The sequence below is a fragment of the Paenibacillus montanisoli genome (genome assembly GCF_003268025.1).
Classification (GTDB): domain Bacteria; phylum Bacillota; class Bacilli; order Paenibacillales; family Paenibacillaceae; genus Paenibacillus_Z; species Paenibacillus_Z montanisoli.
Window position 1 is genome coordinate 1 of record NZ_QLUW01000001.1, and the last position, 56,240, is coordinate 56,240.

The following is a 56,240-nucleotide window of genomic DNA, read 5'->3' on the forward strand; positions in this document are numbered from 1 at the left end:
AAGATGAGATTTCCCAGTATGTAAGACCCCTGGAAGACGACCAGGTTGATAGGTTCGAGGTGGAAGCGCAGCAATGTGTGGAGCTGACGAATACTAATCGGTCGAGGGCTTATCCTAAATACTTCGAATAAACAGCTAAAGCAAGAAACCTTCGCAAAGGTTCGTATCCAGTTTTCAGGGTGACAAGTTGCCCTAGTTTCATAATATTCCCTGATAGCTCAGTTGGTAGAGCACTCGACTGTTAATCGAGTTGTCACAGGTTCGAGTCCTGTTCGGGGAGCCATTTATCCGGAGAGCTGTCCGAGTGGTCGAAGGAGCACGATTGGAAATCGTGTAGGCGTTAACCGCGTCTCGAGGGTTCGAATCCCTCGCTCTCCGCCAGATATGGCCCGTTGGTCAAGGGGTTAAGACACCTCCCTTTCACGGAGGTAACAGGGGTTCGAATCCCCTACGGGTCACCATTTTCTCTAAAAATTCTTCAAAAAAAACACTTGCAATTAGCGTACAAGATGAGTTATAGTATTACTTGTCGCGCTTAACATGGAGGCTTAGCTCAGCTGGGAGAGCATCTGCCTTACAAGCAGAGGGTCGGCGGTTCGATCCCGTCAGCCTCCACCATATAAGTGCATTAGCACACTGACGCGGGGTGGAGCAGCTCGGTAGCTCGTCGGGCTCATAACCCGAAGGCCGCAGGTTCAAATCCTGCCCCCGCAACCAAACTTCTTTCGGTCTTATACCGAGAATTATAATGTGGAGCCGTGGTGTAGAGGCCTAACATGCCTGCCTGTCACGCAGGAGACCGCGGGTTCGAATCCCGTCGGCTCCGCCATTATAAACCATAAGGCTCGGTAGCTCAGTTGGTAGAGCAGAGGACTGAAAATCCTCGTGTCGGCGGTTCGATTCCGTCCCGAGCCACCATCTTTAAATGCTTGAAAGTGATATGCCGGTGTAGCTCAGTTGGTAGAGCAACTGACTTGTAATCAGTAGGTCGTGGGTTCGACTCCTATCGCCGGCACCATTATGGAGGATTAGCGAAGTGGCCAAACGCGGGAGACTGTAAATCTCTTCCTTCCAGGTTCGGTGGTTCGAATCCATCATCCTCCACCACTTACCTAGGGGCATAGTTTAAAGGTAGAACAGCGGTCTCCAAAACCGTTAGTGTGGGTTCAATTCCTGCTGCCCCTGCCAATTGAATAGTTGTATGGCGATCGTGGCGAAGGGGTTAACGCACCGGTTTGTGGATCCGGCATTCGTGGGTTCAAGTCCCATCGGTCGCCCCATAACAACTACTAACTTACATCTTATGCGTTGGGGATTAGCCAAGCGGTAAGGCAACGGACTTTGACTCCGTCATTCCTAGGTTCGAATCCTAGATCCCCAGCCATTATGCGGAAGTGGCTCAGCGGTAGAGCATCGCCTTGCCAAGGCGAGGGTCGCGGGTTCGATTCCCGTCTTCCGCTCCATTATTTATCTGGCGCCATAGCCAAGTGGTAAGGCAGAGCTCTGCAAAAGCTTTACCCCCAGTTCGAGTCTGGGTGGCGCCTCCACCATTTTCACAATTTGTGCCCTTAGCTCAGCTGGATAGAGCGTTTGACTACGAATCAAAAGGTCAGGAGTTCGAATCTCTTAGGGCACGCCATGTATTTGCCGGTGTGGCGGAATGGCAGACGCGCGCGACTCAAAATCGTGAGGGAAACCGTGGAGGTTCGAGTCCTCTCACCGGCACCATATATGAGATTAAGCAGCCTGTAAGATCATTGATCTTACAGGCTTTTTGTCGTCCAAAATGAGCAATAGAAGGCGGAGTTTTGATATACGATGTTTTGTTTGTCAGCCTCAGGGTCGGCGTGCTCCCCGCCTCAGGTCTAGGTTCAAAAACCGTCGCGGGTCCGTTTTGGAAATTCTGCAAACAACCTAGAATAAGGACATAAGCAAGAAACGAAACAATAGCAAGAAAGCAGCCGTAAGGAAGATTAAAAGTTGAAGTCAATTCATGAAAGGCGGTGACATGTAAAATGAACGGAAAATCTGCACTGAGTGCTATTCTGGTTGTAATCGGCACACTGATGGTCATGAAGTTTATCGGTATCAACTTAAGCTGGATTATCGGTCTACTGATGCCATTCATCCTGATCGGACTTGGCGTAATCGGACTTCGCAACAACAGCAAAATCATCGGCGGCATTCTCATCGTCGTCGGTGCAATTATGCTGATCAGCAAATTGGCGTGGGTGTTCGCGCTTCTGCTGGCAATCGGATTAATCCTATGGGGAGTCTCCTTATTCAAGAGTCGTACTAGAGGCGTTTAACTTAATGAAGAAATGAACTTTACCTTAGCAGTGTGAACGAAGGAGGCAAGACGATGAGTATCATGCGGAGAGTTCGGGACATGACGGTTGCAACGCTCAACGAGCGGCTGGAGAAAGCAGAAGATCCCGTTAAGCTAATCGATCAGTTTCTCTGGTCGACGAGAGAAGAGATTATTGGCGCGGAGAAGCTGTATCAGCAATGCGCAGCGCATAGCAACCATTTGAGAGCACAATGGCTTCAAGCAGAGCAGCTTAAAGAGAAACGCGAGCAGCAAGCGATTATCGCTTTGAAAGCCGGTGAGGAGCACGTGGCTCGGATCGCGCTGATGGAGAAGGCGTCCAGCGAAGAACGTTCTGCGCAGTATCGTGAGCTTTATGAGCAGGCTCAACAAGGCACGCGAGATTTGGAAGAACAACTGCGCGAGCTGCGCAGCGAGTACCAGACGGTGTACGAGAGACGTGAATATTTTGCAGCACGGATGGAGTCGCTTCGCTTGCAGCAGCGCATGAACGAGCGCTACGCAGGCAATCACGGCTCAATCGGACAACAACAGCCAAACGGCATGTTCCGGAAGCTGGAGGACCGGATTTCGGACATGGAGCTGGAAGCACGCAGCCTGCGCGATCTGCGCAAAGCCGGGCAAGAGTTCATTAGCGAAGCCGGCTTTACACTGCAGAACGTTATCGAACGCGAGATGGAGCAGTTGAAACGCAAACTACAACAGGAAGGTTGGAAGCCGTAATGAAGAAACTGTACCGGTCGCGCCGCGATAAGAAGCTGTTTGGCTTATGCGGCGGTTTAGCTGATATGCTGAATGTCGATGCGACGCTGCTGCGGATTCTTCTGATCGTGGTGACCGTATTTACGAGCGGAGCATTAATTCTTGTCTATATTTTAGCTGGATTAGTCGTTCCAAAGGACCCTTACCACCATGGAGGATATGGCCCGGGCGGTTTCAATGGCGGTTGGAATAACGGCCCGTACGGCGGCAGCAACGGCAATTATGGTCATGGTCAAGGCTTTGGTTATGGAGGTTCGTACAACAACCCGCCACAGCCACCGGGCACAGGCGGCGCGAATTGGCAAACGCCGCCGGCGCAGTCGGCTTCGAATATTGATGCCATGATGGAAGACCTGGAAAAGCGCGCATTGCGCAAAGAAATCGAAGAGCTTCGTGCAAAATTAGCGAAACATGAGAAGGGAGAGTTTTAAACATGAGTATTTTCAAAAGAATGAAGGATATGACGAAGGCATCGGTCCATGAACTGCTTGATAAGATGGAAGATCCGGTTGTCATGTTGAATCAATATTTGCGCGATATGGAGGCTGAAATCCATACGGCTGAGCTGACGGTAGCCAAGCAAATGGCAAGCGAGCGCCGCATGAAGCAGCGTCTTGAGGAAGCGGTTCGCAGCGGCGCAGACCGCGAGGCGAAAGCCGAGACCGCCCTGCGTGCCGGCCAAGAGGATCTGGCTCGCAAGCTTCTGGAGGAGAAAATTTTCTTCGACCAAAAGACGGTGGAATACACAGAGATGCACCAAAGCGCAAAGGCGCAAGCGGACGATCTCATGGCACAGCTGCATGGTATGAAGGACGAGTATTATCAGCTTCGCAACAAGCGCAATGAGCTTGCCGCCCGTGCTCAAATGGCGAAGGCGAAGAAGCAAATGGCGCAAGTAACATCGGTTCATTCCATCGAGAGCGGTCACGCATCGCGCGGCTTTAGCCGGATGGAAGAAAAAATTATGCAAATGGAAGCGGAAGCCGACGTAATGCGCGTACCATACAACAACTACAAAGCTCCTGCAGCTGCAGGCTCCGTTGACCCTGCGAAGCAGGTGCAAATCGAAGAGCAGCTTCAAGCGCTCAAGAACAAGCTGAACCCGCCTTCCGGCGAATAGACTCTGATCCGAGCCATGCAAATGATGTAAGCCATAAATGGTCGATGCGCTAATCGAGGCATCGGCCACTGGCTTGTTTGCCGTTATACATAAATGAGGGGGAGCAGCAGTGAAGGAAGAATCAGACCGGTCATCAAGGCCGATGACCCAGCCGGAGACGCCGCCAGCCGTACAAGGGCCGCTGTTTCCGGCTTATCGAAATGGCGCACCGTCTTCAACCGCTCAGACCGAGAAGCGGCGGAACGCTGCGGAAACCGTGCTGTGGATTTTGGTCATTCTCGGCTTGAGTGTGCTTGTCCTGCAAGGAACCGGATATGTGAAGCTATTCGCGCTGCAAAGCAAAGCCGCGTTGATCGGTCTAACGGTCATTGCGCTGGCACTCATTATGGCGGCTGCCTATAGCTATCTGCAAAGCGTGAAGCTGAGAGCCGCTATGCAGCGACTGACCGAGCAGCAGCGGCGCAAGCGCCAGCGGGTTACCCTTCCCGATCAGGAAGGGGAAGCGAAGGCGCCTGAATCTCTCTCGGAAGAGGATGAGGCTTGGACGGAGCAGGTGCGTTTCTCCGCCGTGATCGAGGAGCGGCAGCGGCTGGCACGAGAGCTTCATGATGCGGTCAGCCAGCAGCTATTTGCCATCTCCATGACGGCGACGGCGGTCAGCCGGACGCTGGAGAAGGACTGGGAGCGAGCCAAGCGGCAGGTGCAGCTAATCGAGGAGATGGCCTCGGTCGCGCAGTCGGAGATGCGCGCGCTGCTTCTGCATTTGCGGCCGATTCATCTGGACGGCAAAAATTTAAGCCAGGCGCTGCATAGCTTGATCGATGAGCTGAAGCTGAAGGTGCCGATGAAGATTACGCTGGAGGCTGACCCTACGATCATGCTCGATACGGAAGCGGAAGATCATCTGTTCCGCATCGCCCAAGAGGCGCTATCCAATACGCTCCGGCACTCGAAGGCGGAAAATTTGAATATTTATTTGCAGCACGCCGGCGCATACGTACGGTTGACGTTGCAGGATAATGGCGTTGGTTTTAACCTAGAGGAGAAAAAGCAAACCTCCTACGGTTTGTTAACGATGGAAGAACGGGTTAATGTGCTTGGCGGTTCTTTGAAGCTGATCACGTCGCCAGGGAACGGCGTTTTAATCGACATATGGGTGCCTGCATCTGGGCATGATGGAGGAGGAATACTACCGAATGGAAGCGATCGAACGAATGGACAGCATCGAACAACCTATTAAGGTGTTGCTCGTGGACGATCACGAGATGGTCAGGATCGGGCTGGCCGCGGTATTGAATACCGAGGACGGGATAGAAGTCGTCGGGGAAGCGAGCAACGGGATGGAAGGCATCCGCCTGGCGCAAGCGTATAGGCCGGACGTCGTGCTAATGGATTTGGTCATGGAAGGCATGGACGGCGTAGAAACGACCCGCAAGCTGCTTGAGTTGTATCCGGACTGCAAGGTGATCGTACTGACTAGCTATTTGGACGACGGAAAAATGTATCCCGTTATTGAAGCAGGCGCATTCAGCTACCTGCTGAAAACATCGCGCGCGACCGAGATCGCGGATGCGATCCGTGCCGCTAACAGAGGCCAGTCGGTGCTGGAATCCCAAGTGGCGGCAAAGATGATGAACCGGTTCCGTCAACCGAAAGCGGAGGCTGTTCGTCCGCTCCACGATCAGCTGACAGACCGGGAAATGGACGTCTTGAAGTGCGTGGCGAAGGGCTTGTCAAACCAAGAAATCGCCGAGGAATTGTTCATTGGGATTAAGACGGTGAAGTTCCACGTCACGAATATTTTCGCGAAGCTGAGCGTGGAAGATCGGACGCAAGCGGCCATTTACGCGCACAAGCACGGGTTGGCGGAATAGGGCTCAACCGGATGCGGTGGTCCATTTCTTGCGAAAGGCCAGCGGCGTGAGTCCTTCACGGGCTTTGAACAGATTTATAAAGTGGCTGACGTTGTCGACGCCGACCTCCTCCGCGATGGCCGCTACCGGCTTCGCGGTATATTTGAGAAGCTCCTTTGCCCGTACGATTCGCAGGTAAATGAGGTACTCATTCGGCGACATGCCGATATGCTTCTTGAACTCGCGGATTAGATGGTATTTGCTCAGGGCAAACGATCGCGCCAGTTCATCTAGGCGGATCGTTTCGGAGCATCGGCGCTCCATCTCGCGGATCATGTCGGCCAAATAGGCGGGAACCGCCTTGGCGTCCGAAGCTTGAACATGGGCTGATATAACGAGTTCCGTAGCCAGATCGGTAAGCACCTTGGCGCCATACAGCTCGGTGTGAACGGTCTTCTGCTCATGCAGATCAATTAGGCATTGCATATAGCCAAGGACAGGCGAGTCGCGCTGCAGCTGCAGAAGAGGATCGCCTTTTTTGGCATACGAATCGTAATAATGCCGGCTGGCTCCCCCGTAGAAATGAACCCATGCGAATTCCCAATGCTCGCTCCCCGTGGCCCGATAATGCTGATGAGCCATACAGTCGATAAAGAACAGCGAGTGCGGGCCAAGCGTGAACGAATGGCCGCCATAATCCAGTTTGCCTTCCCCGGAAACCGTGTAAACGACGAGATAGGACGGCAGATGCTGCCTCTCCGTGAAATACGGCGGATGCGTCCAGAAGTATCCGACCTCTTGAACATACATAAACGCCGACTTTGCCTCCATACTCGGCGATAAAATCAAGCGGACGGAATTGTTCGTCCAGCTGTGCGAGGCATTTTCCATATAACGCTGCGGCATGCTCCATCATCCCCTCTACTCCGTTTTTCCCATTATCGTCTACGACTCGGAACAAAGCAATATACTGTGATTTTGGAGCAACATATCGCGATGTGGTTTCAAATGACTGCGAATACAATGAGATTATGAATCTATTATTTTCTCATTGGAGGCGCTTGCCATGACGCTGCTTACCCCCATAAAACCAAATAAAAAACCGAGAATCGGCCTCTATTCCATCGGCCTTGAAGCTTACTGGCCGCAATTCCCCGGACTTCGGGAACGGCTGATCGAATATGGAGCTCATCTGGAGAAGAAGATGTCCGTGCACGGCGAGGTGTACAATTTCGGTCTCGTCGATTCGGAGGGCAAAGGCCGCCAGGGGGGCGAGTGGTTCAATGAGAAGAACGTGGATCTGATCTTCTGCCATGTCGCCACGTATTCCACCAGCTCCAACGTGCTCCCGATCCATCAGCAGTGCAGCAAGCCCGTCATTATACTGAACCTTCAGCCGACCGCCCGCATCAATTACGCGCAATCGACGACCGGCGAATGGCTGGCGCATTGCGTCGCTTGTCCGGTACCTGAAATTTCGAACGCGTTCAACCGCGCCGGCATCCGCTTCCGCGTCATTAACGGTCTGCTTGGTCTCGATTATACGCCGGCGCAATCGTTGACGGATGAGGTGACGCATAACCGTCCTGAAGCGATCCGCGCTTGGCGGGAAATTACGGAGTGGATCAAGGCGGCGGAGGTTGTGCGGACGATGCGCCATGCGCGCTTTGGCTTCTTGGGCAATACGTATAGCGGCATGCTCGATATGTACAGCGATTTTACAATGATCCAGGCACAGCTCGGGCTGCATGTTGAAGTGCTGGAGATGTGCGATCTTGACCGGTTCATGAAGGAAGTCTCGCCGGAAGAGATCGAGGCAAAGCTTATAGAAATCGAAGAGATGTTCGAGATCAGCGGCGATTCGCCGTCCGATCCGATTGCGAAGAAGCCGACGGAAGAGCAGCTGAACTGGTCTGCAAGGGTGGCGGTCGCGCAGGAAAAGCTCGTGCGGGCTTACGACCTTGATGCGCTTACGTACTATTATCACGGGCAGGATGGAAACGAGTATGAGCAGCTGCAATCCGGCTTTATCGTCGGCCATTCGCTTCTGACTGCGCGCGGCATTCCTTGTTCGGGAGAGGGCGATCTCAAGACGGCGGTCGGCATGAAAATATGCGATATCGTCGGAGCGGGAGGCAGCTTCTCCGAAATCGTGGTGGTCGATTACATCGACGAGACGATTTTGCTCGGCCATGACGGTCCGTTCCATGTCGCGATCGCAAACGGCAAGCCGATTCTGCGCGGTATGGGGCTCTACCACGGGAAGCGGGGAACCGGTGTATCCGTGGAGGCGAAGGTAAAGCGCGGGCCGGTGACGACGCTGAACGTGACGCAGACCGGCGACGGCAAGCTGGGGCTGGTCGTTAGCGAAGGCGAAGCGACGAGCGGAGAGATTATGCAAATCGGCAACACGCAAACGCATGTGAAATTCGCCTTCCATCCCGACGCGTATATGGAGAAGTGGTTTGCCGAAGCGCCAACGCATCACTGCGTGATTGCCGTCGGCAATCAAGCTTCGCAGTTCCAAAAGGTAGCGGAGCTGCTGAAGCTGCGCAATGTGACATTGTGCAAAAATGAATAGCGGGGAGTGAGCGGAGTGCAGCGCGTTTCGTTTGTTTTGCAAATTGACGAAAGCAGTCGTGATGAATATATCCGAAGGCACGAAATGGTAGACCCGGAGCTGCTCCAGGCATTTCGGGAGGTTGGGATCCGAAGCTACAGCATTTTTCTGGATGGCGGCCGCTTGTTTGCTTATATGGAGGTCGAAGACTTCGAGCATGCGATGGCTGAGCTGAGCGGTCAACCCGCCAACATCCGGTGGCAGCAGTTCATGTCGGATTTACTTATCAAGCACCATGAAGACTCTACGTTAAAAGTCATTCCGGAAGTGTTTCATTTTACGTCAGCCGTTGAATAGAGCCCGTAAAACCTGCCCTCGCGCTTCAATATGGAGTTGCGGGGGCAGTCTGCATTCCTATTTTCATGTAAGCGCTTTACATACCAAATGGAATATGATTCTATAATAATAAGTTATCAATTCGTTGAGTTCAGCTGCACGATAGGAGGTAAGTTGTCCATGAGATGGACGAATTGGTTCCAGTCCAAGCTGCTGCACAAAATGGTCCTCATCTACTCCTTGCTCATCCTCATTCCGCTCAGCATCATCAGCGGCACCTTCTACCTGCGTTCCAAGTCGATCATGGAAAACCAGACAATCGAAACCGAAAACCGTATCCTGGAGGAGACCTCAGACAAAATCGACAACGTGCTTCGGCTGATCGCCAAGAAAACATCGGAAATTGCCGATAATCCGGCGATTCAAAAAATGCTGGCCAACGACGCGCTGCCGACTCAGTATCCGCTGCGGCAAAACGAGCGCGACTACATACAGGATGCCGCTATGGAGGCGCTTGAGATCGCGATCGCGAACACGAAACGGGAAGCCGGCGATTTTACGGATTCGATTCACCTCTACAACCGCAGCGGCGGCCACTATATTGCAGGCCAAGGCAAGGCCGTGCAATTCTATCAAGCCTTCAAGATACTGCCTTATGATCAGCCGGGAACGCCGCAATGGGTGTTCTTCCCCGATCATCGGCGGATGGTCTGCGCCGCGATGATTTTCGACAAAGAGACAGGCCTCGAGTTAGGCTTCGTCTTGTTCATGCTAAAGATCGACCACGTAATGACCCTCTATGAAAATTATCCTCAGAACGCTTTTTACATTACGAATGCAAACAATATCATCCTTTCGCATCATCAGTCGAGCCGGGTCGGCGACCTCTACACCGCCTCGAAGCAGCAAGGGCTCGTTACGCTCACGCATAAATCGCAGGTCAGCGAATTTAAATACATCAGCGAAATTCGTACGGATAAGCTGACCGCAAGCATTCGCAAGCAAGCGTATTACGCGGCCGGATTAACCGTCGTTTCCTGGATCATCGTCGTCGTAATCACTTATTTGATTCTCAAGCGCATTACGAATCCGCTGCTTAAATTGACCCGACTAATGCGCAGCGCGGAACGCGGCAAATATGAACTGATCAAGGACATCCGCACGAAGGACGAGATCGCCTCCCTCTGTCTTAGCTTCAACAGCTTAGTGACGGAAACGCAGGATCTGATTCAGCGGGTGTACAGGACGGAGCTGCTTAAGAAGGAAGCGGAGCTGAAGGCAATCCGGATGCAGTTTAACCCCCATTTCTTATACAACACGTTGGAATATATCAGCATCATGGCGCAGAACGGGCAAGCCAAGGAGCAAATCCCGATCATCGTGAAGAAGGTGGCCGACATCTTCCGTTTCTCGATATCGCCGGGACAGACGGTCATTCCGCTCGAGATGGAGCTGGAGTTCGCAAGCCTGTACATGCAGATTCACGAGTTCCGGTTCGGCGACCGGTTCAGCTACCAGACCGTACTGCCGGATGAGCTGAAGCGGGTGACCGTGCCGAAGCTGATTCTCCAGCCCCTCGTGGAAAATGCGTTCGTCCACGGCGTTGACCGTGTTCATGGGAATGGCACGATTCAGATCGTGGCGTATGAGCATGAGTTCCAGCTTGTCATCGAGGTCCGGGACAATGGAGGCGGCCTTTCCGGAACGGAAGCGGCGCTGCATAAGAAAGGGCTTGGAACCGGGCTTGAAAACGTCAGGTCCCGCATGCTGCATCATTACGGGCCGTCGGCACAATTGGAGCTGCTGCAATTGGAGCAGGGAACATGCGTGCGACTGACGATGCCGATTACGCTTGTCGAGCAAACGGAAGCAGGATGAGGGAGGCTATGCAGCATGCTGAAGCTGTTGATTGTCGATGATGAGAAGGTTATTCGCGAGCATATTGCCGGCTATGCCGGCTGGGCGGACATTGACTGCCGCGTGGTCGGACAAGCTGCGAACGGCTGGGAAGCGTTCGAAGCGGTGCAGAAGCTTCAGCCCGATGTGCTGATTACGGACATCCGCATGCCGGTGATGGACGGGATCGAGCTGGCGGAATGGGCGAGAAAACGGTACCCGGCCATGCACATTCTGTTCTTGACGGCCTACAACGAGTTTGAATATGCGAAAACGGCCGTCAAGCTTGGCGTGGCGGACTTCATCACGAAGCCGTTTCAACTATCCGAGTTGACGGAGAGCGTGCGCTGCTTAAAGCAATATAGCCACGCTTCCTCGGACCGCGAGCAGCTGGAATGGGAGGAGCTGCTGCAGCATATGTCGGATCCGGACTTATCGGCAGAGTCGAAGCGGGAGGAGCTGCGGGAAAAGGGCCTGCTTGGGAAAAGCCTGATTTTCCTATCCATAGAGATCGACAATTCCGACTTGTATCACCAGCATGGCAAGCCGGTATCGAAGCTCGCGCTGCGGGAGAAGATCGCACAGGTGATGGACGGTTTCTCGTACGAGTACCGTATGACGATGTCGAGGTCGGGAATCTACTTGCTGCTGTTCCAGAACGGGACGAGCCAGCTGGCGGATCTCCATCGGATGGCCCGAATCATTTTGGCGGCTTTCGGGGATTCCGCCAGCTTCAGCGTTTCCATTGCAATCAGCAGCCAGCTTCAGGATTTAAGCGAACTGCCCAGAGGACTGGAGGAAATTCGCCAATGCTGGGACTACCGGATGCTGCTGGGTGAGAAATCGATTATTTCGTTCGAAAGCGTGCAGTCGATGCGGCAGGAGAAGCAGTCGCTCAAAAGGTCGAATTTAACGGAGCTTGGCGATATGCTGACCCAAGCGGACGAGGGACGAATCAAAGGCTACCTGCGCTCGATCTACAAGGAAATTATTTCGATGGGGCTGAACAAGAATCAGGTTCATCAGCTCGCGCTTGAAATTGTGGAACGGACCGAAGCGCAGCTGCGGGAATACGGCGTGAATTGGGACTTCGGCAGCGGCGTCGAAACGCGCAAAGCGATCCTATCCTTCGATGTGCTGCATAATCTCATTCATTATTTGGAGACGCATCTGGAGAAAGTAATCGGAACCATCGCCGGTTCGAAGCAGCAGGCGCAAGGGGGCATTACGCAGAAGCTCAAGGAATATATCGAGCAGCGTTATGCCGAGGAGATCTCGCTGTATTCGCTGGCGGAGCATCTCTATCTGAACTACAACTATTTGAGCCGCTTGATCAAAAAGGAGACCGGGCAAAATTTCCGCGATCTGCTATGGGCGCATCGGATTGTCGTGGCCAAGCAGCTGCTGCGGACGACGTCGATGAAATCGTATGAAATCGCATATGCGGTCGGTTTCAAGGATCCGGCGCATTTCAGCCAGCTGTTCAAGAAGATGGAGGGCGTAAGCCCGATCGAATACGGCTCTAAGCCATAGGTCAATGAGGGCCTAGCGAAAGTCAAATCCACACTAGAAAGGGTGCCCGCAACCGGTACAAAACGCGAAAACACGGCCTATAGAAGCAGGGATGCAGCCATGTAGGAGCAGCGTCGTTTATGATACCTTTTATTTAAAGCGCAGATTACCGGCGCAACCAAATAAATGGGAGGTCACACCCAATGAGAAAGACATGGACGGCAATGCTCTCCTGCGTTCTTCTGTTCTGTCTGTTCTTGACCGCGTGCGGCGGCAATAACAACGGGGGGGACAATACGGCAAGCGGTAATGACGCAGCGAACAAGCCGGCAAACAATCAAGCGGCAGACAGCGGCAGCGAAAATACCGGCGGCAATGAAGCGACTAGCGATGTGGCAGGCGCAAATGATGAAGCGTTTACGATTCGCGTAGGCGCTTGGTTTATCGACCAGCGGACCTTCATGAAAGAGTTTGTGGCCAACGTTGAAAAGAAATACAAAGAGTTATACCCGAATGCAACGATCCAATGGGACATTCTGCTGGATGCCAAATATTTCGACAAACTGAAGGCGGAGCTAGCCTCCAATACGGCCCCGGACGTCTTCTTCCAGCAAGGCTTGACCTCCACCTTCGCGGAAGGCAACTATTTGGTGGATCTATCCGATCAGGAGTGGGCGAGCAAGCTGCATCCCGGCTCCGTCAAATTTTCGAAATATGACGGCAATGTGTATTCCGCACCGATGGGCGTAGGGACTTCCGGCGTCTGGTACAATAAGAAAATTTTCTCCGATCTCGGCCTTGAAGCTCCGAAGACATGGGATGAGTTCATGCAAGCATGCGAAAAGATCAAGGCGGCGGGCATTACGCCAATCGCGCTTGGCTTCAAGGATATGTGGACCGCGCAGGTGTTTGCCGGCCTGATGATCCAATCGGCGGGGTTTGAAAGCAGCAAGTCATTCGGCAAGGACCTGTACGACGGCGCCAAGAAGCTCGACGGTCCTGAAATGCAGGGCGTGATGACGAAGTTCCAAACGATGGTGGAATCCGGCTACTTCAATAAATCGGCACTTAGCCTGGATTGGCCGCAATCGGCGGAAATGTTCACGACGGGCAAAGCGGCGATGATCGTGCAAGGCCCATGGATGCCCGGCGTAGCGGAAGACAATTTCAAAACGAAGGGCCATGCGGCGTTCGATTTAGGGTATTTCCCGCTCATGACCGATGCCGGCTACCATAACCTGGCCGTCAGCGTGGACCAAAACCTTTCGATCAACAAGAGCACGAAGCTGCTTCAGCAAGCCAAAGACCTGGTTTCGGTGATTCTGAGCCCCGAAATCTACGGTCCATACAATGTAGGCAACGGCAATATACCTGCGATTAGCGGCATCGAGGTGAACTATCCGAATCCGGTGTTCAACGAAGTGAAAACCGCGCTTGCCGAAGGCGAGTCGAGCGGCGGCTTCGAAGGCTACATTGCGACATCGGCATACACGGCATTGGCGGAAGAGGTAACGAAGATCGTATCCGGGGCGAAGTTCAATCCGGACGACCTGAAGGAAGCGCAGAGCAAGCAGGATAAGGACAAATCGACGATCATTCTGCCTTCGGAATAACGCTTCAACAACCATCATAGGGACCCGGCCATACCGGCCGGGTTCCTTAATAAGCAGGTGAACGCAAGCATGAACATGAACCGCAAAGGACTTCTAGCCGGCATTGCCTTCGCTGCGCCGGCCACCATTTTGTTCTCCGTCTTCGTGGCCTATCCGTTCTTGCAAAGCATCTATTATTCCTTTACGCAGTGGGATTCCATCCGTCCGCCGGTCTATACCGGGCTCGAAAATTACAAGGAGCTCTTCAAGGACTCGAAAATGATCCAAGCGTTCAATAACACGCTGAAGATGACGATATTCGGCATCGTGGTGCAAAATCCGCTCGCGCTGCTGCTTGCCGTGCTGCTGAACCGGAAGTTTCGGACGAAAGCCTTCCTCCGCACCGTTTTTTACATGCCAGTAGTCGTAAGCTTGGTCGTGACGTCGGTCGTGTGGGGCAATATTTTGCAATATGACGGGCTTGTCAACTATTTGCTGACTCAGCTGGGGCTGGAATCGGCCGTCATGGACTGGCTCGGAAACATCAACACCGTTTTCCCGACGATCATTCTGCTGACGCAGTGGCAGGCGCTCGGCTATTGCGCCGTTATTTATTTGGCCGGCCTGCAAAGCATTCCGCAGGAGTTGTATGAGGCATCGACAATCGACGGAGCAAGCGGATTCCGCCAGTTCCGTTATATTACATTTCCGCTTCTCATGCCGGTGGTCACCATCGTTCTCTTTCTGACGATCGTCGGCGGTCTGAAGCTGTTCGATTTGCCTTATGTCATGACAAACGGAGGTCCGGGCAGCGCGTCCTATACGATGACGCTGGCCATCTACGTTGCGGCGTTCGGAAACAACACCTACGGCTATGCGACTGCGGCCGGTATCGTGCTCATGATTTTCATTATGATCGTCACGTTTTTGCAGCTTCATTTCACACGAAAACAGGAGGTGGAGGCGTAAATGCGGACCATGCGCTGGCAGCAGGGAAGGCAAGCAAGCTTGGCGACCGAGATCGTGCTGATCCTCATTTCGCTTCTCTTTCTGTATCCGGTGTTCTACTTGTTCATGGCGAGCCTGAAACGGCCGGAGGACTTCTATAATCCGCTGAAGCTGCCGAGCTATCTGTATGTCCGGCATTATGCGAAGGCCTTCTCGCAAATCGACGTGTTCCAAGGCTTTCTGAATACGCTGGCCGTCTGTATCGGGTCGCTGTTCTGCATTGTCATCGTGGCTTCCATGGCCGGCTATGCCATCGCGCGCCAGCAAAATCGCGGCTTCCAGCTCCTGTTCTATTTTTTGCTGTCGGGGATGATCATTCCGGTGCAGACGAACATGTTTCCACTGTTCAGGCTTGGCGTGGACCTGCATCTGATTGATACGCGCACGTTTCTGATCTTGCTGTATACGGCAGGCACGATCCCGTTCGCTACGTTCTTGTATACCGGGTTTATGAAGTCGGTGCCGAGGGAAGTGGAGGAGTCGGCGAGCATAGACGGCTGCGGCAAATTCCGCCTGTTCTGGTGGATCGTCTTCCCGCTCTTGCTGCCGGCGACGGGAACGGTCGTCATTACGAATATTTTCGGCTTCTGGAACGACTTGATCACGCCGCTGCTTTATTTGAAGGATCCGGCCAAAATGACGCTGATGCCGCAAATCGTGCAGTTTAAAGCGAATAACCAGTCCATCGACTATGGCCCGATCTTCGCGATGTGCTCGATCTCGACGCTGCCGCTGCTGCTCCTGTTCGTGTTCACGCAGAAGTATATGCTGAGAGGGCTGATTGTCGGGTCTGTGAAGGGATAGGCTTAGGCGAATAGAAGCATACGCAACGAATTTGAATTGGAGGCTCGAATGCATGGGGAAGGATACTGAGATTGCCGTTTATTATTTTCCGAATTATCATCGCGATCCGTTCAATGAGGACTTGCATGGGGAGGGCTGGAACGAATGGGAGCTCTTGAAGCGAGCGACGCCTCGCTTCCTGGGCCATCAGCAGCCAAAGGTGCCGGCTTGGGGCTATGAGGACGAGTCGGATCCCGTCGCGATGGCGCGCAAAATCGATGCGGCGGCCGATCACGGCATCGATACGTTTTTGTTCGACTGGTATTGGTATAGCAAGGGGCCGTTTCTGCACCGCGCGTTGGAGGAAGGGTTCTTGAAGGCGGACAATCGCGACCGGCTGAAATTTTCGCTGATGTGGGCGAATCATGATTGGATCGATATCATGCCTTGCCCGAAATGGGCGGCGTTCCCGCGCGAGGGAGACGACGTGCCCGCGAAGAAGCGGTTCCGGCCTGTGCAGGAGGAAGGCTTTCTTGCTCCGGAGAAATTTACCGAAGCGACAACTTACATGATTGAGCATTATTTCGGCCAGCCGAATTATTGGCGGGTGAACGGCGGGCTCTATTTTTCGATTTACGATCTGATGAATCTGGTGCAAGGGTTTGGCGGCATTGAAGAGACGCGCGCCGGCTTGGATGATTTCCGCGAACGCGTTCGCCAGGCAGGACATGGGGAGCTTCATCTGAACGCGATCGTGGTGGACCTGCCGATTCTGCCGGGCGGCGGGAAGGTCGAGAATATCAATGCGTTCCTGAAGCAGCTCGGCTTCGACAGCGTGTCAACGTATACATGGTTTCACCACTATCAGCCGGAAAGCTTCCCGACGGTGGCCTACGAAGATGTCCGTGCGGCGGCGGAGCGGGATTTTCGCGTCTTTACCGAACGGTACGATGTGTCGTATTATCCGCATGTATCGATGGGGTGGGATCCTTCGCCGCGGACGGTGCAGTCGGATGCCTACGCGCATGCAGGCTATCCGTATACGCCGATTTGGGAAGGCAACACGCCGGAAGCGTTCGAGCAGGGACTGAATGCGGTGAAGCGCTTCTTGGACGAAGGATGGACACAGCCCCGGATATTCACGATCAACGCTTGGAACGAATGGACCGAGGGGAGTTATTTGGAGCCGGATCTCGTCCATGGGATGAAGTATTTGGAAGCGATTCGGAACGTGTTCGGGAAAAAAGGGGGATAGGGTCAAAACAAGGAGCAGCTGCCAGGGGCAAGCTGCTCCGTTTTATTTTATCCATCGTTCCCGTACGCTAGCTTTGATTGTTGAACATCATGGTGGAGATGCCTTTTTGCCTGTGCGGTTCAGGCGCTTTCAACATGCCGATGTCGACCAAATGTTTAAGTGCGTAGGTGCGCATGATTCCCGATGCCATGCTGTTCTGAGTCCAGTAGCGCACATATTTATGCGCATGTTCCGGCTGGCCGGCCAGTTTCAATCGATAGACGGCTTGATCCAATTTGGCCGCGGCTTCTTTGATGCGTTCCGACGGCTGCGGAATCGCCGCATGCAGACGTTCTCCCGTTTGCTTATCTTTGCAATAGACGATATTGACCTCAAGACCGGATTCCGTTCGCAGCAAATAGTACTTGTCGAACAGACGGCGATAGGCGTCGATGTTCGTTTGGTTTTGCGGCAAATCTCCATTGATCGCATGCATGAGGCTGATGAAGTCCGAGCTCGGATTGTCTCGCCAGCCGCCTTGCCTGCCGCACCACCATGTATCCATCTGCCATGCCTTTAGCGCGAACTCACCGGAATTCCGATGCATATCGCCGCAAACGTAATAAAGGGCGCGGTCGAAGCTGACGTCAAACTCTCTGTCTATCGCTGCATAAGCGGCATAATGGCCGCCATCCTTGCGGCTGACCGAGACCTCTTCATGGCTCACCTTATTGAGTTCATTGAAATTCAGCTGTTTGCCGGCATACGGAATAAGGCTCCATAATAGCAAATTGAAGTCGCCGCCCGGAATATAGACGCCGCTCTCTTGAAATGCTTCAGCCATTGAGAAAAACGCATGGAAATAATGCTCGACGGCAATTTCGGCATATTCTTCGAACAAACGATGCAGCGCTTCGCTTTTTTCTCGGGACGGATCGTCGATGTACATATTCGTGCGATATTTACCGCCAGGCAGTTGATCCATGAAGCCGTATTGTTCCAGCGTTTCGGCTTCATCCTCGACAAATACAGGCGAGATGCCCAGTTCTTCCGCGATTTCATTGACCGTGAGAGGCTTGCAATAAGCAGAGAAAGCGATGTTTTGTCTGATTGCCGTCGCCAGGAAGTCGGCGGTATCGCCTTTGCTGCCAGGTGATCCGCTATGCCCCAAACTTGTCATCCGGATCGGATTGATGCCGAGATTGCCCATCGATCGAATTGCGTTCATCTTGTGTTTCAGCTCCTTTTTCGCTTCGAATAAGTGCCATTTGACCGTGCCGCCGGAAAGTCCCATCGAAGCCGCGATTTCGCTGATTTTCATGCCGCCGTAATAATATTTGACCACGATTTCCCGCTGTTGGTGAGATAAAAAAGCGATCTCCCGCCGCAGCGCGCCTGCCGTTTCGTAACGGATGACCGCATCGAAGCCTTCGTCCGTGGACATCATCTCGGTGTCATCAATCCGCATTTGGTTGGACGCTTTCGCTTTCTCGCCGACGTATTTCGCCCAAACGTAATGCGCGATCTTAAAGACGTAGCTGTTCAGATCCATAAACTCCGTCTTTTTGAGAAGCGTCTGGTAAACCTCCAGCGTCATTCTTCCCGCCAGTTCCTCGGCTTCGGCGATCTTGCCCGTTTTGTTCAATGCAAACCCATACAGTGGTTTGATGTATTCCTTGATGATGCGGTCGGCTTGTTGTTTATCCATGAACTGCAAGCTCCTTCTTATCGGGTGGCACTCAACTAAATACTGGTGCGAAAATGAAAAAGGTTGGGCAGTGGAGGAAAATATTTTTATTGAGGCCGCCTGTTAGCGCGGCAGCCTCATGAGTTCGTGGAATAGTAAGCAAATTTAAGGGAGTAAGGACCGCAGGTGATTATAAATGCCATCCAGATCATTAAGATCGAAGTGGGGCGCTGCCGGCAGAGGAGGCTCGGCGAACGCATTCGGCCAAGCTGCGGTCATCACCGCATTCTTCAGCGCCAGCAAGGGCTGATCCTCCGGCGAGCGGAGCAGAATGAGCTTCGGATAGGGCTCCTGCTTGAAGCCTTCGACCAGCACGATATCGACATGCCGCATATGAGCAAGCAGCGCAGCTAGCGGCTCGGGGCGCGCGCTGATGACGGCGCTGCGCGAGGCGGAGCTGATGGCGGTAATGTCCGCGCCGGCCTCCTGATGCTTCCACGTATCCGTGCCCGGCGTGTCCATCGTAAAGTCATGAGCATCATGCTTGGCGGTGCCAACGGCGTAGCCGGCTTGCTTCAGGCGCTTGGTCAGCGCGGTAAGCATCGTTGTCTTGCCGCTGTTTTTGTAGCCGACGATTTGCAGCACGAAGGGCGTGTTGGCGGCATGAGGTTCGAATGGGGCGTTCATGGCATAAGCTCCTAACATAGGATAAAGTAAAGTTTAGTTGCCTAGTCGGCGATTGTATGGCTGATTGGTGCCTAGTCGGCGTTTGTATGGCTGATTGGTGCCTAGTCGGCGTTTGTATGGCTGATTGGTGCCTAGTCGGCATTTGTGAGGCGATTTTCAGCTCAAGTTCCGCTAATGTAGAGCTCTGGAAGCTCCTCTTGGCCTCATTCAGCTCAAGTTCCGCTAATGTAGAGCTCCGGGAGCTCCTCTTGGCTTCATTCAGCTCAAGTTCCGCTAATGTAGAGCTCCGGGAGCTCCTCTTGGCCTCTTCAAGCTCAAGTTCCGCCAATGCGGAGCTCTGGGAGCTCCTAATTCCAATTATCCGGGATTGTCTTAAGTATAAGCCGGTATCGCGAGATTGGCCAACTCTGGTACAATAGGGAGAAAAAAGTTCGGATGGGATTGATGCGGTTCGAACCGGATAGGTGAGGAGAGAGATGATACGTGGAGCAGCTGCAAGTGGAGGCGCGATTTCGCAGGCGCGCCGTGAAAGTAGATGAAGCGATGCGGCTGGTTGTCGAGGCGGCCGAGCCGGGGCGGCGGGAGCTTGTGCCTCTGCGGGAGGCCAGCGGCCGGCGGCTGGCGGAGCCGCTTGTCGCGACGACGGACTGGCCGCCATTCGCGCGGTCGGGGCTGGATGGCTTCGCCGTCCGCAGCGCGGATACGGCGCCGGCGTCACCGGGCTCGCCCGTGACGCTGCGCGTCGCGGAGGCGGTCGCCGCCGGCTCGCTTGCGGCGGCGCCGCTTGCGCCTGGCACCGCCGTCCGGATCATGACGGGCGGCGCGGTGCCCCAGGGGGCGGACGCCGTCGTCATGCTGGAGCAGACGGCGGACGCCTTGCTTGACGGGCAGCCTGCGGTGCGCGTGAAACACGCCGCCGAGCCTGGGCAAAACATCGCGCCCCGCGGCGAGGAATTCCGCTGCGGCAGCGTATTGGCGGAGCCCGGCGCGCGGCTGCGGCCGGGCCACGTCGCCCTGCTCGGCACGTTCGGCTATGCCGACGTGCCGGTGTACGCGCACCCGCGCGTCGCGGTGCTGGCAACCGGGGCAGAGCTGCTGCCGGTTGAGGCGCCGCTCGCGCCGGGACGCATCCGCGACAGCAACAGCGCGATGGTCGCCGCATTGGTGGAACAATACGGCGGCGTCCCGCTGCTGCTGGGCCGCGTACCCGACGAGCCGGAGGCTGCGGCTCGCGCGATAACGGAGGCGCTGGCGCAGAGCGACATCATCATCACCACCGGCGGGGTGTCGGTCGGCGATTATGATGTCATGGCGAGCCTGCTGCATCGCCTGCAGCCGCCGCGCGACGCCGCAGCCGGCAGCGAAGAAGCTGCCCCTTCGCAGCAGGCTCCGTCGCCGGAGGTGCCCCGGACTGGCTTCGCCTCCGAGGCCCCGCCGCCATCAACCGCAGCTGCGCGGCAGCCGGCCCCGCCGCCATCGGCCGCCGCCGAGCTCCCGCCTGGCAGCCGGCCGCTGTTCAACAAAGCGGCCATGCGGCCCGGGAGCCCGACTTCCGCTGCCGTCCTCGGCGGTAAGCTGCTGCTGGCGCTGTCAGGCAATCCCGGCGCGTGCTTCGTCGGCTTCGAGCTGTTCGCGAAGCCTGCGATTCAGCGCATGCAGGGCGCAGCCGCGGCCGACGCGCTGCCGAAGCAGGCGACGGCCAAGCTGGCCGCCGGCTTCGACAAGGGCAGTCCGCATGAGCGGTTCGTGCGCACTCGGCTATACACCCGCGAAGGCGTGCTTTACGCCGACCCGCTGGCCTTCGGCAAATCCAGCATGATGGCCTCGATTCCGGACGCCGATGGCTTGATCCGTATCAAAGCCGGCCCGGAAGGCGCTGCCGCAGGCACGGTCGTCGACGTCATCCTGCTTTAAAAAGCAAAAACAACCCGCTCATCATGCACCGGTTAAACGCCAGGCATGTTAGCGGGTTTGTTATTTATCCTCATATAAATGAATTGACGTACAAGCCGCCAAGCGGCAGCTGCAGGTACGTCTTCGACGAAGCGCCGTACAGCGTGAGGGAGTGAAACCCTGCAGCTCTCGGGTTGATCAGCGCATTGATGGAGAGGCCGGCGAATCGGTCGAGCGTTTGATGCAACCGCGAGGCAAGGCCGCTGCGTCCCGTAAAAATCCTTTTCACCTCGTCAGGGAGTGCCTGCATCGCGGCCTCGAGCTTCTCCCGGTCAAGCCGCCAGACCCCGTCCTCGGATCGAACAACTCCGACGGCCACAGCGCCCGAGCCTTGTACGGCTTCGTCAATCCGGCTGCGCAGCATCGGCACGAGATAGCCGGATGCTTCTGCGTAGATGGCCTGCAATCCATTAACCTGCTGAATGATGCCGTCCAGTTGTTCGGCTATGGCAGCCGCATTCTGCTCGACCTTTACGGACAGCTGGCCAAGCGACTTGAGACTGGCGATCGATACCGTAACGCTGCCCTGCAGCAGGGAAATGTCGTTCGACGCCGAATCCATGTAAGAACCGCCATTTACTTGATACCTGGCGTCGGAGGCATGCTCCGTCCTCCGGTTCATCCCGGTGGCCGAGATGATGCTGCCGGTTTGGTCTTTGATGTCGAACGCGTTCTTGAGCCCGGTCTCATCCGCGGCGAGCTCAAGCTTTACCAGACCGGTTGCCAGGCCCTCCCGGACGGAAGCGCTCACGCCGAGCCTAGCGTCGTTGACAGTATCGCGAAGCTTGCCGAGCATGGCGGCATTCGTATCGCCTTGACGGATGACGGCGGAAAGCAGCCTGGTTTCGCTCCCGGTTTGAACGGTGAATGTATAAGTACCGGCGCCGATAACGGAAGGGGCGTTCTTGGTCAGGTCATAGCTCATGTTCTTCTGTGCGGTTGCGAGTGTGGCGACATCAAGGTCGTACCGCCCGATCGAAGCGCCGAATGCAGCATTGCCTGTTGCGCTGCCGCAGCCGCTCGTTCCCGAAACGGACACGGTTCGTTCGCCGAATACGGACTTTCCCTTCCTCATCAAGTCGACAACCGCGTCATTCAGCTTGCTGCCTTGAGCAAGCCAGGCATCCGAGCTTTCCGCTGCGGCTTTCAGCGCATCCTGCGCCTGCCGCGGCAATCCGAAACCGGCGATCCGACTGGTCAGCTTTGCCGGGACTTCGTCAGGTTGCCGAGGATGGCGCCAGTAGGGCATCTCGTAGAAGTTCGGATACAGTGCGTATCGTTCCACAGGGATGATTGGCTCCTGCGAGCGGCGCACCGTCCCGAAGATAGCCGGAATTGCGTAGGGAAGGACCATGTTCCATCGCCTCCGATCACTTCGATTACCTCCTATTTTAAATAAAATTTTCCAACATGTCGATGCTTGTTCCCTGCGGGAGCCCTGTAATTTTACATTAAAAAAGCCCGTACCCCGCGGTAGGCACCGGCTGAGGCTCAGGGCTTTCACTACAATCAGATAAGCAGAAAGAGAAATGCAAGCGACGCTAAATCGAGGAAAAATGCGTCTCCCCAACCGTAGTATGGGTCATCATAGTAAGGATCGTAAGGATAGAAAGCCTGCGTTTGGGCGGCTTCCTGCGGCTTCGCCTCCGTTACCGCTTTTTTGCCTTTCTTCGTTTTCGTTTTCGCTTTCGTCTTCGTATTCGTCACTTTGCCTTGATGGACCGTCGAGCTGGCATTCTGGAGGGCACTTCCCTCGCGCTCGTTGAACATCAGCTTCCCGCCGTGGCAGCGGGTCAGAACGCCGATATGGCGCTCACCATCATGCGTGACGGCACAGACGGGCATCCCGCAAAACTGTTTAATGGTATCCTCATGAAGCGGGTAAATGGGTTGCATCTACAGTCAATACCTCCCCCCGGATTCTTTGTGACAGTGTATTCACCCATCAGCAGATGCGTATGGATATATACCTAACCGAAGCCGCGAATTGAATCATCTTTTTGAGGAGTGAACCGAAGATGAGCCATTACGTTCCCCGATCCCGAACCGAAAGCGACAGCTTTCCAAGCCTGAGACGTCAAAAGCGAACCCCGAATTGGGGCATCATCATCGCTGCCCTCATTCTGCTGGCGGCAGGGTGCTGGACCGTCTACGCCGGTAAAACGAAGTCTTCGAATACCGCTGCGGGCGAGCGTCTTCTGCATGATTTCGAAGCTGTCTATGCGTGGAGCGGCAGCGAATATATCGGTGGCGCGGAGGGGGCGCATTGGTCGTTCCGCTGGGACGGCCGGGCGGACCGGAAAGAAGCGGAGCAGCTGGCTGCATCGCTCGGATTTACGCTATCGTCCGGACTGGATGAGGACGAGCCCGTCGATATTATGGCGGCCAACGACGCGGAGCGGATGAAGCTATGGATTCATTCGCGGTCTGATGCGTTCGACCCGGCCGGCGCCAAGCCGTACGAGCTTATCCTGCTGCTCGACCTGGGAGCGGGCTCGGCCCGCAGCGAAATGGAGGAAGCGCTCGGCCGGATCGGGCGGGCGGCGGAAGATCTCGACATTCGGGCCGGGTTTACCGTTCGGGGAGCACCCATTCGGGAAGGAGGCGCGGCGCGGCTTGCGGAAGCCGCCTCAGCGCAGGAGGTGGAAGCGTACGACGACGGGCATACGCAAAGCCTTACGTATTTCTCGAAGCTGCTGCAAAGCAGCGTGCAAAGCGGTGACGCTAAAGTCAATTTGCAGCTGGCCGAATCTGCCGGCGCAGGCGGGGAAAGCAGCGAACTGATTATCGGGGTACCTCTCATTACAGGCGATTATACCTTGCAAAATAACTAGAAATTTAGCGAATGATACATTTTTTTTATGCTTGATTGAATAGCATCTATCGCCTCGATATGCTAAACTACATAACAAGATCTATACCAATCGTTGCATAAAAATACATAAGAGAGAATGAGGGAATACCGAAGTGAGCAAACACGATTTAGTGGCCGCAGAGGGTGCGGTTTATTATTTGTTTGGCGCCACAGGCGACCTGGCGCGCAGGAAGCTGTTTCCTGCGCTATTCAGCTTATATAAGGAAGGCAAACTGGCCGATAATTTCGCTGTTGTCGGTCTTGCCCGCAGACCGCGGACGAACGAGCAATTCCGGGCTGACGTGTACGAGTCGATCAGCGAATTCTCGCGCTATAAGTCTGACGATGCCGAGCTCTGGGAGCGGTTTGCCGAGCACTTTGTCTATATGTCCCTCGACATTAACAACGTTGACGGGTTCCGCGAGCTCGCCCGTCTCTCGGAGGGGCTGGACAAGAAATTCAACATTCCGGGCAACCGTCTGTTCTATCTGGCGCTGGCTCCGAACCTGTTCGGACCGGTGTCTTTCAACCTGCGCGACGGCGGACTGCTGGAATCCGAAGGCTGGAACCGCCTTGTCATCGAGAAGCCGTTCGGCTACGACCTGGAATCGGCGCGCCAGCTGAACGCGCAGCTCAGCCAAGTGTTCAAGGAAGAGGAAATCTTCCGCATTGACCATTATCTGGGTAAGGAAATGGTGCAAAATATCGAGGTTCTCCGGTTCTCGAACGCATTTTTTGAACCGCTGTGGAACAATAAACATATCGCCAACGTGCAAATTACGCTCTCCGAAACGGTCGGCGTAGAGGAGCGCGGCGGTTACTACGATAAATCCGGCGCTCTGCGCGACATGGTGCAGAACCACATGATGCAGATGCTCGCCATGATCGCGATGGAGCCGCCAAGCCGGCTGCATCCGGAGGATATCCGCGACGAGAAGGTAAAAGCGCTCCGTTCGCTCCGTCCGTTCGCGACGGCGGCAGAAGTCAATCAGCACGTCATCCGCGGCCAGTATGAAGAAGGTTCACTTAACGGCAAGCCGCTGGCCGGCTACCGCCAGGAGGAATCCGTCAATCCGGAATCGACGACGGAAACTTATTTTGCAGCGCGCGTGTTCTTGGATAACTTCCGCTGGGCGGGCGTACCGTTCTATATCCGTACGGGCAAACGCCTTCCGGTGAAGACGACGGAGGTCGTGATCGAGTTCAAGAACGTGCCGGACAACATTCTGTTCGCGCGTCGTCATGACCTTTCGCCGAACCTGCTTGTCATCCGCGTTAACCCGATGGAAGGCATTTATATCAAAATCAATGCGAAGAAGCCAGGCGTCGACAACGTCGTCCAGCCGGTTTCGATGGAATTCTGCCAAAGCTGCCAGGTCGGCATCAACACGCCGGAAGCGTACGAGCGGCTGATCTACGACGCGGCGCGCGGCGAATCGACCTACTTCACCCGCTGGGATGAGGTGGCGCAGGCATGGTCCTTCGTCGACCGCATCGCGAACGCGTGGCGCGCGGACAACTCGGATCTGCAATTCTACCCTGCCGGATCGTGGGGACCTAAACGCACGGATGAGCTGCTGGCGCAGGACGGCTTCCACTGGTGGCCGGTCAATGGCCAGGCGGAAGACAACGTCATCTGGATTTCAGGCGGTCCGAAGTGAGTTCACTCACGCTATAGGAGGCTTTGAATGTTTAAAATTTACGATATTTCGATGACGATCGAGCCATCGATGCAAGTGTATAAGAATAAAGAATCGAAGATTCCGAAGTTTACGAACACGTCGAACCATGACAACGGCCAAGCGGTTTATGAAACCCGCCTGGACATGGACGTGCACTGCGGCACGCACGTGGATGCGCCGCTGCATATGCTGAAGGATGGCGAGACGATCGAAACGATCGGTCTGGAGCAGCTCATAGGCCACGCGCGCGTCGTTGATTTGACGCACTGCGAGGAGTTCATTACGCGCGCCGATCTGGAGCCGCTGAACCTGCAGCGCAATGAGTGGGTGCTGTTCAAGACCCGCAACTCGTTTACGGAACAATTCGATTTCAACTTTGTCTACCTTCGGGAAGACGGCGCACGTTATCTGGTCGAGCTCGGGATCCGCGGTTTGGGTACCGATGCGCTGGGCATCGAACGCGCGCAGCCGGAGTATCCGACGCACCGTTCCTTGTTCCGCAACAACATCATCATCGTTGAGGGACTGCGGCTGAAGGATGTAGCTCCCGGCACTTATTTTATGGCCATTGCGCCGCTTAAGCTTACCGGTCTGGACGCGGCTCCGGCCCGCGCTTTCTTGATCGGCGGCATGTAAAGGACGAAGGGAACTATCATGAGTAAAACAATTACAGACGAAATAAAGCAAGAAGTCGAGAAGCGGCGCACGTTCGCCATTATTTCTCACCCGGATGCGGGGAAAACGACGCTCACGGAGAAGCTGCTCCTGTTCGGAGGCGCCATTCGCGAAGCGGGAACGGTCAAAGCGCGCAAGGCGAGCCGCCATGCGACGAGCGACTGGATGGAGATCGAGAAGCAGCGCGGCATCTCCGTTACGTCTTCCGTCATGCAGTTCGACTATAGCGGTCACCGCGTCAACATTCTCGATACGCCGGGTCACCAAGACTTTTCGGAAGATACGTACCGTACGCTGACCGCGGCCGACAGCGCCGTCATGCTTATCGACGTCGCCAAAGGCGTCGAGGCTCAGACGATCAAGCTGTTCCAGGTATGCAGCAAGCGGGGCATTCCGATCTTCACCTTCATTAATAAGCTCGACCGCGAAGGTCAAAACCCGTTCGAGCTGATGGAAGAGCTCGAGCGCGTGCTCGGCATCCGGGCCGTTCCGATGAACTGGCCGATCGGCATGGGCCGAGAACTGTGCGGCGTGTACGACCGGATGAAGAATCAGGTCGAGCTGTTCCAGGGCAACGATCATTCGAAGATCGAGGTCGTGAAGGTCGATGATTACAACGATCCGCATATCCGCGAAATGGCGGGCGATTTCCTGACGGACCAGCTCATTGCGGACTTGGAGCTGCTTGACGTAGCCGGCGATCCGTTCGATTACGAGAAGGTTCGCGCAGGCGAATTGACGCCCCTGTTCTTCGGAAGCGCGGTCAACAATTTCGGCGTGCAGACGTTCCTTGAGAACTTCCTGCAGCTTGCGCCGGCGCCGACGCCGCGCATGAGCACGAGTGGGCCTGTCGATCCGATGAGCGAGAAGTTCTCCGGTTACGTGTTCAAGATCCAAGCGAACATGAACCCGGCTCACCGCGACCGGATCGCGTTCCTGCGCATTTGCTCCGGCCGCTTCGAGCGGGGCATGAGCGTGCGCCACGTGCGTAACGGCAAGGACATCAAGCTGTCGCAGCCGCAGCAGTTTCTGGCACAAGACCGCGACATCGTCGAAAATGCGTATCCGGGCGATATTATCGGTTTGTTCGATCCAGGCATTTTCCGGATCGGCGATTCCTTGGCGCAAGGCGGCGAAATCGTGTTCGACGAGCTGCCGACGTTCTCGCCGGAGCTGTTCGCTAAAGTCACGGTGAAGAACGCGCTTAAGCATAAACAGTACCAGAAGGGCATTGACCAACTGACGGAAGAAGGCACGATTCAGGTGTTCCACTCCACCGGCAACTTCGACGAAACGATTCTGGGCGTAGTCGGCCAGCTGCAATTCGAGGTATTCGAGCATCGGATGCGCTCCGAGTACGGCGTCGACATTATGCTGCACCGGATGCCGTTCCAGTTTGCCCGCTGGATCGTCGACGACAAGATCGATCCGTCCAAGTACCGGATCAATTCGACGCTGGTGAAGGATAAGAAGGACAATTATGTCGCGCTGTTCGAGAATGAATACGCGATGAGAACCGCAATGGAGAAGAATCCAACCTCCAAGTTTCTGGAGATGGCTCCATAATAGAAGAAGCCCTCAAGCCTGCGATTGTAATCGCGGACTCGAGGGCTTTTTTTTTCGTTTAATCCAGATCTCCGGGAATCGGTCTTCCGGCAAGCAGTTCCATACGGCGATGGTGCTCGATGGCCGCGAGGATCTCCTGCTTCACGCTTTCGTTGTAAGATCGAAGCATGCCTGGGAGCAGGAACAGATCGACGATGACCCAGATGAACAGGGCAACGCCCGATAGAATGCATGGGATAAGCGCGAGGAAAGAGTACGCGAACTCCTCGGCGATGGCCGAGGTAAACACGAATACGAAGTAGAAAAGCACTGCGGCTATGAAAAGCAGCAACTGTGCAACGCCCGAGCGAATCCGCTTGAGGTAAAAGCGGTGCAGTCCGAGATGACCGCCGAGCAGCATCAGATAGGCAACCGCCGCCGATTTCTCGGCGCTTCTCAGCTCGGAATTCAGAATGAGAAGCTCGTTTAGGGTGAGGTCTTTTTTGGTCAGCATATGCTTCGTCTGCTCCTTCGACTTAGCGATTCATAGCGTTGTCGAAGTGCTTCTGGGCGACCAACTCATCCAAAATCCGGCCTTCGACGCGCTGATTCTCTTCCTTCACCATGCCGTGCAGCAGGAAGGCATCGATCAATACCCAGACCGCCGTCACGATGCAGCCGATAATCGTAATCGTGAGAATAAGCTGCGTAACGGCCGTGCCGGTCTTCTTCATATAGAAGCGGTGCGCGCCGAAGCTGCCCAGGAAGAACCATAGAATATAAGCGACAAGCATGTTTTTGCCTTGGTTTCTCACTTCTTGATCGAGAATAAGCAGCTCGCGAGCGTCCAGCTGGCTCTTCTGAGCGATATTATAGTTCATGTTTCTAATTCCCCTTCGTCATAAAATGTTCAAAAAATAGGACGCTATTAGTATAAAGTAGCGTGCTAGTTCGGGCAAGGATTAAATAGAAAAGTTTCCAGCCATTGTCCATAAAAACAATTGACAGGTAAGCGGTTGCATGAGAGAATGTACGCGTGTACATTTTGGAGATTACTTAGAGGGGAGGAAGGCCTTATCCGTAGAAAAGTCGCTGAGTTGGCAGGCGTTTCGGAAGCTACGGTCTCGCGCGTGCTGAGCGGTGCAGGAACGGTGAAGGATGATACGGCCAAACGGGTCATGGACGCGGCGAAGCAGCTCGGCTACGTGCCGAATGCGCTTGCCCAGCGGTTTGCGCTGCGCAAGAGCGGAAATCTCGGCGTGATTTTGCCGCTGCTGCCGAAAGTGAATCTCTTTTCCACATTTTACTTCTCGGAAGTGTTAAGCGGAATCGGGGTTACGGCCAAGCAGCGCGGTTACGATCTGCTCCTGCTGTTCCGGGAAGCCGACGAGGCGCGGGATTATGCCAGTCTGTTCCGGACCCAGAAGATCGACGGCTGCATTATTCTGGGCTCCAAGGATACTCCGGGCGAGCGGGCTGCGCTAGCGGAGCTTAAGGAAAGGGAGCATCCCTTCTGCCTCGTGAATCAGCGCTTTGAAGGCGAAGCCTACAACACGGTGGATGCCGATCAGAAGATGGGCAGCCGCCATGCGGTCAGGCATCTTCTGCGGTATGGCTACCGGAAGATTTGCTTCTTGAACGGTCCGCCGGAATATTCCAACAGCCTTGACCGGCTGAATGGGTTCCAGCAAGCATTGGCCGAAGCGCAAGTGCCGTTTCGGGAAGAGCATGTGCTGATCGGGAACTACAGCCGCAAGAGCGGTTACCGGCAGACGGAAACGGTTGCGGCGCTCATCCGATCCGGCGAAGTCGACGCGGTCATCGCGGCGAACGACCGGATGGCGATCGGTCTCATGCAAGGGCTGAAGGAGCTTGGCATCCGCGCCGGCGAAGATTTCGCGCTCGTGGGCTGCGACGATTCCGATGTCTCGAGCATGATGGAGCCGCAGCTGACCAGCATTCGCGTCCCGTTCTACGAGGTAGGCTGCGAGGCGGCCTCTCGCCTGCTGGACCTGATGACGGAAACGGAGCCTTCCCCTCCTTTTGAAGTAAAGCTGCCTGTCAAGCTGATTGAGCGCGCTTCCTCCAAAACAACGAGATCGACTGCGAAGTAACGTTTGTACGTTTGTTCATACTACAAAATTATGAGAGGCGGAACGAAACGATGAGCAAAATCCGTGTTGGCATGATCGGCTATAAATTTATGGGCAAAGCCCATAGCAACGCTTACCGCGCGTTGCCGATGTTCTTCCCGAAGGTGATTCGTCCGGAAATGGCGGTCATTTGCGGCCGTGACGCGGTGGGTCTGGAACAGGCCCGAGCACAGTTCGGCTGGGAAGGCGCAGAGACGGATTGGCGCAATCTCGTGAAGCGCGACGATATCGACCTTGTCGATATCAATGCGCCGAGCGACGCGCATAAGGAAATTGCGATTGCTGCCGCAGAAGCGGGCAAGCATATTTTCTGCGAGAAGCCGCTGGCTCTTAACCTTGCGGATTCGATTGAAATGCTGAACGCGGCTGAGAAGGCCGGCGTAAAACACATGGTAGGCTTCAACTACCGTTTCGCGCCAGCCGTTCAGCTCGCGAAGAAGCTGATCTCGGAAGGCCGCATCGGCAAAATTTATCATTTCCGCGGCTTCTTCCTGCAGGATTGGATCGTTGACCCTGAATTCCCGCTCGTATGGCGTCTACAGAAGGATATCGCCGGCTCCGGTGCTCACGGCGATCTTGGCGCGCATGTCATCGATATGGCGCGCTTCCTTGTCGGGGAGTTCCAAGAGGTCATTGGCATGAGCGAAACGTTTATTAAGGAGCGTCCGCTGCTAACGGCGACGACCGGCGGCCTTAGTGCCAAAGGCGACAAAGATGCGCCGAAGGGACAGGTTACCGTCGACGATGCAACGCTGTTCCTTGCTAAGTTCGCGAACGGCGCGCTGGGCAGCATTGAAGCGACGCGTTTCGCGCCGGGCCATCGCTGCACGAATTCGTTCGAGATCAACGGCAGCAAAGGCAGCATCAAGTTTGATTTTGAACGCGTGAACGAGCTTGAAGTGTACTTCGCGGACGATGCTGCGGACGTACAAGGCTTCCGCCGCGTCATCGCGACCGATGCGGCGCACGCTTACAGCGATGCTTGGTGGCCTGCAGGTCACACGATCGGTTACGAGCATACGTTGACACATGAGGTCCATGAGTTCATGTTAGCGCTGGCTGAAGACCGTCAGCCGGTTCCGAACTTTTTGGACGGCGTAGAATGCCAAGCGGTGCTGGAAGCCGTTGATAAGTCGATTGAGGAACGCCGCTGGGTTGCGATTTCGGAATTGAGATAACTACTACTTTTTGAAGCAGAGGATGGGACTAGGCATGAGCAGAAAGGCATTGATCGTATGGGGCGGCTGGGATGGTCACCAGCCGAAGGAAGTGGCCGCCATTTTCGAGGGCGTGCTAAAGGAAGAAGGCTTCGACGTCACGGTTTCGGACACGCTCGACGCGTATAAAGACGCAGAGCTGATGGCGCAGTTGGACCTGATCGTTCCGGTTTGGACGATGGGAGAGATCTCTCAGGAGCAGCTTCGTCCGCTGCTTGAGACGGTTCGCGCGGGCTGCGGCATTGCCGGCTGCCACGGCGGCATGGCGGATTCGTTCCGCAACGAAGTCGAGTATCAGTACATGGTCGGCGGACAGTGGGTGGCTCACCCGGGCAATGACGGCGTTCGTTATGATGTAAACATGGTGCGCGAAGACAATCCGCTGACGAGCGGCATCGGCGATTTTGAAGTCTGCTCCGAGAAGTATTACATGCATGTCGATCCTGCGATCGAGGTTCATGCCACGACATCGTTTGACGATTGCAAGATGCCGGTTGTTTGGACGAAGAAGTGGGGCGAGGGCCGCGTGTATTACAACACGCTCGGCCATCAGGCAAACATTGTGGCAATGCCGCAAACGCTCGAATTGATGCGCCGCGGGTTCCTATGGGCCGCTCGCAGCCAGGAAGCGTAAGAGATAGCACTTATCCTTATTGAAATGTTGGGAGGAATGAAGCTTCATGAAACCTGTTAAAGTCGGTATCATTGGCTGCGGCAACATCAGCCATGTGTATTTTACGAATTTGAAGAAATACCCGGAGGTCGAATTGGTCGCTGCGGCGGACCTGGATATTGCGCGGGCGCAGCAGCGCGCGGAAGAATTCAGCCTTGAGAAAGCCTATACGGTAGAGCAGCTGCTTGCCGATCCGGAAATCGAAATCGTCGTCAATCTGACGATTCCGAAGGCTCACGCTTCCGTATGCTTGCAGGCGCTTGAAGCGGGCAAGCATGTGTATGTGGAGAAGCCGCTTGCGGTTACGCGCGAAGAAGGCAAGCAGGTGTTGGCGCTGGCAGCCGAGAAGGGCCTGCGTGTTGCGAGTGCGCCCGAGACGTTCCTTGGCGGCGGCATCCAGACTTGCCGCAAGCTGATTGACGAGGGTGCGATCGGCATGCCGGTATCCGCTACGGGCTTCATGCTTTGCGGCGGTCATGAGAGCTGGCATCCGGATCCTGAGTTTTATTATGAACTGGGCGGCGGCCCGATGTTCGACATGGGGCCATACTATTTGACCGCCTTCGTTACGCTGCTCGGCCCGATTCGCCGCGTGACAGGCTCCGCAAACATCACGCACGCGGAGCGGACGATTACGAGCGCGAAGAAGAACGGCAAGAAGATTCAAGTCGACACGCCGACGAACATTTCGACCGTGCTTGATTTCGAGAACGGTGCGATCGGCACGCTGCTGACGAGCTTCGATGTACCGGCCGGCACATCGCTGCCGAACATCGAGATTCACGGCAGCAAAGGCTCGCTGCTCGTGCCGGATCCGAACGGCTTTGGCGGCAAGGTCAAGCTGCGCCGCCACGGCGGCAATTGGGAAGAGATCGAGCTGACGCACGGCTTCACGGATAACAACCGCGGTATCGGCGTAGCCGACATGGCGCGCGCCATCCGCGAAGGCGGACAGCATCGCGCGAATGGCGAGATGGCCTATCACGTGCTTGAAGCGATGCATGGCGTTCACGACGCTTCGCGCGACGGGAAGCATTACATCATGGAGAGTACCTGCGAGCGCCCTGAGCCGATGCCGGTACTTGAAGCGCAGTCGCAATAAGTTTACTATAGGAAGAGGTTCTTTCAGCCTGCCCGCAAGGGCGGGCTGATCATTTACGTTGAAGGAGATTTCGTTCATATGAAAAAGGTAAAAGTCGGCATTATTGGCTGCGGGAACATCAGCCAAATTTATTTTACGAATTTGAAGAAGTATCCGGAGATCGATCTCGTCGCTGCGGCTGACATCGATTTGGACCGCGCGAAGATGCGCGCCGAAGAATTCGGTCTTTCGAAAGCGTATACAGTTGAACAGCTGCTGGCGGATCCGGAAATCGAAATCGTCGTGAATTTGACGATTCCGAAGGCGCATGCTCCGGTATGCTTGCAGGCGCTGGAAGCCGGCAAGCACGTCTATGTCGAGAAGCCGCTTGCGGTTACCCGTGAAGACGGCAAGAAGGTACTCGAGCTGGCTGCGAAGAAAGGACTGCGCGTTGCGAGCGCGCCTGAAACGTTCCTTGGCGGCGGCATTCAAACATGCCGCAAGCTGATCGATGACGGTGCGATCGGCACGCCGATCTCCGCGACCGGCTTCATGCTGGGCGAAGGGCCAGAAGGCTGGCATCCGGATCCGGAATTTTTCTATGAAGCAGGCGGCGGCCCAATGTTCGATATGGGCCCGTACTATTTGACCGCTTATATCGCGCTGCTCGGTCCATTCCGCCGCGTGACGGGCTCCGCCGTCATTTCCCATCCGGAGCGTACGATTACGAGCGAGAAGAAGAACGGCAAAGTCATTAAAGTCGAGACGCCTACCCACATTGCAGGCGTTATCGACTTCCAAAGCGGCGCTGTCGGCACGCTGATTACAAGCTTCGATACGAAGGCGGGTACTTCGCTGCCGAATATCGAAATTCACGGCACCGCAGGCTCTCTGCTCGTACCGGATCCGAATACGTTCGGCGGCACGATCAAGCTGCGCCGTTACGGCCAAGAAGAGTGGGAGGAAGTGCCGTTCACGCACGGCAACACGGACAATAACCGCGGCATCGGCGTAGCCGACATGGCGTGCGCTATCGTGGAAGGCCGTCAGCACCGCGCAAATGGCGCGATGGCTTATCACGTGCTTGAAGCGATGCACGGCTTCCATGATGCTTCCCGCGAAGGCAAGCACTACGTGATGGAAAGCACCTGCGAGCGTCCGGAGCCATTGCCGGCGTTGGAAAATTCCGAAGCGGGCGTGTAAAAGAAAAAGACATTCGAACCAAGCGGTTCGGATGTCTTTTTTTAAATCGACGAGTAAGGCGAAGGTTTAGCTTGGGCTCGGCGGAGCGCTTTCTGATCCACCGTTCAGCCCATTATGCAGAGTTTGTACCATGCGGCTTTGATCGCTGGCATCACTGTGTTGCCAGATCATCTCGAAGAGAACCCCGAGACCGGGGAGCGTTTTCTCATCATTCCCGATGGAGCCTTCGATGACGTCTGTTAATTCCTCACCCGATAAATTGTGTACTCGTTGAACGATCGCTTGGCGCAAATCAAGATTATGCAATCTGGTCCCTCCATCCTTGCAGAGTCGCTCGATTAATATCTCCTTAGAAGCCTGTTTTCATGCTGAGGTTATTGAGTCTTCGCCATTCGGATGTAGAAGAAAATTATGTTATAATAAGCTCGATTCACGCCAACCATGGTCAGAGGGGATGATCGCCTTGCCTAATAAGCAATACGCCGTCATTGGTATGGGACGGTTCGGTTTGAGCGTCGCCCGGTCGCTGTCAAAGCTCGGCTTCGATGTGCTTGCGATCGATGCGAGCGAGCAGAGAATCCAAGACGTGGCTGATTATGTCACGCATGCGGTCGCTGTTGATTCGACGGACGAGGAAGCGCTGCGCTCGCTGGGGCTGCGGAACTTCGATGTCGTCGTCGTCGCGATCGGGGAGGACATTCAGGCAAGCATTTTGACCACACTGATCTTGAAGGAGCTCGGCGTGCCGCAGCTGATAGTAAAAGCGCAAAATGAGCTGCACGGGAAGGTGCTGAGCAAGATCGGCGCAGACAAAGTCGTCTTCCCGGAGCGGGATATGGGGATACGGGTCGCGCATCACTTGATTTCGCCGAACATCTTGGAATACATAGAGCTATCCAACGATTACAGCATTGTCGAGCTGAAAGCGCCGGCGTTTGCCGTAGGCAAAAACTTAAGGCAACTGGATGTCCGAGCGAAATATAAATGCAATGTGCTCGCGATCAAAATGGACGGCGAGCTGAACATTTCTCCGAATGCGGAGGATATCATCAAGGAAAACGACGTGCTTGTTATCGTAGGCAAGAATGAACATATAGCCGATTTAGAGCTTGATTACGCATAAGGGTGATTACGGGAGCGTACATGAATACGAAACGAATGATGAGCATCACTTCGGTGCAAAATGAAAAAGTAAAAGCAATGGCGGCTCTGCAGGAAAAGAAGCATAGAGACCGTTCGGGCCGTTTTATCATGGAGGGCGTGCATCTAGTTCAGGAAGCGCTTCAAGCCGGCGCCGACGTCGAGACGATCGTCATCGATATGGAGCGCGGCGTGCCTGCTGAACTTCGGACACTGCTCAGCAATGCCGATTGCGAGCTGATCGAGGCGACACCTGCGATCATGGCCAAGTGTACCGGCACGGACTCGCCTCCGCCGGTATTCGGTGTCGTTGCGAAGCCGTACGCGGATCGTTCCACGCTGTTCAAGTCGGATTCGCTCGTCGTCGTGCTGGACGGCCTGCGCGACCCCGGCAATGTGGGCACAATCATTCGCAGCGCGGATGCCGTTGGCGCGCATGCCGTCGTGCTCGGAAAAGGCAGCGTCGATCTCTATAATCCGAAGACGGTGCGCTCTACAATGGGCTCGTTGTTCCATCTGCCGGTGATCGAGGCGGATTTGAGTGAGCTGCTGCCAGAGGCGAAGCGGCATGGCATCAAGCTGGTCGGGACGAGCCTACAGGCATCCGCCACCTGCTACGGGTTCGATTGGAAGGTCCCAACGTGGCTGCTTATGGGCAGTGAATCGCAGGGACTCTCGGCAGAAGTGCTGGCGCAGGTCGATGCGAACGTTATTATTCCCATGCACGGGCATTCCGAGTCGTTGAACGTGGCGATGGCGAGCACGATTTTGTTGTATGAGGCGCTAAGGCAGCGGAGTTATGCGTAACATAAAAAGTCCTAATGTGGTTGTGAGTTATAATTCAGTTTGGAACTGAATTGAAATTTAATTTTGACACAGCTTGGTCAGTCCTGATCATCAAGAATCCTTGATAAATCAGGGCTTTTTTATTTAGAAATTTAGCGAATAGAGGCGGAGCGAAAACATACAGGTTACAGCTATAAAATTGAGGGAGAGAATATCATTATGCTAACTGCGAAGCAGAGATTTCTGATGGATACGTATGGTTATGTCGTTATTCCAGATGTGGTTGAGGCGGATTTGATTGAACGGACGCGCCTAGCGATGGATCGCATGGATGCAGAGCTGCCGACGGCGGAGCATTCGGAAAATTACCCGGACGGCAAGCCTCGTAAACTCACCGGTACGCCTTACTTTTCCAAATTCGGTCCCTGCATCGAGTATGATCCGGTGTTTCTGGAAATGGCCATGCATCCGAAGGTACTGGCTTATGCGGAAGAGATCGTAGGGGGGCGAGTTCGTTATGAGGAGCAGGAATGCTCGATTAACAGACGGAATCCCAATGAGCACCAAACCGATATCCAGAGTTATGGCTGGCATCGGGGAATTAGTCCGGATTTTAGTAGATATGCAGTGGAAGGCCGCAGTCACTATTTGTGGATCAAAGCGATCGTATTTCTGACCGATATTGGTCCTGATGATGGCGGTACGAGCGTTATTCCTGGTACTCATCGTGCTGCGACTGACCGAGAGTTTATTTCCCAGCTTGAGCCATGGATGGTGCATCAGGTGCAGGGGAAGGCGGGGAGTGTGCTCTTGTTCACCGAATCGCTCATTCATTCGGTCACGCCGATTCGTTCGGACAACATCAGATATATTATGATTACAGGCTATGTTCCGCCGTTCATGCGTGAGTATGATCCTCCGTCAAATCCAAGTGAGGCGTTTTTGGCGCACTTGAACGAGAGTGAACGGACGTTTTTGACCGGCGACCAGTCCCGGAGAGCGCGGTATGATTTTGGCAGGATGTAGGCTCATATGGTTGTGAGGAGTTGGACTCCTTGGGTGTCTCAAAACATAGTATCGAAAATTTGAGACAACTTATAACAATGATAAACTCCCCTTAAATCAAGGATTTTGGGGAGTTTATCATCTGGAATCACGATTATTATAAGTATATAGAGAGTTAGATCTCAAGCTGGCAAGACCATTTTGATTGATCGTCACCGGTTTTGGCGTATGAACTTTTCGATCCATTCAATTAATGAAATCGGAGACTTCGTCGGAATCCGGTGATCGACATTCTTCATGTAAACTAACTCACTCCTCGGCAAACGCTCATGCAGCAAATTGGCATAAGGATGAAAGTGCTTGTCCTTCTCTCCGTAAATAAGCAGCATTGGATGATGGATTTCCTGGAGTCGCGATGTACAGTTATAGTTTAAGCAATAGCGGTAATACTGTTCAGCATTTCTGGCATTTCCTTTTCTCGCATCGTTAAAAAGCTTGAAAAACAAAGACATATTTTTAGTCTGCGTCCATGCATCGGTTAACGCTATCGTGCCGATTGCTCCGATATTGGAGAGAAAAGCGCCTAGTGATATTCGTTTTCTTAGACGCTTGTCGTTCACTTCGGACATACCGCCAATGACGATTCCGCCACATGCCCGATCGGGATGAGTCAAGAGAAACTCAAGTACGACCGAACCCCCGGTGGAATATCCGCATAAAAATATTTTTTCGATGTTTAACCGGTCTATCAACTGTTTGATATCCTCGACGATTAATGGGTAAGTAACCGTTTGCTCGGAAGGTTGGCTTTTTCCGTGTCCTCTGATATCAAATGCAATGGTTCGGAAATGAGGAGATAGACCTTGGATTTGATAGATGAAGTTAAGGCTTGTAAGTACCGGCGGGTGAATGAAGAGAATAGCGGTTCCTTCTCCGCGATCGATATAATGCATCGAATATCCATTTATGTTAACGGTAGTCATATTTCTCACTCCATTTAAGAATCCCTGTAGATGGATTATTTTGTATTTTATAAGCGCCTAAGTACAATTATTATGTCAATGACAGATAACCCATATTCGCTTACCATCCCACTGTACAGTTCAAATCGGGACAGGCCGCGGCGAGCAAGAAAGCTGGAGCATTTTTGTCATACATTCGCCTATTGAAACATAACTATTAAACAATTGATAGTTTCGTAGTTTTAGGAGGCGGTTAAAGTGGCCATGGAACCTGTTTTTACTGTGGAAGAAGTCGCGATTATGTTAAATAAGGATAAGCGCATCATTTACCAGTGGTTAGCAACAGGCACACTGCAAGGGCGGCGCAAAAGCAAAGGAAGAAAAAGCAGATGGGAGATCCCGGCATCCACGGTAAAATCGTTCATTCCCGGCAAGTTAAGTGAAATCGATAAAGCCGTTTTGGACATTTCGGCTAAAATTCTTGAGTTGAAAGAGCGACCGATAAGCGAATCCGGCAGAGTTCTTCTTGATGAATTGTTAATGCATTTCCTCAGTCTCCAAAACGAAAACTACTCGAATGCAACAGAAGAAGAGGAACAGAAAAAGAATCGGTGCCATAGGATCGGCATCACGACAAGTGATTGTATCGGGTGGGATAAGCTGGCCCTGCATCAATTGATAAGCATGAATCAGCATAGGTTAGTAAGTGACGCGGCGTTAAGCGAGATCTTAATTTCAAACGAGTGGGTAGCTGCTTATGAATACCTGACTAACGAGATCGTATTTGTGAGAGATGCGGAATTGAAAGCTGACAGGGACGAAGAATACGCACACCGTATGGAAGGGTAATTGCAAATCGAACGCGAAGTTAATGCGGCAGTTTCGAAATAGATGTAAAAGGCGGCAGAACACGAGGCTCTGCCGCCTTTACGTTTGAAACGAACAATCATTACTTGACGAATGGCAGGAGGAACACCACGAGACGGCAGCGAAATGATACGGCAATCTCGAATAATCAAGGAGGAGCAGAAATATGAGCCATACTGAAAAATCATTTATATTCGAGGTAAAACCTGCAGAAGCCTCGCAAATCGATTTGGTGCATCGCATCTTCTCGCCAGAAGACTTTTCCCTCCCCCAACATCGAAGGTACCAGGTCCAAAGCAATGGTGAAGGGGTATATTTGATTGCTTGGGATCATGAAACGCCAATCGGCGGTTTCCTCGTACGATGGAGCGGACCTCAGGATGAAGCGGTATCCTCTCGGATTGACGTATCCGGAAGAGCCTATCTTGAAGGCGGGTTGACACTTGACGAATATCGGCGCAAAGGGGTCGCGACAGCAATTATACGCGAAGCGGAGCGGCTCGCAAAATTGCATGGTTGTACCCATATCGGCATGGAGGTAGGCAGCAGCGATAACCCGGATGCGAAACGACTTTACGAGAAACTCGGATACATCGATTGGGGGTGTGGCGATTTTACGATTAGCTGGGAGTCCAAAGATGCGGGCGGGAATTCAAGAATTGACTCTGAGGTTGTTACCTTCCTGCAAAAACCTCTCTAATTTCAAACAAACGAGCCCGCCATCAATGGCGGGCTCTTTTTATTGCAGGCACTTAACCGGTGCGTTCATTCGCGCGCGTCGTATAGACGAGCGGAAAGTGATCCCCGGTGAGCAGATCGCCGGGCTTCACCGAAACGAAGTTGTGCATCGGGTGATCGGCGTGCGGCTCATAGCGGGTATGGCCTGGCATATAGTGGACCGCGATGGCGCGGCGTTTCATGTCGGAGCGATTATGCGGACTGCCGTGCCACGTCAAACAATGATGGTACCCGACTTGCCCTTTTTTGATTTCGAACGGCACCGCTTCCACGACCGCGCCTTCGGGCAGCAGCTCCGGCTGTCTATGGTACGGTTTGAAATCCTTTGAGCTCGCCAAGTATTTCTGGTGGTTTCCCCATTTGTGGCTGCCCGGCACCATCCACATGCTTCCGTTCTCGATGACGGCGTCATCAAGCGCCACCCAAGCGCTGACCAAATGCGCGGGCTGGATGATCGGCCACAGCGGGTGATCTTGGTGCCAGCCCGTAGGCCCCCCGGAGACGGGCGGTTTGTATTGGATCTGGTCATGCCAGATGCGGAGTTCGTCGGTCCGGCAGAGCTGCGCGATTTCTTCGCAGATACGAGAGTTGGCAGCGTGATTGAAGAAAGCATCGCTGGCCATCCAGATATTCACGATCTGAACGACCCGTTCGCTGACCGTCATTTTCATATTATCGTACAGGTTGCCGCCTTCCAGCATGTTATGGTTCAATACCGGCTTCTTGACGGTTCTGCCTTCCATGACGTCGTCGAGTTCGCGGCGAAGCGCTTTCACTTCTTCCTCGCCAAGCACGATATCCCCTTTAAGAAATCCGTTTCGGTCGAATTCTTCGATCTGGCTTTGAGTCAGCATGCGGATTTCACCTCACAGGTTCGAATTAGTATGATCAATGGTTTCATCATACTAAACCTTTTTCGGCATGTATTTAGAATAAAAGGATGTAGATTTGCGATATTTCAATATTTATAGGTCGAATTAAAGGGCAACTTGTCGAACGGAGTAAAATCTGGGAAAAACGCAAATATACCTTCTTTTTTTCTAAATACACGGGAATTGCCCGTTATGTATGATGAGAGCGCAATCATTCCTGCAGCTTGGGCGAGTTCTTATAAAGGAAAATCAAACGGGAACGTGCCGATGAGGCACTTCTGACAAAGGGGTTGATTGGTCGGACACGCTGTTTTTCCGGTCGTTCCGCAGGTTTGCACAAACTTATATATATAAGTGGAACGGTCGTCTGCCAACTTTTTATGTAAACGCTTACCAAGTTCTGATGAGAGGGGCAGCGTTGCTTTAGAAAGCTGGTTTGCATGGTACACCAAACTTACGGGTTGGAGGATGACTATGAGAAAACAGAGGAACAGAACGCTCTCGCGGCTGCTTGCCGTAACGCTTGTGCTGTCGGCCTTCTTAAGCGCATGCGAGAGCGGAAGCGGCGGAGGCACCGACATCGGGGCTGTCAATAGCACGACCGAGGGTACGGACAACGCCGGAAATTCCGGAAATACGAATGCGAAAGAAGAAAATACGAGTCAGGAGAACGATTCGAATTCAACGACTGCGGAACCCGCACCGGCGGAGCTGACCGAGTTCAAGCAGGCGCCCATGCTTGACAGCTTCTCGGTTCCCTTGAAGGATCGTCTGCCTGCGGACTATAAGATTACGAACGAAATGCCGAAGGAGCTGCTGAATTACGAGATCGGAACCTACGGCGGCACGCTCCGCACGGTTACCTCGGTCGTCGATTGGGATGCGGACGTATTCATCATGAACGACGAGGCGCTGCTGAACACGCCCGGCCTTCTTGGCCAGGAAGTCACGGGCAACGTGCTAAAGAGTTACGAGATGAGCAGTGACGAGAAAACGTTCACGTTCCAAATGCGCAAAGGCCTCAAATGGTCGGACGGCCAGCAGGTGACGACCGATGACGTCAAATTCACCGTCGAGGATGTCCTATTCAACAAGGAGCTTACGCCGATCTTTCCCGCTTGGTTGAACGCGGCGGGCGACCCGAACGGCAAGCCGTTCACCTTCGAGCTTGTCGACGAATATACCTTCAAGCTGAGCTTCGATCAGCCGTATGGCGGCTTCTTATTGAGCCTTGCGGTGCAGGGATGGCGCGGGTATAGCGATTTGCTGAAGCCGGCGCACTATTTGAAGAAATTCCACAAGAAATATACGGATATCGCTACGCTGGAGCCGGATATGAAGAAAGCCGGATTCAAGAAGGGCGAGTGGGTGAACCTGTTCAACGACAAGGACATCACGAACTGGGAGCTCACGAATCCCAAGTCCATCGGATTCCCGGTGCTCTATCCGTGGATGCTGACGAAGAAGACGAACACGACGGCAACCTTCGAACGCAACCCGTACTACTTTAAGGTTGACCCTGAAGGCAATCAGCTGCCATATATCGATAAAATCCAGAGCACGCTCGTGCAGGACATCGAGATGGTCACGCTGAAGACGATCGCCGGCGAAGTGGACTTCTCCCGCGAATCGGCGTCTCTGGTCAAGATGCCGCTGTACCGAGAGAACGAGAACAAAGGTTTTAAAGCGCTGCTTAGCAACCTGCACGTTTCGCCGACCGACATTTTCCTGAACATGACCCACAAAGACAAGAACTGGTCGACGGTGGTGAACGATGTGCGGTTCCGCAAGGCGCTGAGCCTCGCATTGGATCGAAACGAAATCATCGATTCGATTTATTACGGGTTTGCCGAGCCGAACGAATGGCAGGATTCAACGTACGACGTTGACGCAGCCAACAAGCTTCTCGACGAAATGGGCATGACGAAGGGCTCCGACGGTTTCCGTACCGGGCCGGACGGCAAGAAATTCACGATTCCGATCGAAGTCGGCGCACAGGCGCCCGATATCGTGCCGATGACCGAGCTCGTCGTCGAAATGTGGAAACAGCTGGGCCTCGACGTCACGATGAAGAAGATTGACGGGGCGCTGTGGGGCAAGCGCAACGAAGCGAACGACCTGAAGGCCACCGTCATTTGGGCGGCCGACCCGATGTGGTATTACGGCGATTGGGGACAAGGGATCTGGGGACCTGCCTGGAATTTGCACCGTTCCTCCGGAGGAACGAAAGGCGTCAAGCCGCCGGCCGAAGTCGAGGCTTTCTACCAGAGCGTTTCCAAGGCGGCCGTCGCCAATCCGCAGAACGCCAAGGCAGTTGTCGACAATGAAATCAAGAAGGCGCTCGGCGAAAACTACTACTTCATCGTTCCGCTACAGAACGTGAAGCAGCCGCTGATCGTGAACGAGAAGCTGCGCAATGTCGGAAACGAGAACGCGCTTGCAGTCGCAACCGATTACGCCGGCGAGCAATTGTTCTTCGCCAAGTAAGATCAGGATCGGCATCGCCCAGGAGAACGGCAGCACGCATGCCGCCTGGGCTTTGCCGTTTGAGAAATCCTCGAGAGGAGGGAGCGCATGCTCAATTACATTGGCTATCGGGTGCTCCAGCTGATTCCGCTGCTGATCGCGATCAGCATCATCGTGTTTTTCATTATCCAGCTGCCGCCCGGCGATTTTCTATCCACGTATATCCAGCAGCTTGAATTGTCCGGCACGAAAGTGGATGCCGGCATGATTCTGAACTTGGAGCGGCAGTACGGACTGGATCAGCCGTTCATTGTCCAGTACCTCGTCTGGATCAAAAACATCATCGTGGACGGCGATCTGGGACGCTCGTTCCAGTGGAATAAGCCGGTATCCGAGGTGCTTGGGGACAGGCTTATGCTGACGATGGTCATCTCGGTCATCTCGCTGATTTTCGTCTGGATCATCGCGATTCCGATCGGCATTTATTCCGCCGTGAAGCAGTATTCGATTCTCGATTACGTGTTCACGTTCATCGGCTTCATCGGGCTCGCCGTTCCGGGATTCCTTATCGCCCTGGTTGTCCTGTATTTCGTATTCGTCAATACCGGCGTCTCGTTAAGCGGCCTATTCTCGCCGGAATACGTGGATGCGCCTTGGAGCATGGCCAAGGTCATGGATATGCTGCCCCGGCTGGTCCTGCCGGTCGTCATTATCGGCATGTCCGGCACGGCCGGCCTGATCCGCGTCATGAGAGGCATGCTCCTTGACGAGCTCTCCAAACAATACGTGATCACCGCCCGCGCCAAGGGGGTTGAAAGCACGAAGCTCCTGTTCAAATACCCGGTCCGCATGGCGATCAATCCGCTCATCAGCACCATCGGGTGGACGCTGCCCGCGCTGATCTCCGGCGAAGCGATCGTGTCCATCGTCATGAATCTGCCGACGACCGGGCCGATCCTGCTTAGGGCGTTAATGTTTCAGGATATGTATCTTGCGGGCAGCTTCCTGCTGATCGTAAGCGTGCTGACCGTTATCGGAACGTTAATATCCGACATACTGCTCGCGTGGCTGGATCCGCGCATCCGCTTTGGGGGGGTTGCCGATTGAATACCGCAGTACCGACGAAAGCGGTCAAGAAAAGATGGTTCCGTCTCGGAAGAGTTCCGCAGGCGGTCGAAACGGATGAGGCTTACGAAGTGGCTTCCCAGTGGAAGCTGATGTGGTGGAAATTCAAGAAGCACAAGATCGCCATGGCCGCGGGGGTCGTTCTCGTCCTGTTTTACATGTCTGCGCTGTTTTGCGAGTTTCTGTCGCCGCATCTGCCGCTAGACCGGTATACCTCCTATAAGAACGCGCCTCCGCAGACGCTCCACTTCTACGATAAAGAGTCGGGCTTCAGCCTGCGGCCATTCGTCTACGACATGAAAATGAAGGTCAACGAGCAAACGTTCCTCCGAACGTTTCAGCCCGATACGTCCAAGAAATATTACATCCACTTCTTCGTCAAGGGTCCGGAATATAGGATGTGGGGGCTGTTCAAGACCGATATCCATTTGTTCGGGACAAAGGATATGCGTGCTCCGCTATTCCTCGCCGGAACGGACGACCTCGGACGCGATCTGCTTTCCCGCATGATATACGGCGGCCGGATCTCGCTCTCCTTCGGGGTGCTGGGCATCGTGCTGACGCTCATTCTCGGGCTGCTGCTCGGCGGCTTGTCCGGCTATCTCGGGGGCGTAACCGATACGATCGTGCAGCGGTCGATCGACCTGCTGATCTGCATTCCGACCATTCCTTTATGGATGGCGCTGTCCGCCGCGCTTCCGAGGGACTGGTCGGCGCTGGAAATCTATTTCGGCATGGTGATCATCTTCTCGATTATCGGATGGACCGGACTGGCGCGCGTAGTACGGGGCAAAATCCTGTCGCTGCGCGAAGAGGACTTCACGATGGCGGCGCGGCTCGCCGGCGCGAGCGACCTTCGGATCATCCGCAAGCATCTGCTGCCGTCGTTCGCCAGCTATACGATCGTTACGGTTACGTTGTCAATCCCGGCGACGATACTCGGGGAGACGGCGCTTAGTTTCCTCGGGATCGGGCTTGCTCCGCCGGTCGTCAGCTGGGGGGTCTTGCTGCAGGATTCGCAGAACCTGGAGACGCTGGCCCACCATCCTTGGCTGCTATGGCCCGCGGCGCTGATCATCGTCACCGTATTGATGTTCAATTTTCTGGGTGACGGGCTTCGGGACGCAGCAGATCCCTACAAATAAGGAGGCCAAGCGATGAGTATCGAGATGCCGAACCGGAACCGGCCTCTGGCCGCGTCCATCCAAGACAAAGACGTTATCCTTCAGGCGAACAACCTGAAGGTGCATTTCCATCTGGACGAAGGAAGGCTCAAATCCGTTGACGGCGTAGACCTGATCATCCGCAAAGGGAAGACGCTGGGCATCGTCGGCGAGAGCGGCTGCGGCAAGAGCGTCACCTCGCAGGCGCTGCTCCGGATCGTGCCGAAGCCGGGCCAGGTGGAAGGCGAAATTCTGCTTAAGCGAAATGGCGGCGAAGAGACGGCAGAGGTCGTCGATTTGGTGAAGCTGGAAGCGGACGGCAAGGAGATCCGCGACGTAAGGGGCGGAGAGATCGCCATGATCTTTCAAGAGCCGATGAAGGCGTTCTCGCCCATTCACACGATCGGCGACCAGATCATGGAAGCCATCCTGCTGCATCGGACGAAAGACAAGAAAGAGGCGCGGGAGATCGGGCTCGAGACGCTCGCCAGCGTCGGCATGTCGAACCCGAAGCAGCGGCTTGACGAGTATCCCCACCAGCTGTCCGGCGGCATGCGGCAGCGGGCGATGATCGCCATGGCGCTCGCCTCGCACCCGAAAATTCTGATCGCGGACGAACCGACGACGGCGCTTGACGTAACCGTACAGGCCCAGGTGTTGACCTTGATCAACGAGCTTAAGGAAAAGCTCAACACGTCGGTCGTGTTCATCACGCACGACCTTGGCGTTATTGCCGAAATGTCCGACGAGGTGGCGGTTATGTATCTCGGCAAGGTCGTCGAGTATACGGATGTCGACACGCTGTTCTACGGCCCGCGCCACCCATACACGAAGGCGCTGCTCAATTCCATTCCGTCCGTGACGAACCGGAATACGCGTCTCGAATCGATCGAGGGTACGGTCCCGTATCCCATGAACCTTCCCGAAGGGTGCGGATTCTACTCCCGATGCCCGAAGGCGCAGTCAGGCGTATGCAACGCGGCGGATATCCCGCTCATCAAGGTGAGAGACAACCATTACGTGCGCTGTCTCTTCGCCGAAGACCAGAATACCGGAGGTGAGGGGCAATGAGCGTGCGAGAAGCCGATCTTGGACGAGGCCATGATGCCGTACAGGGAGACGTGATTTTGAACGTACAGTCGCTGAAAAAATATTTTCCGATCAAAAAAGGCTTTCTCCAGAAGACGGTGGGGTACGTCAAGGCCGTAGACGATGTAAGCTTCTATATCCGGGAAGGCGAAACGTTCGGGCTTGTCGGCGAATCCGGATGCGGAAAGACGACGCTCGGCCGCTGCGTGCTGCGCGCGATCGAGCCGACGGAAGGATCGACGGTGTTCAAGGACCGTGAAGGCCGCGTAAGCGACCTTAATGAGCTGGATAACAAGGAGCTGCGCAAGCTCCGCAGGGACATCCAGCTGATTTTCCAGGATCCATATTCTTCCCTCAATCCCAGGATGACCGTTCAAAACATCGTGGCGGAGCCGCTTATCTGCAACGGGATTGCGCATGGCGACGAGCTCCGGAGCCGGGTCCGCCAGCTCATCGAAATGGTAGGGTTAAACAGCCGTCACATGGACCGGTATCCGCACGCGTTCAGCGGCGGCCAGCGCCAGCGGATCGGCATCGCCCGCGCGCTTGCGACGAATCCGCGTTTCGTCGTCTGCGACGAGGCGGTCAGCGCGCTGGACGTGTCCGTGCAGGCCCAGATTCTGAATTTGCTGCAGGATTTGCAGCGACAGCTCAGCCTCAGCTACTTGTTTATTTCGCACGACCTGGGCGTCATTCAGCATATATCCGACCGCGTTGGCGTCATGTACGTCGGCCGGATGGTGGAGACGGCGCGGACCGAGGATTTGTTCCGAAGACCGCGCCATCCTTATACCGAAGCGCTTCTCTCCGCCAAGCCGGTACCGGATCCGCGCAGGAAGTCCGAACGGATCGTCCTGCAGGGGGAGGTCGCCAATCCCGCCAAACCGCCGTCGGGCTGCTATTTCCATCCGCGCTGCCCGTACGCGCAGGAGATATGCAAGCTGCAGAAGCCGGAGTGGCGTAAAGTCGGAGAGGACCATTTCGTCGCGTGTCACCTTGCCGATGAGCTGACGCTCCAGGGAGCGATCGGATCATGAGCCCTCTTATCGGCGCGATCATGCTCTACCTTGTGGCGTTGATGGCCTTCATGTTCGGCACGGTAGTGTTCATCCGCTATGCGGTCAACCGAGCGATCGGGCAGAAGCACCGGCTGCTGGAGGAGATCATGGAAACCGGCAAGCTGCCGCAGGTCTGGTTGGACGGGGCGATGCGGCCCTCGGAAACGGAGAAGCAGGTAAAGAGTCTGGCGACCTATGTTCGCAAGACGAGGCTGGTCGATAGCGAAGAGACCCGCACGCTGCTGCTTACAAGGCTGGAGAACGCAAGATCGCTCGGAAAGGAATAACGCATATGGATCCCTATCTAAGGCAGGAGAAGCGAAAAGCCAACGCCGCTTTTCTTTCATGGCTGCTCGTCCTCATACCGTCGCTGCTCGCATTGCTGTTGTGGTTGTCGCTCCAGCGGGTAGTAGATATTATGCTCGTCGTGAGCAGCGTCAGCACATGGTCGTGGGATGCGATCAAGACGTTCGCGTTTATCGGCTTCGGCCTCGTATGGCTGGCTGCCGTTTTTCTCATGCAGAACTTGCTGTACAGAAGCGCGCTCCGAGGCATGCTGATCAGCCGGATCCTGCAGTTGAGCGCGCTTCTTCTGGGGCTGCTGGCGTGCAGCCAAGCGATCCGCTATCCGCTCGGCGAGGCGGAGGTATCGATCCGTTCGGTTCTTCCGGTTGTTCTCGAGGCAGTGCTTGCCGCCGCGTTATACGCGCTCTACAGGTACGCACGCGCGCGATGGACAGCCAGCTCCGCCCTTGCGGACGAACCTCCTCCAAAAAGGAGGATTTAATGGGAGATGTGCCGCATTACCTGATGATCAAACGCGAAATCGCGCAGCAGATCCGTACCGGGAAACTGCTTCCCAACGTTGTGCTGCCTGGAAGATGGAAGCTCACGGAACAGTACGGCTGCAGTTGGGCGACGGTCAACCGTGCGATCCAGGAGCTGATCCTCGAGGGCAAGCTGTATGCCGAGCAAGGGAAGGGGACGTTCGTCAGCCCGGCTGCCGCCGAGCGGGCGGACCTTCCCCAAACGTTGTCCGTTCTGCTGTGCAGCTTCAACGAGAGCGTGTCTCATTCCGTCATGAAGATGTTGGAGGGCATTCGCGAGACCGCGGGATCTTACGGGGTTCCGGTCGAATTTACAAGCGCGCAGGAACCGGGACGGTTCGCTGATCTCGACCGCCGGATCGTCATTACGCCGGGGTTGGCGGACTACCCCCAACTGGCAAAGTCAGCCTCGCGCGGAGACAGGTTCATCGTGCTTGGCTCGGAATTCCGCGAGCCTGGCGGACGATGGGTAAACTCCGACACGCGGGAAGGGACGCGCAAGGCGGTCTGCCAGCTTCTTGCCGCGGGGCACCGCCGCATTCTGTTGTTCGGCCTGCAGCGAGGTCTGTCCAACTACGAGCAGAAAGCGCGCGGTTACGAGATGGCCCTGCGCGAATTCGGGCTTGATATTGATCCGGACTGGATGGTGTATCGACCGGAGAAGGCGGCGGACGTCGAAGAGCTGCTCGGGCGTTGGATGAGAGAGCATGCCGGGTGCAGCGCCGTATTCGCCGCGGACTATACGTCGGGACTGGCGGTGCTGGGCTGGGCGATGAAGGCCGGAATTGGCATTCCGAAGGACCTTTCTCTATTCGTCATGGGGGAAGTGGATTCGTCTCCGTATCTGGTCGTGCCGCCGAACAGCGTCGTACAGCCGTTCGCGGAAATGGGGAGGCAGGCGGTAAGGATGCTCTTCGGTGAAGAGGATGAGACGTACGCCTTGCTTCCGTGCCAATTTATCGATCGCAATTCGGTCATGCCCCCGGCTTGAATCAAATTTATCCGGTGGTCACATCGGAGGCCAGGCATGGTAGTTTGATTAGACGAACATGACGAGGAGGATGCCAAGCATAAGACAGGTCTCCGCTAAGGCGCGGAACCGGTCTGCAGCACGGATTTATATCGGGAGGCGATCGTTCATGCATCTGGGTAACTTGATGGAGTTGACGCCAAGGTTGAATTTCGCAAGCCGTGACCGGGCACAAGCGGGAGATCAGTGGGGTCCACGGACGATTCCCGATTGGCAAATATTCTCGATCGTATCCGGAGAGGCGCTGCTTAAGCTGGGACGGCAAACCTACCGCATACGTTCGGGGGAGAGCGTGTTCTACGGGCCGAACAGCCCGCATTATCTGTCTGCCGTTAGGCCGACCGAATATTTCAGCTTCCACTTTTCCTGGCATGAGACATCCCCGAAGCCCGAGCATCCCGCCTTTAACATCAAGAACGTACCGGCGGGCGCTCTGAACACCCGTCCCGAGGGCTGCAGCGTATTCGTGCCCGGCGTGGGAGAGGTCGAGATCCCGCATCACTTCTCGGCGTCCGGGTTAGATTCCATCATGACCCGCATCGTCAAGGAGTATCATGACGAGGGAGCGGGGTACATATTCTTGCTGCGGGCACTGTTGATGGAGCTGCTCACCCTGCTCATCCGGCAGCTCGCCGGTCAGAGCAAGGGCGCGCTGGTGAGCAAGATCGAGCCTGCGCTCGCCGCGATTCGGGACAATCCGGGCATGAAGTGGTCGGTGTGCCAGCTTGCCGAGCTGTGCGGATACCATCCGAGCTATTTTACCGGGTTGTTCTTCCAGGAGGTCGGGCAAAAACCGAAAGAGTATTTGATTGCCGAAAAGTTACGGCAGGCAAAGACGGCGCTGCTCAAAGGCGACCCGATCGAGAAGATCGCCCAGAGCCTCGGCTACACAAGCATCCATTATTTCAGCAACAGCTTTAAGAAAGAAACCGGCCTGTCACCGAGCGAATTCAAGCAGAACCCGACTACAATGAGAGGCTTGTTGGCAATCGAGCCTTGACATAGGCAAGCACCGGATCGAAAACGCCCCCGTAACTGGGTATCGTTTTCCGATTTGTTTAACCAACCTATAAGTTCTGGGTTGGTTTTTTTTCATGCAATAAAAAAGAGACTCCCGAAAGAGTCTCCATTGTTCGACTATACAGTTTCAACTCTATTCCCCTCGGTTTCATCGTCTTTTGGAATTCTTATGAAGTGGGCAGGAACCAGCAATCCGACAAGCAGTATCGCAAGCATACCGAAGAAGAAGAGGTAAATGGCCATTGTATCCATTAGTTTAGACCTCCATTCAATGTTTGACCCGTAGGGTATGTTTTGTCGATGGCTTCCATGTCCAAAGCGCCTTTCACGAAAATAGCCATCACGGCGATCGCTGCAACGTTGAATCCCATAATCAAGAACATAACACCCATTAGTACCACTCCTTGTTGTTTGTGTGAATTAGACGTTGTAAAAAAGTCATAATAGATTAGGGCAAATCCGTGTTAACACGCGAATCGATCTTATGGATTACGGTCGAGTTTGCAAGCTGCGCACTGTTTTGTACATTGTTTTTTCGGTGCGTCCGAGTTGTGATCTTGTTCAACGGAAGTTGCTGGTTTCTCTTGCTCCATCACCATGTTCGCAATGATTACCTGCTCTGTCAATTTCAACATCATATTTGTTCACTCCTTGCGTTCAAGTTATGAGTTTATTATAGATCGCCCGCGAAAGCCTGTATTGTAAAACAGCAATCTGATTGTAAAAAAGGCATATTTATTTTAGCGGAAAACAATATCTCTTAAATTTAAATTAAGTTACTTGACAAAAGTAAGTGACGGAACCTATAATCAAACCATCACGTGAGCAACTTACTTTTATAGAGTACAAGGGGGATTTAATGATGTTGGATTTCGGTTTGCTGTTGATTCGTTTGGTGATTGGCGTTACGTTGATGGGACATGGTGCGCAGAAGCTATTCGGTTGGTTCGGCGGATATGGTCCGAAAGGAACTGGCGGATGGATGGAGTCGGTCGGTATTAAGCCTGGCGTGTTGATGGCGGTTCTTGCGGGTTTGGCGGAAATGGGAGGGGGCCTATTGTTCGCGGCTGGATATCTTACGGCTGTAGGTGCAACGCTAATCGTACTCACCATGCTTGGGGCGATTATTAAAGTGCATCTGTCCGACGGGTACTGGGTGGATAAAGGCGGTTTTGAATATCCGTTCATGCTGACCGCCACCGCGATCGCGATTGCTCTTATCGGACCTGGCGCTTACGCAATCGGCTGATTACATCAACTATAAAATGGAGGTATCGTCATGATTACCCTATATCCCGCAGCATCGAGATTTTCGGCAAACCATGGATGGTTGAAAAGCAACTTTAGCTTCTCGTTCGCGGAATATTACGATCCGAACAATATCGGCTTCGGTCCGCTCCGCGTCTTTAACGACGATTTCGTAGCGCCGCAAAACGGCTTTGGCGCTCATCCGCATAACGAAATGGAAATCGTGTCGGTCGTGTTGAAGGGGCAGCTCCAGCATCAAGACAGCACGGGCAACAAGGAAGTGTTGAGACCGGGGGAAGTGCAGCGCATGAGTGCCGGTACGGGGATTATCCATTCGGAGGAAAACCCTTCGCCGGATGAAGAAGTGAACTTCCTGCAGCTCTGGTTTTTCCCGGATCAGCAAGGATTGGCGCCATCCTATGAACAAAAGGCTTATGATCAAGCCGGGCTTAAAAACAATCTGCTGCCCGTTGTGTCGAAGCGGGATGCCAATGAACAGATTGCGTTCATCAATCAAGATTTGACGCTGTATCTATCCGAACTTGAGGCGGGCAAGTCCGTCTCGTTTAAGCAAGAGCCCGGCCGTAAAATTTATTTGTTCGTTATCGAAGGGGAAGTCACGCTGAATGAAGCGCACAACCTGAACAAGCGCGATGCGGCTAGAATTACCGAGGTAACGGACCTGGAGATAAAGACGGGAACCGGCGCTAGTTTTATGCTGATCGACCTGCCAGGCCAATAACGGAGAGACTGCCGTCATGAATGAATCCATTCATGACGGCTTTTGCTTTTGAAATAAGGCGGCTATATACCTTCCCAAACGGACACTGATTTCGGAACGCACGACGAACCGCATCAATGCGAATTTGTGCTCATAGCCTTTGTAAATAAATCGATAATGAATGGCATCATCGATCCGGTCATCCTCAATCACTTTGATGTGCAGTTCCCGGAGCTCCTTTTTGACTTTGACCAAATCGTCGTGAACAAGGTCTAGCAGCGCATCGGCCGATGCCGTATAAAGGCCTTTTAAGGAGTAGTTCGAGCGCTCGATTTCTTTGCGGTTCTTCTCAATGACATTCATCATCATGGGGAGCAAGACCGAATCCCGAACCGTTATCATGATTTGCTGCGATAAAGCTTGAGGCTTACCCTGCATCTCTTCATTTTTTTGCTCCAGGTACTGTGCTTTATGCTCAGGTGACATAAACTTCGTTGTCCAACGACCGTTTCCCTCGAGTATGCTCATTTGTAATGCCCTCCAATCTTATTGGCCCGCTCGCGTGCCTGGCCGGACTTCAGGAGCGATGCCGCGCTTAAAATGGCAGCCTCGCCATAGCGATCTTTGATTGCGTCTTTTACTGCGGCAAGCTTGCGATGCTTAAGGAGATCTTCGAACAAATCCAGCTGATATACGGAGTTATCGCTGAGTTTCGATATATCGACGGCCAAGTGCGTCAGCGGATCCCCGTTCCAATGCTGTAGAAATACTTTGTGTGCGGCTGCGATAATGTGATGCTCTAAGCAGCTCGGATCGCTAAGCGTCGTTTGACGGCTAAACCCTCTAGAATTCTCTCCGTTCGTGGTCCCCGCGCTCACCGTAACGGTGCTGCCATGATAGTTGTGGTGCCGGCTTGTTCGGCAAACCTCGATGACTAATTCAAGCAACAGCGGCTCAATATCCGATAACGTTTGATAATCCCTCCAGCGAAGCGCTCTTCCTCGCGTAATGGATTTTGGTTTCGATACAGAATGCTGGACGACGGGGCTGGGATCGATGCCTCGCGCGGTCTGCCAGTAGTATGTGGCTTTGATGTCGCTTTGACGGCCCATGCGCGAACGCATACGGCGCTTGAATTCAGGTAAATCTAATCGTGCAAGATCGCCGATGGTATGGATCCCCATGCGCATAAAATGAGCCGTCATGCGTGACGCGACCATGAACATGTTATGAATCGGAAGGGGCCACAGGGTCGTTTCGATGTTGTCGCTGGATAAGGCGAAAATCCCGTCCGGATGCTTCTTGGCGAAATTATCGGTGGCCATCTTGGCTAGAATCTTGGTGGGACCGATCCCCGCTCGCGTCCATACGCCGGTCGAAAGCATCACCGAGTTTTGGATTTGTTTGGCGATCTCCACGGGTGAGCCGAACAGGGCCAGGCTTCCTGAAATATCAAGAAATTGTTCATCGATGCTGAACGGTTCGACAAGCGGCGTAAAGGACTCGTAAAGCTTGGTAATGAGCAAGGAAACGCTAATGTAGGTCTGCATCCGCGGACGGATCACAACGAGCCCCGGACATTTGCCTACAGCCTCTGAAAGTCGTTCAGCCGTACTGACGCCGTAAGCTTTAGCTATTGGGCACGCAGCCAAGATAATCCCTGATCGTCTCTCGGGATCTGCTGCGACAGCGACTGGCATGTTTGTATATTCAGGGTGCGTCGCTTTTTCAACACTGGCATAGAAGGATTGGCAATCGACGAGCAAGATGGATTTTTCTTTGGATTGCATATCGCTTCACCGGCTTATTGGTTTTTGGTGTCCAACGACAAGAACACTTGTTCTCATATTATATGCGATGACACCTCGTCTATCCAATGAAAAATTTGGATGCAGGTCCTTATTTTGATTGTGAGTGTGAGTGAGTACGGGATCGCGCGTAAGATCTTGCGTTGAAATCGTAAAAGAGAATGGAGACCAATTCGGTCTCCATTCTCTTTTTTTATATTCGGAACATGATTTATTCTATTGATTTATAGCTTTCAATCTATATTAAATATCTTTATATATATTGTACAAGGTTTCCCTTCATCCTTATAATTAGATCAATTCTAATAACAATTTATTTTGAAATCGCTTTCAAACTATTTGTTATTCACATGCTTACGAATCTATGAGAATAAGGAATGAACAGCTATGAACTTGAGCAAAATAGGTCGGACCAAATGGTTTGTCTATCAAAAAATCGTTACTGTCTTTATCATATTGTTCGTTCCCTTAATCGTGATGAACATGTGGATCAATTACAAGGGCTTATTCTTCATCAAACATGAGATTGCCGATTCTGCTGTTGCCGGGGCATCGTTTTACTCGAAACAGCTGGATGACCAGCTCTATTTTATTCGCAGCCAGCAATTGCAATTTCTGAATGATCAGGATTTACAGAAGCTTAGCTTTCAGGGTGCCGCGATGGATAAATTTGAATTGGTTCAACTCATCAACCAGGTCAAAGACCGGCTGATGTCGCTTATCAATTCTAGCGAGTATGTCGTGAATGCAGGCGTTTATGTGAAAGAGATTGAGAAAACCGTCTCCATTAAGGATGATGTCTTGAACACGCCGAATGAGGATTACACGTTAATTTCCACTTTAATCAAGGAGACGCCCAAACCCTCGTTCTACATGTATGATGATCGAATCTACTTTATTGAAAGCGCAAACAATTCAGGTGTTTGGTCTTATATTGAAATATCCAGAGATAAGCTGCTGGAGGCGCTAAAGCAAATTGCTTCGCTCTATCAGAACTCTGAAGTGCTTCTCGGCGGCCAGAATAACGGAGTGGTCCTATCTACCTTATCAAATCGTCCTGTCTTAGCTGAGGTGCTTTCAATAGCAGAAGAGCGGAGCGGGCCCGAGCCTGAGAAATCGATTGTACGCAAGGTAAATGATACGAACTATTTCATTACGCGCAGTGACGTTAGTTCTCTGCATCTGTCTCTCGTCATGTTCGTGAATCAGAATGAGCTGATACGTCCGCTAAGCCAGTTCAATACTTGGTTCTTCGCCTTGTTGATTATTGCGATTGTCGTGCTGCTGCTGTATTCGTTCTCCATCCATTTCATGATTCATCGACCGCTTACCAGGCTGACCAGGGCATTTCAATTAATCGAGACCGATAACTTGAATCTCGTCATCGAGTCTAAGCGGAAGGATGAATTTCATTACTTATTCAACAGCTTTAACCGAATGGCGCAGCGGTTAAAGCGTTCAATCCAGGAGAATTATGAGCAGAAGATTGCCCTTCAGCATTCGGAACTCAAGCAGCTGCAATCGCAAATCAATCCGCATTTTCTATATAACAGCTTTTTTAATATTTACATGATGTGCAAGACCGGTGATTCGGATGGGGCCGGAGAGCTGTCGCAAAAGCTTGGCAGCTACTATCAATACATTACTAGAAGCGGCTCAGATGAGGTGCCGCTCTATAAGGAATTCCGGCATGCGCTCGATTATTGCGAAATCCAGTGCATCCGATTCTCGAACCGGATTCAATTCGAATACGAAGAGCTGCCGGAGCCGGCAGCCGCGCTTTATGTCCCTCGTTTAATCATTCAGCCGGTCGTGGAAAACGTGTTTGAGCACGCGTTTGAAGACGGGATGATGGAGGGAGTCCTCTATATGCGGAGCGGCTTTGAGGACGGTGTCGTCAGCATTACGGTTGAAGACAAC

General features: G+C 54.0%; 56 protein-coding genes, 16 tRNA genes and 1 rRNA gene (1 of these 73 running past the window's edge). 58 read left to right on the forward strand and 15 right to left on the reverse strand.

The window, feature by feature from the left end; genetic code table 11:
- From DL346_RS00005 to DL346_RS00115, 23 genes are all read left to right on the forward strand, one after another.
- A 23S ribosomal RNA gene (locus DL346_RS00005) occupies positions 1-117 on the forward strand; the annotation flags it as partial.
- Between the two features lie 90 nt (positions 118-207).
- A tRNA-Asn gene (locus DL346_RS00010) sits at positions 208-283 on the forward strand.
- A 7-nt stretch (positions 284-290) separates the two neighbouring features.
- A tRNA-Ser gene (locus tag DL346_RS00015) sits at positions 291-381 on the forward strand.
- A gap of 5 nt (positions 382-386) precedes the next feature.
- Positions 387-461 (forward strand) — tRNA-Glu (locus DL346_RS00020).
- 81 nt (positions 462-542) lie between these two features.
- A tRNA-Val gene (locus DL346_RS00025) sits at positions 543-618 on the forward strand.
- Positions 619-640: 22 nt separating this feature from the next.
- Positions 641-717, forward strand: a tRNA-Met gene (locus DL346_RS00030).
- 35 nt (positions 718-752) lie between these two features.
- Positions 753-829: transfer RNA gene (locus DL346_RS00035), tRNA-Asp, on the forward strand.
- Between the two features lie 13 nt (positions 830-842).
- Positions 843-918, forward strand: a tRNA-Phe gene (locus DL346_RS00040).
- Positions 919-942: 24 nt separating this feature from the next.
- Positions 943-1,018, forward strand: a tRNA-Thr gene (locus tag DL346_RS00045).
- 4 nt (positions 1,019-1,022) lie between these two features.
- Positions 1,023-1,107: transfer RNA gene (locus tag DL346_RS00050), tRNA-Tyr, on the forward strand.
- A gap of 7 nt (positions 1,108-1,114) precedes the next feature.
- Positions 1,115-1,188, forward strand: a tRNA-Trp gene (locus DL346_RS00055).
- A gap of 16 nt (positions 1,189-1,204) precedes the next feature.
- Positions 1,205-1,280 (forward strand) — tRNA-His (locus tag DL346_RS00060).
- Positions 1,281-1,309: 29 nt separating this feature from the next.
- Positions 1,310-1,384 (forward strand) — tRNA-Gln (locus DL346_RS00065).
- A 4-nt stretch (positions 1,385-1,388) separates the two neighbouring features.
- Positions 1,389-1,463: transfer RNA gene (locus tag DL346_RS00070), tRNA-Gly, on the forward strand.
- Positions 1,464-1,473: 10 nt separating this feature from the next.
- Positions 1,474-1,547: transfer RNA gene (locus tag DL346_RS00075), tRNA-Cys, on the forward strand.
- Positions 1,548-1,562: 15 nt separating this feature from the next.
- Positions 1,563-1,639 (forward strand) — tRNA-Arg (locus tag DL346_RS00080).
- A gap of 7 nt (positions 1,640-1,646) precedes the next feature.
- Positions 1,647-1,728 (forward strand) — tRNA-Leu (locus tag DL346_RS00085).
- Between the two features lie 287 nt (positions 1,729-2,015).
- A complete protein-coding gene (locus tag DL346_RS00090; protein ID WP_112879947.1) occupies positions 2,016-2,309 on the forward strand; it encodes a LiaF transmembrane domain-containing protein in 294 nt (97 codons plus the stop codon).
- A gap of 53 nt (positions 2,310-2,362) precedes the next feature.
- Positions 2,363-3,052, forward strand: a complete 690-nt coding sequence (locus DL346_RS00095; RefSeq protein WP_112879948.1) for a PspA/IM30 family protein — start codon at positions 2,363-2,365, stop codon at positions 3,050-3,052.
- Entirely contained in the window at positions 3,052-3,522 is a 471-nt protein-coding gene (locus DL346_RS00100; RefSeq protein WP_112879949.1) for a PspC domain-containing protein, read from the forward strand. The genes DL346_RS00095 and DL346_RS00100 overlap by 1 nt, the downstream gene beginning before the upstream one ends.
- A gap of 2 nt (positions 3,523-3,524) precedes the next feature.
- Positions 3,525-4,211, forward strand: coding sequence for a PspA/IM30 family protein (locus DL346_RS00105; RefSeq protein WP_112879950.1), 687 nt, complete (start codon positions 3,525-3,527; stop codon positions 4,209-4,211).
- A 109-nt stretch (positions 4,212-4,320) separates the two neighbouring features.
- Positions 4,321-5,451 carry a sensor histidine kinase gene (locus tag DL346_RS00110; protein ID WP_240632975.1) on the forward strand — a complete coding sequence of 377 codons (1,131 nt, stop codon included), beginning with the start codon at positions 4,321-4,323 and terminating at the stop codon, positions 5,449-5,451.
- Positions 5,408-6,085 carry a response regulator gene (locus DL346_RS00115; RefSeq protein WP_240632976.1) on the forward strand — a complete coding sequence of 226 codons (678 nt, stop codon included), beginning with the start codon at positions 5,408-5,410 and terminating at the stop codon, positions 6,083-6,085. The genes DL346_RS00110 and DL346_RS00115 overlap by 44 nt, the downstream gene beginning before the upstream one ends.
- Positions 6,086-6,088: 3 nt before the next feature.
- Here DL346_RS00115 and DL346_RS00120 read toward each other — a convergent pair whose 3' ends face one another.
- Entirely contained in the window at positions 6,089-6,970 is an 882-nt protein-coding gene (locus tag DL346_RS00120; protein ID WP_112879951.1) for a helix-turn-helix domain-containing protein, read from the reverse strand.
- Positions 6,971-7,130: 160 nt separating this feature from the next.
- On the opposite strand from DL346_RS00120, the gene DL346_RS00125 reads away from it, so the two are divergent.
- From DL346_RS00125 to DL346_RS00160, 8 genes are all read left to right on the forward strand, one after another.
- Entirely contained in the window at positions 7,131-8,645 is a 1,515-nt protein-coding gene (locus tag DL346_RS00125; protein ID WP_112879952.1) for an L-fucose/L-arabinose isomerase family protein, read from the forward strand.
- A gap of 15 nt (positions 8,646-8,660) precedes the next feature.
- Complete coding sequence (locus DL346_RS00130; protein ID WP_165822306.1) at positions 8,661-8,981, forward strand: L-rhamnose mutarotase; 321 nt, start codon at positions 8,661-8,663, stop codon at positions 8,979-8,981.
- A gap of 159 nt (positions 8,982-9,140) precedes the next feature.
- On the forward strand, positions 9,141-10,838 hold the full coding sequence (locus tag DL346_RS00135; RefSeq protein WP_165822307.1) for a sensor histidine kinase: 1,698 nt from the start codon (positions 9,141-9,143) through the stop codon (positions 10,836-10,838).
- Between the two features lie 15 nt (positions 10,839-10,853).
- Positions 10,854-12,389, forward strand: coding sequence for a response regulator (locus DL346_RS00140; protein ID WP_112879955.1), 1,536 nt, complete (start codon positions 10,854-10,856; stop codon positions 12,387-12,389).
- A 182-nt stretch (positions 12,390-12,571) separates the two neighbouring features.
- Positions 12,572-13,981 (forward strand): ABC transporter substrate-binding protein, encoded by a 1,410-nt coding sequence (locus tag DL346_RS00145; RefSeq protein ID WP_112879956.1) that lies wholly within the window; start codon positions 12,572-12,574, stop codon positions 13,979-13,981.
- 69 nt (positions 13,982-14,050) lie between these two features.
- On the forward strand, positions 14,051-14,929 hold the full coding sequence (locus tag DL346_RS00150) for a carbohydrate ABC transporter permease (protein WP_112879957.1): 879 nt from the start codon (positions 14,051-14,053) through the stop codon (positions 14,927-14,929).
- Positions 14,930-15,772: a carbohydrate ABC transporter permease gene (locus DL346_RS00155; RefSeq protein WP_112879958.1), complete on the forward strand. Its 843-nt coding sequence runs from the start codon at positions 14,930-14,932 to the stop codon at positions 15,770-15,772. It abuts the gene before it with no gap.
- A 52-nt stretch (positions 15,773-15,824) separates the two neighbouring features.
- Entirely contained in the window at positions 15,825-17,006 is a 1,182-nt protein-coding gene (locus tag DL346_RS00160) for a glycoside hydrolase family 99-like domain-containing protein (protein WP_112879959.1), read from the forward strand.
- 67 nt (positions 17,007-17,073) lie between these two features.
- Here the strand turns inward: DL346_RS00160 and DL346_RS00165 are convergent, their stop codons facing one another.
- Positions 17,074-18,693 carry an RNA polymerase sigma factor gene (locus tag DL346_RS00165; protein WP_112879960.1) on the reverse strand — a complete coding sequence of 540 codons (1,620 nt, stop codon included), beginning with the start codon at positions 18,691-18,693 and terminating at the stop codon, positions 17,074-17,076.
- A 144-nt stretch (positions 18,694-18,837) separates the two neighbouring features.
- The gene (mobB, locus tag DL346_RS00170; protein WP_165822308.1) at positions 18,838-19,359 is read right to left on the reverse strand and encodes a molybdopterin-guanine dinucleotide biosynthesis protein B; all 522 of its coding nucleotides are present in this window, start codon (positions 19,357-19,359) and stop codon (positions 18,838-18,840) included.
- 543 nt (positions 19,360-19,902) lie between these two features.
- Here mobB and DL346_RS00175 point away from each other — a divergent pair.
- A complete protein-coding gene (locus DL346_RS00175) occupies positions 19,903-21,273 on the forward strand; it encodes a molybdopterin molybdotransferase MoeA (protein WP_112881700.1) in 1,371 nt (456 codons plus the stop codon).
- A 70-nt stretch (positions 21,274-21,343) separates the two neighbouring features.
- On the opposite strand, the gene DL346_RS00180 is transcribed toward DL346_RS00175, so the two are convergent.
- Both DL346_RS00180 and DL346_RS00185 read right to left on the reverse strand, forming a co-directional pair.
- Positions 21,344-22,666: a hypothetical protein gene (locus DL346_RS00180; protein WP_112879962.1), complete on the reverse strand. Its 1,323-nt coding sequence runs from the start codon at positions 22,664-22,666 to the stop codon at positions 21,344-21,346.
- Between the two features lie 155 nt (positions 22,667-22,821).
- Positions 22,822-23,208 (reverse strand): hypothetical protein, encoded by a 387-nt coding sequence (locus tag DL346_RS00185; protein WP_112879963.1) that lies wholly within the window; start codon positions 23,206-23,208, stop codon positions 22,822-22,824.
- Positions 23,209-23,330: 122 nt separating this feature from the next.
- On the opposite strand from DL346_RS00185, the gene DL346_RS00190 reads away from it, so the two are divergent.
- The 4 genes from DL346_RS00190 (at position 23,331) to DL346_RS00205 (ending at position 28,089) form a co-directional block, all read left to right on the forward strand.
- Positions 23,331-24,146, forward strand: coding sequence for a YwmB family TATA-box binding protein (locus tag DL346_RS00190; RefSeq protein ID WP_112879964.1), 816 nt, complete (start codon positions 23,331-23,333; stop codon positions 24,144-24,146).
- A gap of 133 nt (positions 24,147-24,279) precedes the next feature.
- On the forward strand, positions 24,280-25,827 hold the full coding sequence (gene zwf / locus DL346_RS00195; RefSeq protein ID WP_112879965.1) for a glucose-6-phosphate dehydrogenase: 1,548 nt from the start codon (positions 24,280-24,282) through the stop codon (positions 25,825-25,827).
- 27 nt (positions 25,828-25,854) lie between these two features.
- Positions 25,855-26,484 (forward strand): cyclase family protein, encoded by a 630-nt coding sequence (locus DL346_RS00200; protein ID WP_112879966.1) that lies wholly within the window; start codon positions 25,855-25,857, stop codon positions 26,482-26,484.
- A gap of 18 nt (positions 26,485-26,502) precedes the next feature.
- Positions 26,503-28,089 (forward strand): peptide chain release factor 3, encoded by a 1,587-nt coding sequence (locus tag DL346_RS00205; protein ID WP_112879967.1) that lies wholly within the window; start codon positions 26,503-26,505, stop codon positions 28,087-28,089.
- A 58-nt stretch (positions 28,090-28,147) separates the two neighbouring features.
- On the opposite strand, the gene DL346_RS00210 is transcribed toward DL346_RS00205, so the two are convergent.
- Together DL346_RS00210 and DL346_RS00215 are read right to left on the reverse strand one after the other, a co-directional pair.
- A complete protein-coding gene (locus DL346_RS00210; protein WP_112879968.1) occupies positions 28,148-28,582 on the reverse strand; it encodes an NINE protein in 435 nt (144 codons plus the stop codon).
- Between the two features lie 22 nt (positions 28,583-28,604).
- Positions 28,605-28,949 (reverse strand): TM2 domain-containing protein, encoded by a 345-nt coding sequence (locus DL346_RS00215; RefSeq protein WP_112879969.1) that lies wholly within the window; start codon positions 28,947-28,949, stop codon positions 28,605-28,607.
- A gap of 147 nt (positions 28,950-29,096) precedes the next feature.
- Between DL346_RS00215 and DL346_RS00220 the strand changes: the two genes are divergently transcribed.
- From DL346_RS00220 to DL346_RS00240, 5 genes are all read left to right on the forward strand, one after another.
- Positions 29,097-30,182, forward strand: coding sequence for a LacI family DNA-binding transcriptional regulator (locus tag DL346_RS00220; RefSeq protein ID WP_112879970.1), 1,086 nt, complete (start codon positions 29,097-29,099; stop codon positions 30,180-30,182).
- A 50-nt stretch (positions 30,183-30,232) separates the two neighbouring features.
- Complete coding sequence (locus tag DL346_RS00225) at positions 30,233-31,399, forward strand: Gfo/Idh/MocA family protein (RefSeq protein ID WP_112879971.1); 1,167 nt, start codon at positions 30,233-30,235, stop codon at positions 31,397-31,399.
- A 34-nt stretch (positions 31,400-31,433) separates the two neighbouring features.
- Positions 31,434-32,072: a ThuA domain-containing protein gene (locus tag DL346_RS00230; protein ID WP_112879972.1), complete on the forward strand. Its 639-nt coding sequence runs from the start codon at positions 31,434-31,436 to the stop codon at positions 32,070-32,072.
- A gap of 46 nt (positions 32,073-32,118) precedes the next feature.
- The gene (locus DL346_RS00235) at positions 32,119-33,213 is read left to right on the forward strand and encodes a Gfo/Idh/MocA family protein (RefSeq protein ID WP_112879973.1); all 1,095 of its coding nucleotides are present in this window, start codon (positions 32,119-32,121) and stop codon (positions 33,211-33,213) included.
- Positions 33,214-33,291: 78 nt separating this feature from the next.
- Positions 33,292-34,395 (forward strand): Gfo/Idh/MocA family protein, encoded by a 1,104-nt coding sequence (locus DL346_RS00240; RefSeq protein WP_112879974.1) that lies wholly within the window; start codon positions 33,292-33,294, stop codon positions 34,393-34,395.
- 66 nt (positions 34,396-34,461) lie between these two features.
- Here the strand turns inward: DL346_RS00240 and sspI are convergent, their stop codons facing one another.
- Positions 34,462-34,701 carry a small acid-soluble spore protein SspI gene (gene sspI, locus DL346_RS00245; protein ID WP_112879975.1) on the reverse strand — a complete coding sequence of 80 codons (240 nt, stop codon included), beginning with the start codon at positions 34,699-34,701 and terminating at the stop codon, positions 34,462-34,464.
- Positions 34,702-34,858: 157 nt separating this feature from the next.
- On the opposite strand from sspI, the gene DL346_RS00250 reads away from it, so the two are divergent.
- The 3 genes from DL346_RS00250 to DL346_RS00260 all read left to right on the forward strand — a co-directional run bounded on the left by DL346_RS00250 (position 34,859) and on the right by DL346_RS00260 (position 37,347).
- On the forward strand, positions 34,859-35,518 hold the full coding sequence (locus DL346_RS00250) for a potassium channel family protein (protein ID WP_112881701.1): 660 nt from the start codon (positions 34,859-34,861) through the stop codon (positions 35,516-35,518).
- A 20-nt stretch (positions 35,519-35,538) separates the two neighbouring features.
- Positions 35,539-36,342 carry a TrmH family RNA methyltransferase gene (locus tag DL346_RS00255; protein ID WP_240632978.1) on the forward strand — a complete coding sequence of 268 codons (804 nt, stop codon included), beginning with the start codon at positions 35,539-35,541 and terminating at the stop codon, positions 36,340-36,342.
- A gap of 198 nt (positions 36,343-36,540) precedes the next feature.
- On the forward strand, positions 36,541-37,347 hold the full coding sequence (locus DL346_RS00260) for a phytanoyl-CoA dioxygenase family protein (RefSeq protein WP_112879976.1): 807 nt from the start codon (positions 36,541-36,543) through the stop codon (positions 37,345-37,347).
- A gap of 191 nt (positions 37,348-37,538) precedes the next feature.
- On the opposite strand, the gene DL346_RS00265 is transcribed toward DL346_RS00260, so the two are convergent.
- A complete protein-coding gene (locus DL346_RS00265) occupies positions 37,539-38,309 on the reverse strand; it encodes an alpha/beta fold hydrolase (RefSeq protein ID WP_112879977.1) in 771 nt (256 codons plus the stop codon).
- 237 nt (positions 38,310-38,546) lie between these two features.
- Here DL346_RS00265 and DL346_RS00270 point away from each other — a divergent pair, with 237 nt between their 5' ends.
- Both DL346_RS00270 and DL346_RS00275 read left to right on the forward strand, forming a co-directional pair.
- A complete protein-coding gene (locus tag DL346_RS00270; protein WP_112879978.1) occupies positions 38,547-39,137 on the forward strand; it encodes a hypothetical protein in 591 nt (196 codons plus the stop codon).
- Positions 39,138-39,321: 184 nt separating this feature from the next.
- A complete protein-coding gene (locus DL346_RS00275; protein ID WP_112879979.1) occupies positions 39,322-39,855 on the forward strand; it encodes a GNAT family N-acetyltransferase in 534 nt (177 codons plus the stop codon).
- Between the two features lie 52 nt (positions 39,856-39,907).
- On the opposite strand, the gene DL346_RS00280 is transcribed toward DL346_RS00275, so the two are convergent.
- On the reverse strand, positions 39,908-40,747 hold the full coding sequence (locus DL346_RS00280; protein WP_112879980.1) for a phytanoyl-CoA dioxygenase family protein: 840 nt from the start codon (positions 40,745-40,747) through the stop codon (positions 39,908-39,910).
- 492 nt (positions 40,748-41,239) lie between these two features.
- Here DL346_RS00280 and DL346_RS00285 point away from each other — a divergent pair, with 492 nt between their 5' ends.
- From DL346_RS00285 to DL346_RS00320, 9 genes are all read left to right on the forward strand, one after another.
- Positions 41,240-43,252, forward strand: a complete 2,013-nt coding sequence (locus DL346_RS00285; RefSeq protein ID WP_112879981.1) for an ABC transporter substrate-binding protein — start codon at positions 41,240-41,242, stop codon at positions 43,250-43,252.
- Between the two features lie 87 nt (positions 43,253-43,339).
- Positions 43,340-44,338 (forward strand): ABC transporter permease, encoded by a 999-nt coding sequence (locus tag DL346_RS00290; protein WP_112879982.1) that lies wholly within the window; start codon positions 43,340-43,342, stop codon positions 44,336-44,338.
- A complete protein-coding gene (locus tag DL346_RS00295) occupies positions 44,335-45,501 on the forward strand; it encodes an ABC transporter permease (RefSeq protein ID WP_206098454.1) in 1,167 nt (388 codons plus the stop codon). Before DL346_RS00290 ends, DL346_RS00295 begins: the two co-directional genes overlap by 4 nt.
- Positions 45,502-45,513: 12 nt before the next feature.
- Positions 45,514-46,590 (forward strand): ABC transporter ATP-binding protein, encoded by a 1,077-nt coding sequence (locus DL346_RS00300; RefSeq protein WP_240632979.1) that lies wholly within the window; start codon positions 45,514-45,516, stop codon positions 46,588-46,590.
- Positions 46,587-47,645, forward strand: a complete 1,059-nt coding sequence (locus tag DL346_RS00305) for an ABC transporter ATP-binding protein (protein ID WP_112879983.1) — start codon at positions 46,587-46,589, stop codon at positions 47,643-47,645. The genes DL346_RS00300 and DL346_RS00305 overlap by 4 nt, the downstream gene beginning before the upstream one ends.
- Positions 47,642-47,953 carry a hypothetical protein gene (locus tag DL346_RS00310; protein ID WP_112879984.1) on the forward strand — a complete coding sequence of 104 codons (312 nt, stop codon included), beginning with the start codon at positions 47,642-47,644 and terminating at the stop codon, positions 47,951-47,953. Before DL346_RS00305 ends, DL346_RS00310 begins: the two co-directional genes overlap by 4 nt.
- A 5-nt stretch (positions 47,954-47,958) precedes the next feature.
- On the forward strand, positions 47,959-48,453 hold the full coding sequence (locus DL346_RS28860; RefSeq protein ID WP_165822309.1) for a hypothetical protein: 495 nt from the start codon (positions 47,959-47,961) through the stop codon (positions 48,451-48,453).
- A complete protein-coding gene (locus DL346_RS28865) occupies positions 48,453-49,484 on the forward strand; it encodes a substrate-binding domain-containing protein (RefSeq protein ID WP_165822310.1) in 1,032 nt (343 codons plus the stop codon). Before DL346_RS28860 ends, DL346_RS28865 begins: the two co-directional genes overlap by 1 nt.
- A gap of 148 nt (positions 49,485-49,632) precedes the next feature.
- Positions 49,633-50,523 (forward strand): AraC family transcriptional regulator, encoded by an 891-nt coding sequence (locus DL346_RS00320; protein ID WP_165822311.1) that lies wholly within the window; start codon positions 49,633-49,635, stop codon positions 50,521-50,523.
- A gap of 137 nt (positions 50,524-50,660) precedes the next feature.
- Here DL346_RS00320 and DL346_RS29685 read toward each other — a convergent pair whose 3' ends face one another.
- From DL346_RS29685 to DL346_RS28875, 3 genes are all read right to left on the reverse strand, one after another.
- A complete protein-coding gene (locus DL346_RS29685) occupies positions 50,661-50,795 on the reverse strand; it encodes a hypothetical protein (protein WP_276311492.1) in 135 nt (44 codons plus the stop codon).
- Entirely contained in the window at positions 50,795-50,935 is a 141-nt protein-coding gene (locus tag DL346_RS28870) for a hypothetical protein (RefSeq protein ID WP_165822312.1), read from the reverse strand. The genes DL346_RS29685 and DL346_RS28870 overlap by 1 nt, the downstream gene beginning before the upstream one ends.
- Positions 50,936-51,025: 90 nt before the next feature.
- Entirely contained in the window at positions 51,026-51,181 is a 156-nt protein-coding gene (locus DL346_RS28875; RefSeq protein WP_165822313.1) for a hypothetical protein, read from the reverse strand.
- A 224-nt stretch (positions 51,182-51,405) separates the two neighbouring features.
- On the opposite strand from DL346_RS28875, the gene DL346_RS00325 reads away from it, so the two are divergent.
- Positions 51,406-51,792 (forward strand): DoxX family protein, encoded by a 387-nt coding sequence (locus DL346_RS00325; RefSeq protein ID WP_112879987.1) that lies wholly within the window; start codon positions 51,406-51,408, stop codon positions 51,790-51,792.
- Between the two features lie 30 nt (positions 51,793-51,822).
- Positions 51,823-52,533, forward strand: a complete 711-nt coding sequence (locus DL346_RS00330; protein WP_112879988.1) for a pirin family protein — start codon at positions 51,823-51,825, stop codon at positions 52,531-52,533.
- Between the two features lie 30 nt (positions 52,534-52,563).
- On the opposite strand, the gene DL346_RS00335 is transcribed toward DL346_RS00330, so the two are convergent.
- Positions 52,564-53,040, reverse strand: coding sequence for a YhjD family protein (locus DL346_RS00335; protein WP_112879989.1), 477 nt, complete (start codon positions 53,038-53,040; stop codon positions 52,564-52,566).
- Positions 53,037-54,302 carry a DNA polymerase IV gene (locus tag DL346_RS00340; protein ID WP_112879990.1) on the reverse strand — a complete coding sequence of 422 codons (1,266 nt, stop codon included), beginning with the start codon at positions 54,300-54,302 and terminating at the stop codon, positions 53,037-53,039. Before DL346_RS00340 ends, DL346_RS00335 begins: the two co-directional genes overlap by 4 nt.
- A 405-nt stretch (positions 54,303-54,707) precedes the next feature.
- Between DL346_RS00340 and DL346_RS00345 the strand changes: the two genes are divergently transcribed.
- A protein-coding gene (locus tag DL346_RS00345) for a sensor histidine kinase (protein ID WP_112879991.1) crosses the window boundary here: on the forward strand, positions 54,708-56,240 show its 5' portion. 210 nt of this gene lie beyond the right edge of the window; the window shows 1,533 of its 1,743 coding nt (coding positions 1-1,533); the start codon lies at positions 54,708-54,710; its stop codon lies off the right edge, out of view.

Bases quoted from the DNA above. Each gene is read 5' to 3' on its own strand.
- DL346_RS00090 (WP_112879947.1), top strand. From the start codon at position 2,016: ATGAACGGAAAATCTGCACTGAGTGCTATTCTGGTTGTAATCGGCACA.
- DL346_RS00095 (WP_112879948.1), top strand. From the start codon at position 2,363: ATGAGTATCATGCGGAGAGTTCGGGACATGACGGTTGCAACGCTCAAC.
- DL346_RS00100 (WP_112879949.1), top strand. From the start codon at position 3,052: ATGAAGAAACTGTACCGGTCGCGCCGCGATAAGAAGCTGTTTGGCTTA.
- DL346_RS00105 (WP_112879950.1), top strand. From the start codon at position 3,525: ATGAGTATTTTCAAAAGAATGAAGGATATGACGAAGGCATCGGTCCAT.
- DL346_RS00115 (WP_240632976.1), top strand. From the start codon at position 5,408: ATGGAAGCGATCGAACGAATGGACAGCATCGAACAACCTATTAAGGTG.
- DL346_RS00120 (WP_112879951.1), bottom strand. From the start codon at position 6,970: ATGCCGCAGCGTTATATGGAAAATGCCTCGCACAGCTGGACGAACAAT.
- DL346_RS00125 (WP_112879952.1), top strand. From the start codon at position 7,131: ATGACGCTGCTTACCCCCATAAAACCAAATAAAAAACCGAGAATCGGC.
- DL346_RS00135 (WP_165822307.1), top strand. From the start codon at position 9,141: ATGAGATGGACGAATTGGTTCCAGTCCAAGCTGCTGCACAAAATGGTC.
- DL346_RS00140 (WP_112879955.1), top strand. From the start codon at position 10,854: ATGCTGAAGCTGTTGATTGTCGATGATGAGAAGGTTATTCGCGAGCAT.
- DL346_RS00145 (WP_112879956.1), top strand. From the start codon at position 12,572: ATGAGAAAGACATGGACGGCAATGCTCTCCTGCGTTCTTCTGTTCTGT.
- DL346_RS00150 (WP_112879957.1), top strand. From the start codon at position 14,051: ATGAACATGAACCGCAAAGGACTTCTAGCCGGCATTGCCTTCGCTGCG.
- DL346_RS00155 (WP_112879958.1), top strand. From the start codon at position 14,930: ATGCGGACCATGCGCTGGCAGCAGGGAAGGCAAGCAAGCTTGGCGACC.
- DL346_RS00160 (WP_112879959.1), top strand. From the start codon at position 15,825: ATGGGGAAGGATACTGAGATTGCCGTTTATTATTTTCCGAATTATCAT.
- DL346_RS00165 (WP_112879960.1), bottom strand. From the start codon at position 18,693: ATGGATAAACAACAAGCCGACCGCATCATCAAGGAATACATCAAACCA.
- mobB (WP_165822308.1), bottom strand. From the start codon at position 19,359: ATGAACGCCCCATTCGAACCTCATGCCGCCAACACGCCCTTCGTGCTG.
- DL346_RS00175 (WP_112881700.1), top strand. From the start codon at position 19,903: ATGCGGCTGGTTGTCGAGGCGGCCGAGCCGGGGCGGCGGGAGCTTGTG.
- DL346_RS00180 (WP_112879962.1), bottom strand. From the start codon at position 22,666: ATGGTCCTTCCCTACGCAATTCCGGCTATCTTCGGGACGGTGCGCCGC.
- DL346_RS00185 (WP_112879963.1), bottom strand. From the start codon at position 23,208: ATGCAACCCATTTACCCGCTTCATGAGGATACCATTAAACAGTTTTGC.
- DL346_RS00190 (WP_112879964.1), top strand. From the start codon at position 23,331: ATGAGCCATTACGTTCCCCGATCCCGAACCGAAAGCGACAGCTTTCCA.
- DL346_RS00200 (WP_112879966.1), top strand. From the start codon at position 25,855: ATGTTTAAAATTTACGATATTTCGATGACGATCGAGCCATCGATGCAA.
- DL346_RS00205 (WP_112879967.1), top strand. From the start codon at position 26,503: ATGAGTAAAACAATTACAGACGAAATAAAGCAAGAAGTCGAGAAGCGG.
- DL346_RS00210 (WP_112879968.1), bottom strand. From the start codon at position 28,582: ATGCTGACCAAAAAAGACCTCACCCTAAACGAGCTTCTCATTCTGAAT.
- DL346_RS00215 (WP_112879969.1), bottom strand. From the start codon at position 28,949: ATGAACTATAATATCGCTCAGAAGAGCCAGCTGGACGCTCGCGAGCTG.
- DL346_RS00220 (WP_112879970.1), top strand. From the start codon at position 29,097: ATGTACGCGTGTACATTTTGGAGATTACTTAGAGGGGAGGAAGGCCTT.
- DL346_RS00225 (WP_112879971.1), top strand. From the start codon at position 30,233: ATGAGCAAAATCCGTGTTGGCATGATCGGCTATAAATTTATGGGCAAA.
- DL346_RS00230 (WP_112879972.1), top strand. From the start codon at position 31,434: ATGAGCAGAAAGGCATTGATCGTATGGGGCGGCTGGGATGGTCACCAG.
- DL346_RS00235 (WP_112879973.1), top strand. From the start codon at position 32,119: ATGAAACCTGTTAAAGTCGGTATCATTGGCTGCGGCAACATCAGCCAT.
- DL346_RS00240 (WP_112879974.1), top strand. From the start codon at position 33,292: ATGAAAAAGGTAAAAGTCGGCATTATTGGCTGCGGGAACATCAGCCAA.
- DL346_RS00255 (WP_240632978.1), top strand. From the start codon at position 35,539: ATGAATACGAAACGAATGATGAGCATCACTTCGGTGCAAAATGAAAAA.
- DL346_RS00260 (WP_112879976.1), top strand. From the start codon at position 36,541: ATGCTAACTGCGAAGCAGAGATTTCTGATGGATACGTATGGTTATGTC.
- DL346_RS00265 (WP_112879977.1), bottom strand. From the start codon at position 38,309: ATGACTACCGTTAACATAAATGGATATTCGATGCATTATATCGATCGC.
- DL346_RS00275 (WP_112879979.1), top strand. From the start codon at position 39,322: ATGAGCCATACTGAAAAATCATTTATATTCGAGGTAAAACCTGCAGAA.
- DL346_RS00280 (WP_112879980.1), bottom strand. From the start codon at position 40,747: ATGCTGACTCAAAGCCAGATCGAAGAATTCGACCGAAACGGATTTCTT.
- DL346_RS00285 (WP_112879981.1), top strand. From the start codon at position 41,240: ATGAGAAAACAGAGGAACAGAACGCTCTCGCGGCTGCTTGCCGTAACG.
- DL346_RS00290 (WP_112879982.1), top strand. From the start codon at position 43,340: ATGCTCAATTACATTGGCTATCGGGTGCTCCAGCTGATTCCGCTGCTG.
- DL346_RS00300 (WP_240632979.1), top strand. From the start codon at position 45,514: ATGAGTATCGAGATGCCGAACCGGAACCGGCCTCTGGCCGCGTCCATC.
- DL346_RS00305 (WP_112879983.1), top strand. From the start codon at position 46,587: ATGAGCGTGCGAGAAGCCGATCTTGGACGAGGCCATGATGCCGTACAG.
- DL346_RS00310 (WP_112879984.1), top strand. From the start codon at position 47,642: ATGAGCCCTCTTATCGGCGCGATCATGCTCTACCTTGTGGCGTTGATG.
- DL346_RS28860 (WP_165822309.1), top strand. From the start codon at position 47,959: ATGGATCCCTATCTAAGGCAGGAGAAGCGAAAAGCCAACGCCGCTTTT.
- DL346_RS28865 (WP_165822310.1), top strand. From the start codon at position 48,453: ATGGGAGATGTGCCGCATTACCTGATGATCAAACGCGAAATCGCGCAG.
- DL346_RS00320 (WP_165822311.1), top strand. From the start codon at position 49,633: ATGCATCTGGGTAACTTGATGGAGTTGACGCCAAGGTTGAATTTCGCA.
- DL346_RS29685 (WP_276311492.1), bottom strand. From the start codon at position 50,795: ATGGATACAATGGCCATTTACCTCTTCTTCTTCGGTATGCTTGCGATA.
- DL346_RS28870 (WP_165822312.1), bottom strand. From the start codon at position 50,935: ATGGGTGTTATGTTCTTGATTATGGGATTCAACGTTGCAGCGATCGCC.
- DL346_RS28875 (WP_165822313.1), bottom strand. From the start codon at position 51,181: ATGATGTTGAAATTGACAGAGCAGGTAATCATTGCGAACATGGTGATG.
- DL346_RS00325 (WP_112879987.1), top strand. From the start codon at position 51,406: ATGTTGGATTTCGGTTTGCTGTTGATTCGTTTGGTGATTGGCGTTACG.
- DL346_RS00330 (WP_112879988.1), top strand. From the start codon at position 51,823: ATGATTACCCTATATCCCGCAGCATCGAGATTTTCGGCAAACCATGGA.
- DL346_RS00335 (WP_112879989.1), bottom strand. From the start codon at position 53,040: ATGAGCATACTCGAGGGAAACGGTCGTTGGACAACGAAGTTTATGTCA.
- DL346_RS00340 (WP_112879990.1), bottom strand. From the start codon at position 54,302: ATGCAATCCAAAGAAAAATCCATCTTGCTCGTCGATTGCCAATCCTTC.